The organism is Pseudomonas sp. 51_B (assembly GCF_017491595.1).
GTDB lineage: Bacteria > Pseudomonadota > Gammaproteobacteria > Pseudomonadales > Pseudomonadaceae > Aquipseudomonas > Aquipseudomonas promysalinigenes.
Genome location: NZ_JAFGYW010000012.1, coordinates 54,637 through 110,442, shown reverse-complemented (window position 1 = coordinate 110,442; position 55,806 = coordinate 54,637). Strand labels below are relative to the sequence as shown.

General features: G+C 60.9%; 52 protein-coding genes, 3 tRNA genes and 1 pseudogene (2 of these 56 cut by a window edge). 30 read left to right on the top strand and 26 right to left on the bottom strand.

Translation table 11 applies throughout. The annotated features are described in order from the left end of the window. Both J5M56_RS14985 and J5M56_RS14980 read left to right on the top strand, forming a co-directional pair. Window positions 1–55: transfer RNA gene (locus J5M56_RS14985), tRNA-Pro, on the top strand; it begins 22 nt to the left of the window's first position. Between the two features lie 5 nt (window positions 56–60). After that, window positions 61–136, top strand: a tRNA-Lys gene (locus J5M56_RS14980). Between the two features lie 136 nt (window positions 137–272). Here the strand turns inward: J5M56_RS14980 and J5M56_RS14975 are convergent. The 3 genes from J5M56_RS14975 to J5M56_RS14965 all read right to left on the bottom strand — a co-directional run bounded on the left by J5M56_RS14975 (window position 273) and on the right by J5M56_RS14965 (window position 2,588). Beyond that, a complete protein-coding gene (locus J5M56_RS14975) occupies window positions 273–1,568 on the bottom strand; it encodes an NAD(P)/FAD-dependent oxidoreductase (protein ID WP_186478213.1) in 1,296 nt (431 codons plus the stop codon). A gap of 84 nt (window positions 1,569–1,652) precedes the next feature. Continuing rightward, on the bottom strand, window positions 1,653–1,826 hold the full coding sequence (locus J5M56_RS14970) for a DUF3094 domain-containing protein (protein WP_054886115.1): 174 nt from the start codon (window positions 1,824–1,826) through the stop codon (window positions 1,653–1,655). Window positions 1,827–1,958: 132 nt separating this feature from the next. Next, window positions 1,959–2,588: a DUF1780 domain-containing protein gene (locus J5M56_RS14965; protein WP_060480583.1), complete on the bottom strand. Its 630-nt coding sequence runs from the start codon at window positions 2,586–2,588 to the stop codon at window positions 1,959–1,961. Window positions 2,589–2,692: 104 nt separating this feature from the next. Here J5M56_RS14965 and J5M56_RS14960 point away from each other — a divergent pair, with 104 nt between their 5' ends. Continuing rightward, on the top strand, window positions 2,693–3,379 hold the full coding sequence (locus J5M56_RS14960; RefSeq protein WP_186478214.1) for an energy-coupling factor ABC transporter permease: 687 nt from the start codon (window positions 2,693–2,695) through the stop codon (window positions 3,377–3,379). A gap of 94 nt (window positions 3,380–3,473) precedes the next feature. Here J5M56_RS14960 and yacG read toward each other — a convergent pair whose 3' ends face one another. The 4 genes from yacG to J5M56_RS14940 are packed head-to-tail and all read right to left on the bottom strand — an operon-like array spanning window position 3,474 to window position 6,371. Beyond that, complete coding sequence (gene yacG / locus J5M56_RS14955) at window positions 3,474–3,674, bottom strand: DNA gyrase inhibitor YacG (protein ID WP_186478215.1); 201 nt, start codon at window positions 3,672–3,674, stop codon at window positions 3,474–3,476. Beyond that, window positions 3,671–4,294: a dephospho-CoA kinase gene (gene coaE, locus J5M56_RS14950; RefSeq protein WP_186478216.1), complete on the bottom strand. Its 624-nt coding sequence runs from the start codon at window positions 4,292–4,294 to the stop codon at window positions 3,671–3,673. Before coaE ends, yacG begins: the two co-directional genes overlap by 4 nt. Next, window positions 4,294–5,160 carry an A24 family peptidase gene (locus J5M56_RS14945; protein WP_060480580.1) on the bottom strand — a complete coding sequence of 289 codons (867 nt, stop codon included), beginning with the start codon at window positions 5,158–5,160 and terminating at the stop codon, window positions 4,294–4,296. The genes coaE and J5M56_RS14945 overlap by 1 nt, the downstream gene beginning before the upstream one ends. Window positions 5,161–5,162: 2 nt before the next feature. After that, window positions 5,163–6,371, bottom strand: coding sequence for a type II secretion system F family protein (locus J5M56_RS14940; RefSeq protein WP_207937231.1), 1,209 nt, complete (start codon window positions 6,369–6,371; stop codon window positions 5,163–5,165). A 214-nt stretch (window positions 6,372–6,585) separates the two neighbouring features. Between J5M56_RS14940 and J5M56_RS14935 the strand changes: the two genes are divergently transcribed. After that, the gene (locus tag J5M56_RS14935) at window positions 6,586–6,996 is read left to right on the top strand and encodes a pilin (protein WP_186478218.1); all 411 of its coding nucleotides are present in this window, start codon (window positions 6,586–6,588) and stop codon (window positions 6,994–6,996) included. Window positions 6,997–7,066: 70 nt separating this feature from the next. Next, a tRNA-Thr gene (locus tag J5M56_RS14930) sits at window positions 7,067–7,142 on the top strand. A 526-nt stretch (window positions 7,143–7,668) separates the two neighbouring features. Here J5M56_RS14930 and J5M56_RS14925 read toward each other — a convergent pair. After that, complete coding sequence (locus tag J5M56_RS14925; RefSeq protein ID WP_186478219.1) at window positions 7,669–8,538, bottom strand: LysR family transcriptional regulator; 870 nt, start codon at window positions 8,536–8,538, stop codon at window positions 7,669–7,671. 143 nt (window positions 8,539–8,681) lie between these two features. Here J5M56_RS14925 and J5M56_RS14920 point away from each other — a divergent pair, with 143 nt between their 5' ends. The 10 genes and pseudogenes from J5M56_RS14920 (at window position 8,682) to J5M56_RS14880 (ending at window position 20,427) form a co-directional block, all read left to right on the top strand. Then, window positions 8,682–9,854, top strand: a complete 1,173-nt coding sequence (locus tag J5M56_RS14920) for a multidrug effflux MFS transporter (protein ID WP_060480576.1) — start codon at window positions 8,682–8,684, stop codon at window positions 9,852–9,854. A gap of 647 nt (window positions 9,855–10,501) precedes the next feature. Beyond that, a pseudogene (locus J5M56_RS26775) lies at window positions 10,502–10,708 on the top strand (integrase); the annotation flags it as partial. Between the two features lie 68 nt (window positions 10,709–10,776). Further along, window positions 10,777–11,142 carry an ASCH domain-containing protein gene (locus J5M56_RS14915; protein WP_081016713.1) on the top strand — a complete coding sequence of 122 codons (366 nt, stop codon included), beginning with the start codon at window positions 10,777–10,779 and terminating at the stop codon, window positions 11,140–11,142. Beyond that, window positions 11,139–11,594, top strand: a complete 456-nt coding sequence (locus J5M56_RS14910; RefSeq protein ID WP_207937230.1) for a GFA family protein — start codon at window positions 11,139–11,141, stop codon at window positions 11,592–11,594. The genes J5M56_RS14915 and J5M56_RS14910 overlap by 4 nt, the downstream gene beginning before the upstream one ends. Before the next feature lie 197 nt (window positions 11,595–11,791). Next, entirely contained in the window at window positions 11,792–13,132 is a 1,341-nt protein-coding gene (locus J5M56_RS14905; protein WP_207937229.1) for a cytochrome C, read from the top strand. 4 nt (window positions 13,133–13,136) lie between these two features. Further along, window positions 13,137–13,628: a sorbitol dehydrogenase gene (locus J5M56_RS14900; protein WP_207937228.1), complete on the top strand. Its 492-nt coding sequence runs from the start codon at window positions 13,137–13,139 to the stop codon at window positions 13,626–13,628. Next, window positions 13,625–15,847 (top strand): GMC family oxidoreductase, encoded by a 2,223-nt coding sequence (locus J5M56_RS14895; RefSeq protein WP_207937227.1) that lies wholly within the window; start codon window positions 13,625–13,627, stop codon window positions 15,845–15,847. The genes J5M56_RS14900 and J5M56_RS14895 overlap by 4 nt, the downstream gene beginning before the upstream one ends. A gap of 216 nt (window positions 15,848–16,063) precedes the next feature. Next, window positions 16,064–18,115 (top strand): TonB-dependent receptor, encoded by a 2,052-nt coding sequence (locus J5M56_RS14890; protein WP_207937226.1) that lies wholly within the window; start codon window positions 16,064–16,066, stop codon window positions 18,113–18,115. Window positions 18,116–18,461: 346 nt separating this feature from the next. Beyond that, entirely contained in the window at window positions 18,462–19,274 is an 813-nt protein-coding gene (locus J5M56_RS14885) for an alpha/beta hydrolase (protein WP_186478225.1), read from the top strand. After that, window positions 19,267–20,427 carry a HAMP domain-containing sensor histidine kinase gene (locus J5M56_RS14880; protein ID WP_207937225.1) on the top strand — a complete coding sequence of 387 codons (1,161 nt, stop codon included), beginning with the start codon at window positions 19,267–19,269 and terminating at the stop codon, window positions 20,425–20,427. Before J5M56_RS14885 ends, J5M56_RS14880 begins: the two co-directional genes overlap by 8 nt. A gap of 41 nt (window positions 20,428–20,468) precedes the next feature. Here J5M56_RS14880 and arsH read toward each other — a convergent pair whose 3' ends face one another. From arsH to J5M56_RS14855, 5 genes are all read right to left on the bottom strand, one after another. Next, the gene (arsH, locus tag J5M56_RS14875; protein ID WP_207937224.1) at window positions 20,469–21,203 is read right to left on the bottom strand and encodes an arsenical resistance protein ArsH; all 735 of its coding nucleotides are present in this window, start codon (window positions 21,201–21,203) and stop codon (window positions 20,469–20,471) included. Further along, a complete protein-coding gene (locus tag J5M56_RS14870) occupies window positions 21,203–21,673 on the bottom strand; it encodes an arsenate reductase ArsC (RefSeq protein WP_207937223.1) in 471 nt (156 codons plus the stop codon). The genes arsH and J5M56_RS14870 overlap by 1 nt, the downstream gene beginning before the upstream one ends. A 9-nt stretch (window positions 21,674–21,682) precedes the next feature. Then, complete coding sequence (locus J5M56_RS14865; RefSeq protein ID WP_207937222.1) at window positions 21,683–22,972, bottom strand: arsenic transporter; 1,290 nt, start codon at window positions 22,970–22,972, stop codon at window positions 21,683–21,685. A 9-nt stretch (window positions 22,973–22,981) separates the two neighbouring features. Next, window positions 22,982–23,332 (bottom strand): metalloregulator ArsR/SmtB family transcription factor, encoded by a 351-nt coding sequence (locus J5M56_RS14860; protein ID WP_186478230.1) that lies wholly within the window; start codon window positions 23,330–23,332, stop codon window positions 22,982–22,984. Window positions 23,333–23,446: 114 nt separating this feature from the next. Next, window positions 23,447–25,012: a winged helix-turn-helix domain-containing protein gene (locus tag J5M56_RS14855; protein ID WP_186478231.1), complete on the bottom strand. Its 1,566-nt coding sequence runs from the start codon at window positions 25,010–25,012 to the stop codon at window positions 23,447–23,449. Between the two features lie 239 nt (window positions 25,013–25,251). Here J5M56_RS14855 and J5M56_RS14850 point away from each other — a divergent pair, with 239 nt between their 5' ends. From J5M56_RS14850 to J5M56_RS14840, 3 genes are all read left to right on the top strand, one after another. Continuing rightward, the gene (locus J5M56_RS14850; protein WP_186478232.1) at window positions 25,252–25,995 is read left to right on the top strand and encodes an SDR family oxidoreductase; all 744 of its coding nucleotides are present in this window, start codon (window positions 25,252–25,254) and stop codon (window positions 25,993–25,995) included. A gap of 37 nt (window positions 25,996–26,032) precedes the next feature. Beyond that, complete coding sequence (locus J5M56_RS14845; RefSeq protein WP_207937221.1) at window positions 26,033–26,446, top strand: cupin domain-containing protein; 414 nt, start codon at window positions 26,033–26,035, stop codon at window positions 26,444–26,446. Between the two features lie 90 nt (window positions 26,447–26,536). Next, the gene (locus J5M56_RS14840; RefSeq protein ID WP_060480405.1) at window positions 26,537–27,346 is read left to right on the top strand and encodes a class I SAM-dependent methyltransferase; all 810 of its coding nucleotides are present in this window, start codon (window positions 26,537–26,539) and stop codon (window positions 27,344–27,346) included. A gap of 1 nt (window position 27,347) precedes the next feature. On the opposite strand, the gene J5M56_RS14835 is transcribed toward J5M56_RS14840, so the two are convergent. From J5M56_RS14835 to J5M56_RS14820, 4 genes are all read right to left on the bottom strand, one after another. Next, window positions 27,348–28,301 (bottom strand): arsenic resistance protein, encoded by a 954-nt coding sequence (locus J5M56_RS14835; RefSeq protein ID WP_186478234.1) that lies wholly within the window; start codon window positions 28,299–28,301, stop codon window positions 27,348–27,350. A gap of 107 nt (window positions 28,302–28,408) precedes the next feature. Further along, entirely contained in the window at window positions 28,409–29,002 is a 594-nt protein-coding gene (locus J5M56_RS14830) for a hypothetical protein (RefSeq protein WP_186478235.1), read from the bottom strand. Window positions 29,003–29,146: 144 nt separating this feature from the next. Further along, entirely contained in the window at window positions 29,147–30,400 is a 1,254-nt protein-coding gene (gene glyA / locus J5M56_RS14825; protein ID WP_186478236.1) for a serine hydroxymethyltransferase, read from the bottom strand. A gap of 299 nt (window positions 30,401–30,699) precedes the next feature. Then, complete coding sequence (locus J5M56_RS14820) at window positions 30,700–34,530, bottom strand: bifunctional diguanylate cyclase/phosphodiesterase (protein WP_186478237.1); 3,831 nt, start codon at window positions 34,528–34,530, stop codon at window positions 30,700–30,702. A 260-nt stretch (window positions 34,531–34,790) separates the two neighbouring features. Here J5M56_RS14820 and J5M56_RS14815 point away from each other — a divergent pair, with 260 nt between their 5' ends. The 3 genes from J5M56_RS14815 (at window position 34,791) to gdhA (ending at window position 38,772) form a co-directional block, all read left to right on the top strand. Continuing rightward, window positions 34,791–35,180 carry a hypothetical protein gene (locus J5M56_RS14815; protein ID WP_186478238.1) on the top strand — a complete coding sequence of 130 codons (390 nt, stop codon included), beginning with the start codon at window positions 34,791–34,793 and terminating at the stop codon, window positions 35,178–35,180. A gap of 281 nt (window positions 35,181–35,461) precedes the next feature. Continuing rightward, entirely contained in the window at window positions 35,462–37,129 is a 1,668-nt protein-coding gene (gene ettA / locus J5M56_RS14810) for an energy-dependent translational throttle protein EttA (protein ID WP_060480616.1), read from the top strand. 302 nt (window positions 37,130–37,431) lie between these two features. After that, complete coding sequence (gene gdhA / locus J5M56_RS14805; protein ID WP_186478239.1) at window positions 37,432–38,772, top strand: NADP-specific glutamate dehydrogenase; 1,341 nt, start codon at window positions 37,432–37,434, stop codon at window positions 38,770–38,772. Between the two features lie 40 nt (window positions 38,773–38,812). Here the strand turns inward: gdhA and J5M56_RS14800 are convergent, their stop codons facing one another. The 4 genes from J5M56_RS14800 to J5M56_RS14785 form a co-directional block, all read right to left on the bottom strand. Beyond that, window positions 38,813–39,301, bottom strand: coding sequence for a GreA/GreB family elongation factor (locus tag J5M56_RS14800; RefSeq protein ID WP_186478240.1), 489 nt, complete (start codon window positions 39,299–39,301; stop codon window positions 38,813–38,815). An 84-nt stretch (window positions 39,302–39,385) separates the two neighbouring features. After that, window positions 39,386–39,739 (bottom strand): hypothetical protein, encoded by a 354-nt coding sequence (locus J5M56_RS14795; RefSeq protein ID WP_186478241.1) that lies wholly within the window; start codon window positions 39,737–39,739, stop codon window positions 39,386–39,388. Between the two features lie 145 nt (window positions 39,740–39,884). Next, on the bottom strand, window positions 39,885–41,738 hold the full coding sequence (locus J5M56_RS14790) for a DUF4105 domain-containing protein (RefSeq protein WP_207937220.1): 1,854 nt from the start codon (window positions 41,736–41,738) through the stop codon (window positions 39,885–39,887). A gap of 70 nt (window positions 41,739–41,808) precedes the next feature. Beyond that, a complete protein-coding gene (locus J5M56_RS14785) occupies window positions 41,809–42,297 on the bottom strand; it encodes a DUF3015 domain-containing protein (RefSeq protein WP_060477502.1) in 489 nt (162 codons plus the stop codon). Between the two features lie 253 nt (window positions 42,298–42,550). On the opposite strand from J5M56_RS14785, the gene J5M56_RS14780 reads away from it, so the two are divergent. The 4 genes from J5M56_RS14780 (at window position 42,551) to J5M56_RS14765 (ending at window position 46,821) form a co-directional block, all read left to right on the top strand. Next, a complete protein-coding gene (locus J5M56_RS14780; protein ID WP_060477503.1) occupies window positions 42,551–44,989 on the top strand; it encodes an ATP-binding protein in 2,439 nt (812 codons plus the stop codon). Between the two features lie 163 nt (window positions 44,990–45,152). After that, the gene (locus J5M56_RS14775) at window positions 45,153–45,491 is read left to right on the top strand and encodes a hypothetical protein (protein WP_060477504.1); all 339 of its coding nucleotides are present in this window, start codon (window positions 45,153–45,155) and stop codon (window positions 45,489–45,491) included. A gap of 106 nt (window positions 45,492–45,597) precedes the next feature. Further along, window positions 45,598–46,086: a TIGR00645 family protein gene (locus J5M56_RS14770; protein WP_060477505.1), complete on the top strand. Its 489-nt coding sequence runs from the start codon at window positions 45,598–45,600 to the stop codon at window positions 46,084–46,086. Between the two features lie 117 nt (window positions 46,087–46,203). Beyond that, window positions 46,204–46,821 (top strand): FKBP-type peptidyl-prolyl cis-trans isomerase, encoded by a 618-nt coding sequence (locus J5M56_RS14765; protein WP_060477506.1) that lies wholly within the window; start codon window positions 46,204–46,206, stop codon window positions 46,819–46,821. Between the two features lie 26 nt (window positions 46,822–46,847). Here the strand turns inward: J5M56_RS14765 and J5M56_RS14760 are convergent, their stop codons facing one another. The 3 genes from J5M56_RS14760 to J5M56_RS14750 form a co-directional block, all read right to left on the bottom strand. After that, the gene (locus J5M56_RS14760) at window positions 46,848–47,093 is read right to left on the bottom strand and encodes a hypothetical protein (protein ID WP_060477507.1); all 246 of its coding nucleotides are present in this window, start codon (window positions 47,091–47,093) and stop codon (window positions 46,848–46,850) included. Window positions 47,094–47,173: 80 nt separating this feature from the next. Further along, a complete protein-coding gene (locus J5M56_RS14755) occupies window positions 47,174–47,515 on the bottom strand; it encodes a zinc ribbon domain-containing protein YjdM (protein ID WP_023382397.1) in 342 nt (113 codons plus the stop codon). Between the two features lie 150 nt (window positions 47,516–47,665). Beyond that, window positions 47,666–48,634, bottom strand: a complete 969-nt coding sequence (locus J5M56_RS14750) for a polyprenyl synthetase family protein (RefSeq protein WP_207937219.1) — start codon at window positions 48,632–48,634, stop codon at window positions 47,666–47,668. 244 nt (window positions 48,635–48,878) lie between these two features. On the opposite strand from J5M56_RS14750, the gene rplU reads away from it, so the two are divergent. The 5 genes from rplU (at window position 48,879) to J5M56_RS14725 (ending at window position 52,566) form a co-directional block, all read left to right on the top strand. Next, window positions 48,879–49,193: a 50S ribosomal protein L21 gene (gene rplU / locus J5M56_RS14745; RefSeq protein ID WP_023533254.1), complete on the top strand. Its 315-nt coding sequence runs from the start codon at window positions 48,879–48,881 to the stop codon at window positions 49,191–49,193. Window positions 49,194–49,230: 37 nt separating this feature from the next. Further along, entirely contained in the window at window positions 49,231–49,488 is a 258-nt protein-coding gene (gene rpmA / locus J5M56_RS14740; RefSeq protein ID WP_003247464.1) for a 50S ribosomal protein L27, read from the top strand. 189 nt (window positions 49,489–49,677) lie between these two features. Further along, window positions 49,678–50,904, top strand: a complete 1,227-nt coding sequence (cgtA, locus tag J5M56_RS14735; protein WP_186478244.1) for an Obg family GTPase CgtA — start codon at window positions 49,678–49,680, stop codon at window positions 50,902–50,904. A gap of 85 nt (window positions 50,905–50,989) precedes the next feature. After that, entirely contained in the window at window positions 50,990–52,108 is a 1,119-nt protein-coding gene (gene proB, locus J5M56_RS14730; protein WP_060477510.1) for a glutamate 5-kinase, read from the top strand. Beyond that, window positions 52,105–52,566 carry a CreA family protein gene (locus tag J5M56_RS14725; RefSeq protein WP_060477511.1) on the top strand — a complete coding sequence of 154 codons (462 nt, stop codon included), beginning with the start codon at window positions 52,105–52,107 and terminating at the stop codon, window positions 52,564–52,566. Before proB ends, J5M56_RS14725 begins: the two co-directional genes overlap by 4 nt. Window positions 52,567–52,704: 138 nt before the next feature. On the opposite strand, the gene mksF is transcribed toward J5M56_RS14725, so the two are convergent. Then, window positions 52,705–55,536, bottom strand: a complete 2,832-nt coding sequence (gene mksF, locus J5M56_RS14720) for an Mks condensin complex protein MksF (protein ID WP_207937218.1) — start codon at window positions 55,534–55,536, stop codon at window positions 52,705–52,707. Further along, window positions 55,533–55,806: the end of an Mks condensin complex protein MksE gene (gene mksE, locus J5M56_RS14715; protein WP_186478246.1), read on the bottom strand. Its footprint extends 434 nt past the window's final position; only the last 274 of its 708 coding nucleotides appear in the window; its start codon lies off the right edge, out of view; its stop codon occupies window positions 55,533–55,535. Before mksE ends, mksF begins: the two co-directional genes overlap by 4 nt.

Below are 55,806 nucleotides of genomic sequence, written 5' to 3'. Positions count from 1 at the left end.
GCGCGCCTGCTTTGGGAGCAGGATGTCAGGAGTTCGAATCCCCTCACCCCGACCATTTCCGGGTCGTTAGCTCAGTTGGTAGAGCAGTTGGCTTTTAACCAATTGGTCGTAGGTTCGAATCCTACACGACCCACCATATAGAAAAGGGCATCTCGAATGAGATGCCCTTTTTCTTTGCCCTGCATTCAGCAAAGCCACTGTGTGCGGGTTCACCGGCGAGTGGGCTGTAAGGCTACAGCCGCATTCACGCGAGAACCCGCTCCTAAAAGTGATCAGTGCAGCTTCAGACGCGGTTCGGTGCCTCGGCCAATCTTGCTGCCCAACATCATCAGCGCGGTGCGGAAGAACCCGTAAAGCGCCATCTGGTGCATGCGGTACAACGACACGTAGAACATCCGCGCCAGCCACCCCTCCAGCTTGACGCTGCCCATCAGGTTACCCATCAAGTTGCCGACCGCCGAGAAGCGCGACAGCGATACCAGTGAGCCGTAGTCCTTGTACGCGTAGGTCGGCAGTGGTTTGTTTTCCAGGCGCGCCTTCAAGCTTTGCGCCAGCATCGAAGCCTGCTGGTGCGCGGCCTGGGCGCGTGGGGGAACATTCCGGTCGCTGTCTGGTTGCGGACACGCGGCACAGTCACCAAAGGCGAAGATATCGTCATCGCGGGTGGTTTGCAGGGTAGGGCGCACCACCAGCTGATTGATACGGTTGGTTTCCAGGCCATCGATATCCTTCAGGAAGGCCGGCGCGCGAATGCCTGCCGCCCAGACCTTGAGGCTGGCCTGAATCACTTCACCGTCCTTGGTTTTCAAGCCATCTTCGGTCACTTCACTGACCGCGGCATTGGTCATCACCTTGACACCGAGCTTTTCCAGGGTCTTGTGGACCGGCACGCTGATACGCTCAGGCAACGCCGGCAATACACGCGGGCCGGCCTCGATGACCGTGATATGCATGTCCTTGGGCTGGATGCGGTCCAGGCCATAAGCCGCCAGCTCGTGGGCGGCGTGGTGCAGCTCGGCTGCCAGCTCCACGCCCGTGGCCCCTGCGCCGACGATGGCCACGCTGATCTTTTCGCTGGCTACATCACCAGCGTGCGCACGCAGGTAGTGGTTCAGCAACTGCTGGTGGAAGCGCTCGGCCTGCTTGCGGGTATCGAGGAACAGGCAGTGCTGCGCTGCGCCCAGGGTGCCGAAGTCGTTGGTGTTGGACCCCACCGCAATCACCAGGGTGTCATAGCCCAGCACGCGCGCAGGCAACAATTCGCGGCCCTCTTCATCAAGGGTTGCGGCCAGTTGGATCTGTTTGCCCTCACGGTCCAGGCCGCTCATGCGGCCCAGCTGGAAGTTGAAGTGGTTCCACTTGGCTTGGGCCACGTAGTTCAGCTCGTCTTCCGAGGAGTTCAGCGAGCCGGCGGCCACTTCGTGCAGCAGTGGTTTCCAGATGTGGGTGAGGTTGGCGTCGACCAGGGTGATTTCGGCCTGCTTGCGCTTGCCCAGGCTTTTACCCAGGCGGGTCGCCAGTTCCAGGCCGCCGGCGCCGCCGCCGACAATCACGATGCGATGAGTCATGGGGATATCTCATAAGGTTTACGGAATTCTTGGCCCAAAGGGCCGGCCGCAAACTGCACGAGGGGAGGGCGAGCGCCAGGCAGCTCATAGCACCAGTCCACTCAGCAGGCGGCTGACGAGGCCCAACCCGATGGTCACCGCCAGCACCAGCACAAGGAGCAGCCAGGGCCGAAAAGGCCGGCGCTCGACTTGATGCTGAGGGGCTTGCAGATACTCATCGACACGACGCTGATCTTCCGGGTTCAGGCGGCTGGTCATGGTGGGCCTCGTCAGGTAGACGTTTGAGACTGCACGAACGCCACAGTGTTCATGCTCGAACCTCACACAGAGGATAATGCTTTGCATCCTTGGCGCCGAGTCTACGCCATCGCAAAGAGTCTCGGCAGTGGATCAAAGACTGATGCCTACATCGAACACGATGCTACGCCCCAAGTTGCTGCGCAGAAAATCTGGCGCATCAGGGTGGGCGAACAGCACCCGGGCGAACGTTGGCCCAACCAGCGACAGCGAGCGCCAGCCCTGGCGCAGGTATTCGGTGGGCGGTGGGAAATGCGTGTTGAGGTCGAGCACCTCACGCTTGAGGCTGGCGAAGGCGATGATGTCCAACTCGCCCAGCTCCAGCCCGCGCTCGCGATAGTTGTGGGCCTTCTTGCGCAGGGTCGGCGCCAGGCGCGCAAGCAGCTCGGTGGCAGCAATACGTCGGGGGCGCGTCTGGCGCCGTACCAACTGCGCCAGAGAAAAGGCACTGCGCCGACGCTGCAGCTCTTCTCGCCATTCGTCGTTCAGCCGGCGGCCCTCGTCGAGCACGAAAAACACTTCGAATGCGGCATCGCGAAAAAGCACGTCCGGCGGCTCCTGGCCGGCGGGGGTGAAGTCATCGCTGCGATAAGGAATGTTCAGCCCTTGCAACAGGCGCTGGCACACCCAACGCTCCCGCTCCCATTTACGGGCGTTGGATAAAAAGGCATTGGCTTGTTCGGCCTGGATGGTAAGCAGGCGCAGGTAGTCGGAGTCATCCATGGGTACTAGCTTAGCTTGCAATTGTGACCGTAAGGCCCTGTTCGACCATGGGAATCGGCATCAGGGTATAGACTCGAAATAGACCTGCCCGGAGCAAGCTGCCTGTGATCAGCGCCTACGTTCTGTCTGCTGTCACCATGACCCTCGGTTGGCTGGGGTACTTTGCCTTGTTGATTTGGGCAGCATCACGTACGCGGTGGATAGAACTGTGCACGGATCGGCGGCGTCAGCACCTGCTGTTTGGTACGGTGTTCTGCTTGTTTGCCCTGTGGCTGGTGCGGCGTGATTTCGATACCGGTGTGTCGTATCACTTCATCGGCATGACGGCGGTGACCTTGCTGCTGGACTGGCCCCTGGCGGTGCTCGGGGGCTTTCTCGCCCAGCTTGGCTTGCTGGTGCTAGGGCGGCAGGACGTGGCAGCGCTTGGGGTCAACGGGTTGCTGCTGGTGGGCTTGCCGGTGTTGATTACCGAGGTGTGCGCGATCTTGGTCGAGCGTGCGCAGCCGCGTAACCTGTTCGTGTACATCTTCTGTTCGGGTTTTTTCCCCGCTGCGCTGACGGTGCTGATTTGCCTGCCGGTAGCATTAGGGGTGCTATGGCTGGATGGCCGCTTCGCTATGCCAGAGTGGCTCAGCGACTTTATCGGCTATCTGTGGTTGATGATGTTTCCGGAGGCATTCATCAACGGTACGGTGATCAGCGCCTTGGTGGTGTTTTGCCCGGACTGGCTGGAAACGTTTAACCGCACCCGGTATTTGCAGGCGCCGTGGAAGGATGACGAGCGCGGATGAATGTATCGACTGTGCCGAGCACTTCGCGAGCAAACCCGCGCAGAGGCCGGTAGGAGGGTTTAACTGCCAAGCGCCCGGTACAGCTACATCATGCTCAGTGCCGCGGCTCTAGTTCCCCGGAAAACAGCTCGTCTTCGGCGTCCGGGGCCACCGGAATCTTGTGCTCTTCTGCCGCCCAGGCGCCCAGGTCGATCAGCTTGCAGCGATCGGAACAAAACGGCCGGAACGCGCTTTTATCGTTCCATTCCACAGGTGCGCCACAGGTCGGGCAATCGACGGTCAATGGCTGGCTCATGGCTGGCCTCCTCGTAAAGTCAGGTAAAAGTGGTGCAAGCGGTCAATCTGCGTGTACAGCGCGGCCAGGTCGGCATTGTTGTTCACCACGTCGTCAGCATGAGCTAGACGCTCCTCACGGGCCAGCTGCGCCTTGAGGATGGCCTGCACCTGCTCGGGGCTGGTGTTGTCCCGGGCCAGGGTGCGTGCCACCTGGATTTCCTGCGGCACATCGATGACCAGCACGCGCTGGACCTTCTGATGTTGGCCCGATTCGATAAGCAGCGGCGACACATAAACCGCATAGGGCGACTGCGCCTTGGCCAGGTAGCTGAAGATTTCCTGGCCGATCAGTGGGTGCAGCAGTTGCTCCAGCCACTTGCGCTGAGCCGGGTCGGCAAAGATCAGTTGGCGCAAGGCCGCACGATCCAGTTGGCCATCGCCCTGCAACACGCCGGGGCCAAAACGCTCGACGATGCTGGCCAGTGCCGGGCGGCCAGGTTCGACTACCCAGCGCGCCGCTTGATCGGCATCGACCAAGTGCACGCCAAGCTCGACGAAGCGCTCGGCGGCGGCGCTCTTGCCGCTGCCGATGCCGCCGGTCAGCCCGAGAATCCAGGGGGTGAAGGCCTTGCTGGTCATCACATTCCAAACAGTTGCAGGTAGAAGGCGTATATTTCATCACCCCAGAGCACAGCAATCCACCCCGCAGTTGCCAGATAAGGGCCAAAGGCGATGGCAGTACTGGCCGATTGCTTGCGTAGGCGCAGCAGGCACAAGCCCGCGACCACACCGATCAGCGATGATAACAGCATGGTCATCGGTAGTACCTGCCAGCCGCCCCACGCGCCGATGAGCGCCAATAACTTGAAATCGCCATAGCCCATGCCTTCCTTGCCGGTGACCAGCTTGAATACCCAGTACACCGACCACAGGCTGAGGTAACCGGCCACCGCGCCCCAGAGGGCATCGGGCAATGCGACCAGCATATCGAAGGCGTTGACCATCAAACCCAGCCATAGCGTCGGCAGCACCAGCACATCAGGCAAAAGCTGTTGGTCCTGGTCGATCAGGCTCAGTGCCAACAGGCTCCAGGTCAGCATCAGCAGGGCAAGGGCCTGGAGGCTGACGCCAGAATGCCATGCCACCGCCATCGACAATAATGCACAGGCCACTTCGACCAATGGATAGCGGGCACTGATCGGCTGCTTGCAAGCCGAGCAGCGTCCGCGCAATGCCAGGTAACTGATTACCGGAATGTTCTCCCATGCGCGAATCGCATGCTTGCACGGTGGGCAGTGGGAAGCGGGTAGCAGCAGGTCGAAGCGCTCGTGCTGCCGGGTAGGCAAGCCCAGCACCTGCTGCGCCTCACGCTGCCACTGGCGCTCGAGCATGATCGGCAGGCGATGCACCAGTACATTGAGAAAACTGCCCATCAGCAGCCCGAGCACCGCTGCCAGGCAAATGAAATATGACGGCTGTTCAGCCAGTGCAGTCCAGGCGGCCATGTTCAGATCAAGCTACCCAGTTGGAAGATCGGCAGGTACATCGCCACCACCAGCCCGCCTACCAACACCCCCAGCACCACCACGATGGCCGGCTCCAGCAGGCCGGTCAATTGGTCCAGGGCATGACGCACCTGTTCTTCGTAATGGCTGGCTGACTTGTCCAGCATCTGGTCCAGCGTTCCGCTGGATTCCCCAATCGCCGTGAGTTGCACCAGCAAAGGGGGGAACAGTGGATCACTGGCCATTGCCTGGTTCAGCGCCTGCCCGTTGGCCATGCCAAGGCGTAGCCGCTGCACCGCTTGTTCGTGCAGGTCGTTGCCGCAGGCCCTGGCCACCGTCACCAACGCATCCAGCAACGGGACCCCTGCTGTGTAGGAAGTGGCCAGGGTTCGTGCGAAGCGCGCCAGCGCCGCTTGGCTAAGCAGCTTGCCGAACACAGGAATGCGCAAGGCCCTGGCAGTTAGCCACAAGCGCGCTGGCGCATGCTTCCGATACAGCCGGGCCAGGCCAAAACCCAAACCAAACGTGATCGACAACAGCAACGGCCCGAACCGTCCCACGCCTGTGGACAAGTCGATCACCCATTGTGTGAAGGCTGGTAAAGCAGTGTCGAAACCGGCAAACAATTGCTCGAAACGCGGGATTACCTCCAGTAACAGAACTGCCGAAACACCTAGGCCAGTCAGCAACAGCAGCAGCGGGTACAGCATTGCCTTACGTACCCGTTTACGCAGCAACTGATGCTGCTCAAGCATCCCCGCCAGTTGTTCCAGCTGCCGATCGAGCGTCCCTGATTGTTCCCCCACGCGTACCAGGTTGCAGTACAAATCATCGAACCACGCCGGATGGCGCTGCAGCGCATCCGCCAGGCCCAGCCCAGATCCCACATCCCGTTTCAATTTATCCAGCAAGGCTGCCTGCCCGGCACTGCAACCACTGCGGCCCATCACTTCGAAGGCCTGCAACAGCGGCACCCCGGCCCTGAGTAAGGTCGCCAATTGCCGGCTGAAGCCCGCTGGGTCGGCTTTTTCCCGTGGCTTGGGCAAGCGCCACTGCAAGCCCCCCGCTGGGCGCAGGCTTACCACGCGAATGCCCTGGCGCTGCAAACCGGCCCGGGCATAAGCCGGGCTGCGCCCACTCACTTGGCCACTGAGCGTAGCGCCGCTGGCGTCGTTCCCACGCCAGGAATAGAGATGCGTCGATGGGTTCATGCAAAGGTCCTTTTAGCTCGTGCGACAAGCCTGGAAACAGCTTGCCGCGTCCATGAGCGGGCGTATGTCCGTGTCGCTCACTAGAGTAGTTCAGCGAAGCGCGGCCCTTGCCGAGCAGGGGTGACAAAAGGTGTCTGTTCAGGCCTACTGCGCCGCTGCCAGTTGAGGGCGAGCCTGACCTTCACTCGAACCCGTATCAAAAAGGAAATCGTTCATGAAAGGGCAACGCGGTATCACCCTGATCGAACTGATGATCGTCGTCGCGATCATCGGCATTCTGGCGACCATCGCCCTCCCGATGTACACCAATCACCAGGCCCGCACCAAGGCGGCAGCGGGGCTGCTGGAAATCAGTGCGCTGAAGACGGCGATGGAGCTGCGCTTGAATGAGGGCAAGGATGTCAGCAACGTAGCCGAGTTGGGCGGCCAACCGACTACGGCCAACTGTGCTATCACGGTCAGCAGCAAGGCGTCGGATGGGGCAGGCAGTATCGAATGCACATTGGTCGATGCCCCGGCCAATGCATTGGGCAAGCGCCTTACCCTGACCCGCTCCCCGACGGGTTGGAGCTGCGCGACCGATATCGACGAGGACCTGGCGCCCAAAGGTTGCAAAGCGTCCTGAAGTAAAGGGAATAACGCCGGGGAAACAGGGGTTTACGTGACCGGGGCGGCAGTGGTACGTTGCGCTACACGCCGGTGTAGCTCAGTCGGTAGAGCAGCGCACTCGTAACGCGAAGGTCGCAGGTTCGATTCCTGTCTCCGGCACCATCCAGCTGTTCCGATACGCCTCTCCTTGTATACGGAACCCCCTGAAAAGCCCGCCAAGTGCGGGCTTTCTTGTTTCTACCTGTCTCGCTCTGTCTCTAGTGAGGAAGACAGGGTGATGTCACCCTAGGCGAAACTACCAATATTGATCGACTCGACGAGCGCCAGTGCGTGAGAACGACACGCTGTCTAGAAATCGACAGGGTGGGCTGGCTTCCCGAGGCGGTACAGAGTCGGCCAAGCACTGCCGCCGTTGTCCGCGAGGACTAGCCGGCCTGGCAGCGGATCAGGGGCAGACCCATGGTGGCCTGACCCTGGCGGCGAAGGCGCGCCAGGCCGGGGTGGGCCAGCAGGTCTGACGAAAAAGCGCAGGAGCAACGAAAATGTGCAGGTGTCGTAGACCCAGCAGCTGACCGAGCTGCCTGCCGTGAACTACCCGGGTACTGGGTAGTTATCAGATAATCAGGCGTCCAGCTCACCAGCCTGAGCATCGCGACTAGTGTCTTGCCGAGTGCTGTATGGGACGCCATCAGTCACTGAAAGCGGCCATGATTGCGTCCACGACCACACGTACTCTGGTGGTGTGGGCCAAGTCCTGATGTAGAACCAGCCACGCTTCATAGGACTTGGCCCGATGACGATCAGGCCATAACCGCACCAGTTCAGAATCACGCCGGGCTACATATTCTGGTAACTCGCCTAAGGCCAGGCCAGCGCGTACGAAGGTCGCCAGCATCAGGCTTGAATCCAGTTCAGCGACCACGCGGCCTTGAGCTCTGGATTCGCCTGCCAGTGTCTCGTCCTGGCGCACTGTCACGCCTTCTTGGTAAAGCGCAATGTCGTGGCCTGCGAAAGCTTCTCCAGGCCTTGGCTCCCCGTGTTGCTCCAAGTAACTCCGGCTTGCGTACAGGCCAACATCCCAGCGAGCGAGTTGCCGCACGATCAGGTCGGGTTGCTCCGGTCGCAAGGTGCGCACGGCAACATCGGCTTCCCTGCGTCCTAGGTCGAGCAGCCGTGTGGTAGTGGTCAAGATCACGCGCACCTCGGGGTGGCTGGCACGTAGCCGCTCGATGGCCGGTACAACGAAATCCACGGCGAGTGCATCGGTGGTTGTCACACGCACCTCGCCAGAGGCGTGCGTGTCGGTGCCTTCACCGCGCCGCTCGAAGGAGACGGCCATGCGCTCCATGCCTTCGGCCATACGCACTACCTGCTGGCCGGTGTCGGTCAATACCAAGCCACCAGTGCTGCGCAGGAACAGCCGACTGCCCAGAGCCTGCTCCAACCCGGCCAGGCGCCGGCTGACCGTAGTCTGGTCGATGGTCAGATGTTGGGCCGCACCGCGGAGGGTGCCGGCACGCTGTACCGCCAGGAAAATCCGTATGTCGTCCCAGTTCATCTCCGCTCTTCACCTTGTTGCAAATATGCAGCCATAGAATGCTTTTTCATGCATTTTCGCATTTAAGGCATCTCTTTAACATAGTGTTCATTCCGTTGAACCCTTGATCCGCAACTAATCCAAACCGGTTGCTTGGGAGCGCCATGCCTCGTTTATCTTTTATCCTGACCGTTGCCATGCTGAGTACATTTGGTCTCATTGCTTCGGATATCTACCTTCCCGCCATGCCGAGCATGACTACCGAGTTCGATATCGCCGACTGGCAAATGCCGCAGACGGTTTCTTTCTACCTGCTGGCACTGGCTATCTCGCAACTGGCTTACGGTCCGTTGTCTGACCGTCACGGCCGCAAGCCAGTGGTGCTGGCCGGTGGTGTGCTCTACCTGATCGGTTCTCTGGGCTGCGCGGCGTCGGGCAGCTATGTAGGCTTCCTGGCTTGGCGTATGGTTGAAGCGGTTGGAGCGGCAGCGGGACTGGTCATCGGCCGGGCGCTTATTGCCGATACCTGCGATAAGCGGATCTCGGCCAAGGTCTATGCGGTGGTTTATCCAATAGTGTCGCTGTCGCCGGCTTTGGCTCCGGCTATTGGCGGGCATTTGGCCGTCGCGTTTGGGTGGCGGGCCGACTTCCTGTTCGTGGCGGCCTTTGGCGCTGTGGCGCTGCTGATGGCGTTGACGTTACTGCCTGAAACGCTGCCCGTGTCGGCGCGCACTCGGACTTCTCCTTTTGCCGGATTTAGCCATGTGCTACGCGACCGGACCTTTCGCCGCTATACGCTGGTGGTCTGCACGATCTACTGCGCGTGGTTCGTATATCTGACGCAGTCGCCGTTCCTATTCGTACGGGCGGGATTGAGCGAAGAACAGAGTGGCTGGCTGTATTTGCCGCTGACGGCAGGCATCGTTGGCGCGAACTTGCTGGCGAAGCGATTGCTTGACCGCTGGCCCTACGACCGCATCGTCACTGTCGGCATTGCATGTTTTGTACTCGGCGGCACAGCGTTTCTCACTGCCGCGGCATTGGGGTGGTCTGGCGCGGCGGCCGTGGTACTGCCAATGTGCCTAGTCAGCCTTGCTAACGGATCGTCGCTGTCGCTGGCGGTCTCCGGTGCCATCGCCAGCGAGCATGGGTATGCGGCTACCGCGTCGGGATTGGTTGGGTTCTGCCAGATCGGCAGCGCTGCGCTTATGGCAATGGTCGTGAGCGCGGCTTTCGGCACGAGCTTTAGCGTACTCGGCGGCGCGGTACTGGTGTTTAGTCTGCTCGCATTGTCCGCATGTTTACCATTCTCTCTGCAAACAACATCGGGCGCGTAGTTGATAGCCCCATGAGATAGCCCTCACAAGGTTTCTTCAGGATGGCCTTTGGTATTGGCTCAGGCGCTTCGGTCTGGCGTACGATGTAGCACAAGACCATCAGGCAGATGGGGCTTTGAATACGGGATTTCCCGTAATTGCCTGCCAAGGGATTGCTGTCATAGCAACACCCGCCGGCGAGCAGCCACGGTCATTAGGTGGTGAAACGCCACCCCCACCGTTTCGGGGGAGTGGTGCCCGGCTATACACAACCCCCTTGGCATCGACTTGGTTGCTATGTTCACACCCGGAATGGCGGGCATGTAGTTCCCCGGTGGGGGTGAACGATCCTCCACCCGTGGCCTACCCGCGCCAGGTGCCGCTCACTACCCCCGCGGCGGGATGGTGGATGGAGTAGCATGCCAAGGGCTGGGTGGAGGTACTTTTCGTTTTAGGTATATGTTTAGGTATACAGTGGTGGCGTAAAGCTATCTATGGTCCTTATTTTGCTGGGTGAAAGGTGCCCGATTCGACTCCTGTCTCCGCACCAGTTCAGGTTCCAGCGAAGGCTACCGAAATCTCTGGAACCCCCGTAAAACCTGCCTTCTGGCGGGTTTTTTCGTTATGCCGATCCGTCGGCTTCCGACAGCCGGCAGCCATTTTTCACAGGCCGCTCATTCGAGCGTATTGCTTTGGACTGGCACAAATAAATGTCTGTGAAGAGGGCGCCTATCCCTTCGCGAACTGTGCACAGTCGTTGAAGACTCCCGTATTCCCGCTGCTAGGCGCAGGCGCCATCGTGGGACACCTCCGACCTCATGCAGCCGCTCGAGGCGATCACGAACCGCGACACGGTCGATGTAGCCTTACGCGTGTGATAAAAACCATTGCTTCCACCTAGCCTTCATAGCCCTTCCAGCCACCTACTCCTTGGGAGCGAACCATCAAGGCCCTATCAATCGTCCAGCCCAGTGGCACCCGAATCGCTGCTGGCGTAAAAACCCTCGAAGTCCGTCGCTGGCATCCAGGCTTGAATCCCACCGAGGATCTTCTAATCGTCGAAAACGGCCGTTTTCTCCACGCAGATGCAGACGAGGACCACGACGGCATCGCCGTGGCGATCGTGCGCATAAGAGCCGTACGTCCTTTCGTGCTTGCTGACATGGCTGCAGCCTGTGCAAGTTACTTCGAAGAGGGTTGGCTCGCATGGGAATTGACTGATGTGAGGCCAATTCGCCCGTTTTCTGCCCGCGCAGCACGGGGTATCTATGAGGTCGAGGTTTCTACTGAGGCTTGCGAAACACCATGACTGATGAACATCGCGATGAGCGCTCCATCCACCAGGCAGCCTGCCACTGCGGCACTGTGCGGTTTTCTCTGCGCCTGACCGACGGCCTGCACACCGCGCGCCGGTGCAATTGCTCATATTGCCGAATGCGTGGCGGTGTGGCGGTGTCTGCCAATCTGGACGACATCACGGTCACCCATGGGCAAGAGGCGCTTACGCTTTATCAGTTCCATACCCAGCAAGCCAAGCACTACTTCTGCTCCAAATGCGGTATCTACACCTTCCACCAGCGCCGTTCAGCGCCGCATCAGTACGGGGTCAATGTCGCCTGTATCGAGGGCATGAGCCCGTTCGATTTCGCCGAGGTGCCCGTAAGCGAAGGGCGCTCTCATCCCAACGACAGGATGGATGGGCAGGCGGTGGTTGCGGGGTGGCTGCGGTATGAGGCCAATCCCGGCGCTGAGAAAGCCTGAAACGTTGCACCTAGCCGCCTATGAGCGGCTGGGGCTGTAAGACAATGCTTAATAACCTTACCGTTAGTCGGATATTCAAAAGCGCTGCTATCCACCGTCTAGCCTGCACCCTAGCGTCAGGGATAACGCTAATATTTGGTCCATGAAGGACCGCTACGCCTCGTCGTCCCGACGCTATATCTGCTGAGGAGACGACAATGAAAATAACCCTGAAACACTTAGCGTACATGGGGGCAAGCTTCACCAGTGCGCTAGCCGTGGCCGATACGGCCAGCCCCCCGGTACTGTCACCCGCTATTCCCTTCGATGTCACCGCCCAAGCGCCCTTCACCCTGGACAACCTGCAACACGATTTTGACGTGCTGTCCTGGCAAACCTTCGTCGCCCTGAACTGGCCCGCCAACGCCGACGGTAGCGCCAATACCGCGTCTAAGATCGGCGGGCCCGGCAAGACGGTTTGGGAGTCCTGGAAGGAGAGCTACGAGATTTTTCTGCCCAAGGGGCAGAAACCGGTGGCGTGGGATCAGCAGGCGCCAGTTCCTGCGGCCTGCGAGGGCAAGGGCGACCTGCCGGTGCTGCAGCAGATGGGCAAGGTCGCGGGGGTGCTCGATGAGTTCATCCAGCCCTTCAAGACGGGCCCGTTGGTCGATCAAAGCGGGACCTACACGCGCAACGCGATCATGGTCAACCAGCCGATGTTCGATGACATCGTCAACAATGGGCTGTACAGCAAGGAAGGCCAGCAGGCATTTCTGAGCAAGGCCGAAAACCGCATCGCTTTTGCCTGTGGCTCGTCAGAGGACAAGCAGGTGGGCGCAATCATGGTCAAGTCGGCGTGGAAGGTGCTCGACGCCAATGACAACCTGCAGGAATTCCACGCGGTCGACGCGTTGGTCTACACCCCAGGCAACGCCGACCCGAACAAGGGGGCAGTGATCCCCGAGTCGTGTGCGGCGCAGAAGGTGGGGCTGGTGGGCCTGCATATCGTGCACAAAACCAAGAGCGCGCCGCAGTGGGTCTGGTCGACCTTCGAACATGTGCGCAACGTGCCGGAAAAAACCACGCCTATAAACGAGCGCAAGGGGCCTTACCTGTTCTATGACGCCAAGGCTAGCGACCGGCCGGTGAACGAGCCGCCTGCGCAACCCTGGGACCCGTCGAAAAAGGCCATCCCCTCGCAGATCGTGCGTGAGGTTCCCATCACTGCGGCTACCCATCAGCTCAACGCCCAGTGGCAAGGTGCGCTCAAGGGCACAGTGTGGGCCAACTACCAGCTGATCAGCACTCAGTGGCCCACCGATGCGGCGGACGACTGCCAGGTGCCGTCGCCGACCAACCCGCTGGGCACGCCTGCACCGAACTTTCTGGCCAACGCCACGCTGGAAACCTACAACCAGGGCATCACTCCACAGGCGTCTTCCAGCTGCATGGAGTGCCACAACAACGCCACAACCTGCGTGACCCAATCACCGCGCACCAGCTTCGCCGATTTCACTTTCCTGCTTGAACGTGCTCAATCTACCGGCGCCAAGGAGTGATGCCATGAGCGACCAAAGTCTGCAGAATTTCATCGGATTGTCCGCCGTACTTACAGGCCTGTCGGCCAAGCTGCTGGCGCCCTCCATCGACCCGATCAACCTGCCGCCGGTGTTCTTCGCCACCGCCCAGCAAGGCATGGGTACCGAGGCCTTCAGCAGCTTGCTGGAGCTGTTTGCCAGCCTTCAGGGCCAAACGCCTGCGCAAATCGCCAGTGCGGTGTTGAGCAACACCAACCCGCAAATCGCTCAAGGCGCCCGTTCAATCATGAAGCTGTGGCTACTGGGCAGTTGGTACCAGCCCTATGACCTGGGCAGTGCGCGCCAAGGTGATACGCATGTGATCAGTGACCAGGCCTACAAGGAAAGCTGGGCATGGAAGATCGCTCAGTCTCACCCCATGGGCTACAGCCAGTACCACTTCGGCTACTGGGCTGAGCAGCCACCGACCCTCAAGCAATTTACCGGTGTCGACGCCAAGGAAGGGCAGCAGCCATGAGCAATGTACACACCCAGACCATCGAAACCGCCGACGTGATCGTGGTAGGCGCCGGGATGGCCGGCAGTGTCATGGCCTATCAGTTGGGCCTGGCCGGCTTGAAAGTGCTGGTGCTCGAATCGGGCCCGGCCATTCCCCCCAACCGCAGCGAGTACCTGGAGCGCTTCTACACGGCCGTGCTCAAGTCCCCGGAAGCGCCTTATCCGCCGCAGCAGAGCGAGCAGACCCCAGCCAGTCAGTTCGCGCCGCGGGCAACCATCCAAGACCTGATCACTGCTGGCAGCACAGACCCAGACAAAGCGCAGAAAAGCTACCTGGTGCAAAAAGGCCCACTGCTGTTCGCCAGCACCTATGAGCGGGTGGGCGGAGGCACCATGTGGCACTGGATGGGCACCGCGTTGCGGCTATTGCCCAATGATTTTCGCATGCACAGTGCGTATAAGGTCGGCGTCGACTGGCCAATCTCTTACGACGACCTGCAAACCGCTTACTGCCGCGCTGAGGAAGAAATGGGCGTTTCCGCCGATGTTGCGGCGCAAACCTACCTGGGCGTGACCTTCCCCCAAGGTTACCAATACAGCATGCACGGCATACCGCCGTCGCTGGTGGATCAGGGCCTGGGCAAGGGCATCGATGGCACTCAGTACCAAGGCTTCAATCTGCAGGTGCGGCAAACCCCAGCCGGGCGTAACTCACAGAACGACAATGGCCGCCGAGTCTGCGCTGGCAACACCAGTTGCACACCGATCTGCCCGATCCAGGCCAAGTACGATGCCACGGTGACCATGGCCAAGGCCTTGGATACCGGTAACGTGCGCATCCTCTATCAAACCGTGGCCAGCAAGGTGCAGGTCGATGCCAACGGCGTCACCGGTATCGACTACATCCAGTACCAAGACGACGGCACGCGCCAGAACGGTGCCGCCCAGGGCCAGCGCTATGTGATCGCCGCCCATGCCATCGAAACGCCGAAGCTGCTGCTCAATTCCGTTGGGCCCCACAGCCCCAATGGCGTTGCCAACAGCAGTGGGCAGGTTGGCATGGGGCTTTCCGACCACCCGGTGTATCTGGCCTGGGGCCTGATGCCTGAGGGCAAGCCGTTGTTCCCGTTTCGTGGGCCGCTGTCCACTTCCGGCATCGAGGACATGCGCGATGGAGCGTTCCGCAGCCAGCGCGCGGCTTGGCGGATCGAGATCGGCAATGAGGGCTGGAATTGGTCGAAGAACGATCCGTATGCAACGGTCTGTGATTTCATCGACGGCACCAACGATGCCGGCGCCAACCCCCAAAACCTGGCGTTGTCCGGCGAGGCCTTGGTGCAGCAGCTCAACAGCGTACTGACCCGCCAGTTCCGTCTGGGCTTTCTGGTCGAGCAACTGGAAAAAGACCCAGACAAAGCCCTGTGCCGGGTGGAGTTGTCGAAAGAGTTCACCGACGGCCTTGGCCTGCCTCGGCCCCAGATCACCTACGATTTTTCTGACTACACCAAGGAGGGCTTCAAGCAGGCGCGTCTGGCTGCCACGCACATCATCACCGAGCTGATGGGCGCCACCGAGCTTACCGACCTTGATCCGGACCCCAAGAAGGGGGCACAGACGGTGTTCGAATACGGTGGCCAGCACTACGCGTTCTATGGCGCAGGCCACTTGATGGGCACCTACCGTATGGGCTCGGATCGCACCAAGTCGGTGGTCGACAAAGACCAACGCAGCTGGGATCACCCCAACCTGTTCCTGGTCGGCGATGGTGTCTTCCCCACCACAGGGACGGCAAACCCGACGCTGACTATCACCGCGCTGACTTTCCAGGCCGCCGATGTGGTCGCCAGCGACCTGCTCAAGCGCACGGTGCATGTGCAGGCCAACCAGGCATGGCAGGGCACCGGTGTGCAGGTCAATGGGCAGAGCTGGCAGCTGGCGGTATGCACCGGCGGCCAATGGACTGCCAACCCGAGCACCGGGATGGTCGGCGCGGCAGGCAACCCCGGGTTGATAGCTGCGCCTGGCTATACATTGCCCGGGCAACCGGAAGGCGCGTTGATCGGGCGTATCGGCACTGGCGGTGTGCCGTTCCTGGTCGGCGACCAGGCGCAGTTGCCGCGTGGTCAGCAGGGCGAATTGCAGCTGTGCATCAACGATGACCTCACTGGGCGTTATGGGGCTGGGCTGAGTGACAACATTGGCAGCCTGACTGTGGAGGTGCGTTTCGGGGCGCTATAAGCGCTGACTTGCAACACCCCGCAATGCCACAGCGTTTTGGGGTGTTGCGCCTTGATGAGAGTTGGCGCTTGGAGGCTTCGAGGTAATGGGAAAGGGACCAAATAATGCATTTGCAGGTTGTTATGATATAACATCTGCGAATTAGAGCCGGATTAGATTCGGCCATCCAGCCCTTGCGCCAACACGCGCTCTTACCTTGTCGCTTCAGGAGCCTCCATGCGATTTACCCCGGCCTCCCTTGCCATTTTCACGGCAATGGTTACCCCTGACATTTTCGCCGACCAGACCGGCAGCTCGACCATCACCCTGGGTGAAGTGAACATCACCCACACAGCAGGCACGGCATTGAGTACGGAAAATGTGCTCACCTCGGTGGATGTGCTGGGCGGCGATCAGGTCAAGGACAAGAACGTGATGAACAGCTGGCAGTTGCTGGGCCAAATGCCAGGTATTCAGCTGACCGAAACGGGGCAGGGGGCGGAGTCGGGCAAGGTCACGTTCCGTGCGTTCAATGGCGAGGGCTACATCAATGGCATCAAGACCCTGATCGACGGGGTGCCAAGCAACGTCAACAGTGGCAACCAGCGCTTCATCGACATGATCTTCCCGCTCGACATCGAATACATCGAGGTGGTGCGCGGGACCAACGACCCGCGCTATGGGCTGCACAACATCGCAGGCAACATCAACTTCGCTACCCGCCAGGGCGGCAACTATGCCGACAGCCGCCTGACCTACGGCAGCTTCGACACCCGTGAAGTGCAGCTGGCGGTGGGCCATGAAGAGGGCAACTTCGCCCAGAACTACTTCCTGGCCAAGCAGGACAGCAATGGCTACCGTGACCACAGCAATTCCAACAAGTATTCACTGGGCGGCAAGTGGTTCGTCAGTAGCGACGAGCAGGACCTGCGTGTTGGCGTGATCGCGCGTTTGTATCACCACCAGGCTCAGGAGCCAGGTTTCCTGACCCGCCAGCAGATGCACGACAGCCGCACCCAGTCGCCAGCCAAGAACGGCAACGATGGCGATGACCGCGACATGAAGCACCTGAGCCTGCACGCCGATTGGCAGTTGGCTGACGACCTGAGCCTGAACAGTAAGCTCTACTACAACAGCTACAACGATGACCGCACCATCACCTTCACCGACTACCGCCCCGGCAATGCGCCGCGTCAGCGCAGGCAGTGGGACGAACAGCAAAGGGGCATGCTCAGCAACCTTACCTGGCGCGCCAACGACCTGGTGACCTTGGACGGCGGCATCAACTACGAAGAGCAGGACAACGCCTACCGCCGCATGCGTTATGCCTACGGCGTGCCGACCAATTTCGATGCCCCACCTGCCCGTGTGCAGGACGATGATCGCTATACCCTGCGCAATATCGGTGGCTATGTGCAGGCCGTGGTGCAGCCGACCGAATCGTTGAAGATCATCCCTGCCATGCGCGTCGACAAGTTTTCCGGCAACACCGACCTGCCCAATGGGGTCAAAGCATCGTTGCAGGATTACGGCTGGATCCGCCAGCCCAAGCTGAGCGTGATTTATAGCCTGACGCCGGAAATCGACCTGTATGCAAACTGGGGCCGGACTTTCCAGATTCTGACCGGCTCCAACGCACCGGCCTACATGACCCCAGGGCAGGCCTCTTACGACCCATCGATCAACACAGGCAAGGAAGTCGGCGTCAAGTTCCAGCCTTTTGCCGGTGCCCAGGCGCGGGTTGCCCTATGGCAGCAGGACGCCACCGACGAAGTTGCCAATATGCCCAGCACCGGCACCACGGTGGGTCTTGGCGAAACCCGGCGCCGTGGCGTGGATATGCAACTCAGCGCCCAGTTGGATGAACAGTGGACCCTGTGGGCTTCCCATGCCATCCAGGAAGCCGAGGTGGTCAAGGCCTACTCGGCAAGCGGCCAGTCGCTGGCCGGCAAGCAGGTGTTTTCGACCCCGCGTTACATCAGCAATCTGGGCGCCGACTACCGCTATAACGATGACTGGAAGTTCGGCATGCAAGGTCGTGCCCAAGGTAGTTACTACATCGATGAGCTGAACGAGCAAGGCAAATACGGAGGCTTCGTGGTGGTGGACGCCAGTGTCAGCTACCGCATCAATGCGTCCACCAGCGTGGACTTGCAGGTCAAGAACCTGCTCGATCGTCAGTACGCCTACGTCTGGTACGACAATTTCTTCTGGGGAGGCGATGACCAGGCCATGTTCTCCCCGGCACCTGGCCGTTCGGCATTCGTGTCGCTCAACATGAGTTTGTGATCATCAGGCCTCGCCAGAGCGCTTGCCAATGTCTCTGGATGACCGTTCAGCGGGCCAGATAGTACTGTTTTGCAGCCTACTGGCCACCGACATGCCCACCTTGTGTGGGCATTTTTTGTGCATATTTCAGAAACGAAGCGCTCTGGCCCGCTGTCTTTAACTGAGAAGGCGGGCGTCGTACTGCCTTATCGCGTAAAGTGCTCACCTGGGCGTCATGCGCAGATGGGTATTGGGTTCGAGCTGCGGGGGCATGGATGCGCAGCGGACCACTTGCACTGGCACTATTCTCCTAACACTCGGGCGTGCGATCGATGCCGGCCCGACGGCGAACGACACCAGGGTATGTATGAGTCTGCAAAAGCGTAACAATGTGCATATCGAGGGCGAAGGTAACGTCACGCTGCTTCTGGCCCATGGGTTTGGCTGTGATCAGTCGATGTGGAGGTTATTGCTGCCACATTTCTCTGCTCGGATGCGCGTCATTACCTTCGACCTGACCGGCGCGGGGCAATCTGACCTACACGCTTACGATCGGCAAAAGTATGGTTCGCTCTGGGCTCACGCCATTGATCTGAACGCCATTATCGATGAGTACGGTCAAGGCCCGGTGATCGTGGTCGGGCATTCGGTAAGCGCTATGATTGCCTTGCTGGCCGAACGGCTGCTGCCTGGCCGGCTGGCCGGTTTGGTGATGATCGGTGGCTCGCCGTGTTACGTGAACACCGATGACTACGTCGGTGGTTTCTCGCTGGATGAGGTGCAGGGGCTGCTCTCTGCCATCGACGAAAACTACCTCGGTTGGTCCAGCACCATGGCGCCTGTGCTGATGGGCACGTCCGGGGAGCCTGCGCTGCAGGACGAATTGCTCAGCAGCTTTGGCCGCACCGATGCGCAGATCGCCCGGCATTTTGCCCGTGTGATCTTTATGTCCGACCATCGCCAGGATGCGATCGGGCTGCACTTACCTACGTTGATTCTGCAAAGCCGGGAAGACCCGGTGGTGCCGGTAGCCGTGGGGCATTACTTGCAACGAAGTCTGCCCAACAGTCAGTTGGTGCTGATCGAGAACTTGGGCCATTACCCGCAGTTGAGCGCGCCCAGTGCGTGCACTGCGGCGATGGAGGATTTTTTCGCCAAGCTCGGCTTTGGCCATGAATGACCCCGCCTCGCTGTACTCGGAACAGTACTTCGACTGTGCCCCCTGTGGCTTGGTGGTCATGGAGGCCGACGGAACGTTGCTGCGCTGCAATGCGACATTGAGCAACTGGCTGGGCTACGACAACGACAGCTTGCTGCTGCGCAGTTTTGACCAGTTACTGACGCTGGCGGGGCGCACGTTCCAGCTCACGCACTGGGGCCCTTTGCTGAACATGCAAGGCTCGGTGTCCGAGGTCAAGATTGGCCTCTGCCACCGTGAAGGTCATGTGGTGGCCATGCTGCTCAACGCAGTAAGGCGTGAAACATCCGAGGGGGTGCGTTATCAGCTGGCGCTGTTCAGCACCACTGAACGTGACCGCAACGAGCATCTGGTGTTTCAAGCCATGCAGCGTGCCGAGGAGCTGCTGGCACAAAAGGTCAGCGCAGAGCAGGCGTTGCAGCGTGCTCAGGATGAACTGGCCGCCGCTTACGCCCAAGCCCAGCAGCGTGCGTTACACGCCGAGCAGATGGTCGCCGTCGCCAGCCACGACCTGAAAAACCCCATGACAGCCATCAAGATGGCAGCCCAGTTGCTGGCACGCGATGCCCACAGTGACCGAGCCTGTCGGCTGCTTTCGAGCATTAGCACATCGGCCGAGCGGGCCCAGCGCATGGTCGTCGACCTGCTGGACTTCGCTTCGATCAGGCTGGGGCAGGGCCTCAGCGTGCGGCGGCGAAACGTGGATTTGCTCGAAGCGGTGGACCAGTGCGTAGGCGAGCTCAGGATAGCCTTGGGCAATACCTGCATCCGTCACCTTTCGCGAGGGCGAGGTCAGCTCGAGGTGGACCATGACCGGTTGCACCAGATGATCGGCAACCTGGTCGCCAACAGCGCGGCTTATGGCGACATGCGCTTCCCCATCACCATCACCACTGATTTCAGCGACGAAGGGGTTGCCCTGAGCGTGCACAATCACGGCCCTTGCATCGCCCAAGAGCTGCTGCCGGTGTTGTTCGAGCCCATGACTCGCGGCAGTTGCCAGCCCGCTGCGCTGCGCTCGGTCGGGCTGGGTCTGTTCATCGTCAAGCAGATCGTCGAAGCGCACGGGGGGCGTATCAGCATGACGTCCAACCCGGTCTATGGCACGACATTCTCGATTTTTCTGCCCGCTTGATTGGCGCGCTCGGTCAAGCTCGCGCAGCAGCGGGCCGGGTGTTAGATCGAGCGTTGGTTCACCCGCTTGGACAGCGCCTCAGCGCTTTCTTTACGTTCGCTATAGCGGTCCAGCAGGTAGGCATCGCGGCCACGCAGCAGCAGCGTAAACTTCATCAACTCCTCCATCACATCGACTACCCGGTCGTAGTAGGAAGAGGGCTTCATGCGATCGTTTTCATCGAACTCCAGAAATGCCTTGGGCACCGATGATTGGTTGGGAATCGTCATCATACGCATCCATCGGCCCAGCACACGCATCTGGTTGAGAGCGTTGAACGACTGTGAGCCGCCACACACCTGCATGACCGCCAGGGTCTTGCCCTGGGAAGGCCTTACCGCGCCAAGGGCCAGGGGTATCCAGTCGATCTGCGCCTTGAATACAGCGGACATCGCGCCATGCCGCTCGGGGGAGCACCACACCTGGCCTTCGGACCACAGCACCAGCTCGCGCAATTGCTGAACCTTTGGGTGTTCGACGGGGGCATCGTCGGGCAGTGGCAAACCGCAGGGGTCAAAGATGATGGTCTCGGCACCCATCAGTTCCAGGATGCGTGCCGCTTCCTGAGTCAGCAGGCGGCTGAACGAGCGCTCTCGGGTCGAGCCATACAGCAGCAGGATGCGCGGCTTGTGGGTGGGCGTGGCTTGTTCGTTGAGCTTCTCGCAGGTTGGGGCGTCGAACAATTGCAGATCCAGGTTGGGCAAATCACCTGGGTGTTGGGCGGTCAGTTCAGTCATCACAGTTCACCTATCCGGTCCAGCGCCTGCTTGAGCTCTGTGGGTTCGAGCGCGCCATGGTTGAGGGCGAAGAAGGCAGCAAAGCGCAGGCGGATATGGTTGACGGTGGCATCGAAAGCCGCCTGGATTTGTTCATCGCTGCCATCGACCTCGGAAGGGTCGGCCAGGCCCCAGTGGCTTTTTATCGATGGCCCGAAATAGACCGGGCAGGGCTCGCCACTGGCTTTGTCGCAAACGGTGATCACGATATCGGGTGGGCTATCTTGAAACTGCTCAGAGCCTTTGCTGTGCAGCGCTGTGGTATCGACCCCCAAGCTCTGCAGCGTGCTGAGTGCTCGGGGGTTCAAGCGGCCGCTGGGGAAGCTGCCGGAGCTGACAGCGGTCATGCCCGGCGGCGCTACGTGGTTGAACAGGCCTTCGGACAGTACGCTGCGGCAACTGTTGGCGGTACACATGAACAGCACTTTCATCGATGGCTCCTAGGCGTGGAGGCTCAGCCGCAAGGCCAGCGCGGCCAGGGTCACGAGCAGGATGGGCAGGGTGAGCACAGTGCCCACCTTGAAGTAGTAACCCCAGGTGATGCGAATGTTCTTCTGCGCAAGCACATGCAGCCACAGCAAGGTTGCCAGGCTGCCGATGGGGGTGAATTTCGGGCCCAGGTCGCAGCCGATCACGTTGGCGTAGACCATGGCATCGTGGATCAGGCCCGTGGCATTGCTGCCCTGGATCGAGAGCGCGCCAATGAGCACGCTGGGCAGGTTGTTCATCACCGATGAAAGCAGTGCGGCGGCTACCCCTGTACCCAGGGTCGCGGCCCACAGGCCGTGCTCGGCTAAGTAGCTGAAAAGCTCAGCAAGGGCATCGGTCAGGCCCGCATTGCGCAAGCCGTACACAACCAGGTACATGCCCAGTGAGAACACCACGATCTGCCAGGGAGCATGCTTGATCACCCGGCGCGTGGAGATGACATGGCCACGGCCGGCGATGACCAGCAGGATAACGGCGCACAAGGCGGCCACAACGCTGACCGGCACGCCCAGCGGCTCCAACGCGAACAGCCCGGCCAGCAGCAGGCCCAGTACCCACCAGCCGGCGATGAAGGTAGCCCGGTCACGAATGGCCAGCGCCGGTACATCCAGCTGCTCTGGGGCGTATTGGGCCGGGATGTCTTTGCGGTAGAACAGCCATAGCATCAACAGGGTGGCGGCGACGCTCACCAGGTTCACCGGCCACATCACCGAAGCGTACTGGCCAAAGCCCACGCCGAAGAAGTCGGCCGAGACGATGTTCACCAGGTTGGACACGATCATGGGCAGGCTTGCCGTGTCGGCGATGAACCCCGCCGCCATGACGAACGCCAGGGTGGAGGCGGGGCCAAAGCGCAGCGCGGTCAGCATGGCGATGACGATGGGCGTGAGGATCAATGCCGCACCGTCGTTGGCGAACAGCGCAGATACCGCCGCGCCCAGTAGCACCATCAATGCGAACAGTCGCCCCCCGTGCCCCCGGCCCCAGCGCGCCATGTGCAGGGCCGCCCATTCGAAGAACCCGGCTTCATCGAGCAACAGGCTGATGATGATGATCGCGATGAAGGTGGCCGTCGCGTTCCATACGATATGCCACACCGCTGGAATGTCGCCGAGGCTTACTACCCCCGTGAGCAGAGCCAGCACTGCGCCGGCAACGGCGCTCCAGCCAACCCCCAGGCCCTTGGGTTGCCAGATGACCAAGGTGAGTGTGAAAACGAAGATCAGAGCAGCAGTCAGCATCTGTGGACCTCAGCAGCAGGCGGTTTGGCGAATGGGACGGTCTTGCATCGAAGCCAGGCGCCCTTGGTCGTTGTCCACCCAGGCCCGATGGGCCTGAAGCGTCAACTCCAGTACGCCTTTGATCCACTCAGGCAGCTCAGGGTGCAATCGGTAGTAGATCCATTGCCCCTGTCGGCGATCCTCCAGCAGCCCGCAGGCGCGAAGTTGTGCCAGATGACGCGACACCTTTGGTTGTTTGTCATCCAGGGCCCAGATCAGTTCGCATACGCACAGCTCTCCTTCGGCAAGGAGCATCAGCATGATGCGCGCGCGGGTTTCATCACCGAGGCATTTGAATACAGCGGAAGGAGTGAGAGACATTAAAGCCCTATATGCGTTAATGCGAATATTCGAATTAACGCATATAAAGGTTGTTTTGCCTAGCTTGCGGATCGGCACGTTAACGGTGTCATCGAATCTGGGCTTTACCCATCGTCAATCTGGTAATCCTGCCAACCGCAAGCCTTCGGCGAACCGTGCCAAGTCCTCATCACGATGTATCGGCAACCATTGCCTCAAGGTCGATACCCGAAACTTTGGGTCCAGCGCGCGCAAGCGTTGCATGGCCTGCTCGGCAGCGGGCATTCGCCCGGCGCATGCATGGCTTGCCGCCAGCACTGCCACCGCCGCCAGCAGACTGGGCAGATCGATCAGTGCCTTTTCTGCCCATTCCACAGCCTCTTCCAGCTGCCCAGCAAAGAAGTGTGCCAATGCCATGCCCACTTGCATGCGAAACATTTCCGGGTCCAGCGGGCTCAGCCGTGCGGCGTGCTGGAGATTTGCGATGGCGGTCTGCGCTTCGCCCCGTAGCACCCGTAGCATGCCGCCCAAATACCAGGCTGGCGCCAGATTGGGGTTGAGCAGGCGCGCGCGGTCGAGCAAGGCGATGCCACCGTCCAGGTCGCCTGTCAGGTGCCCCAGGGCATGGCCGCCGCGGGTCAACGCCACGGCATCGTCCCGCCCCAGTGCCACGGCCAGGCGTGCCAGGCGGGCGCCTTCGGCAATTTCCTTGGCGCGCTCGTCCATCCAGCCATTGAGCTTGCGCCAGAAATAGCACCAAGCCGCCATGGCATGGGCCGATGCGAACTCTGGATCAAGCTCGATAGCTTGGTAAAACAGCGGCAATGCTTCGGCAATCGCCTCACGGCTGCCGTCATGTAGCTTGGCGGTACCACGCAGGTAATAGTCATAAGCGCACAAGCTTTCGGTGGCTTTGCGCTTGGCCCGATCGATCTCGGCCCGCTCAAGCTGCGGAGCAATCGCGCCTACCACGCTTTCGGCTACTTGGTCCTGGAGTTCGAACACGTCGTCCAAACGGCCCTCGAAACGCTCTGCCCAAAGGTGTTCGCCCGTAGAGGCGTCGATCAACTGGCCGGTAATACGCACTCGGTTGCCTGCTTTGCGCACACTGCCTTCAAGTACATAGCGCACACCAAGTGTCCGGCCCACCTGCTGGATGTCGACACTCCGGCCTTTGAAGGTAAAGCTGGAATTGCGCGCAATGACGAACAGCCAACGGATGCGTGACAGGGCTGCGATGATGTCCTCGACCATACCATCGGCGAAGTAGTCCTGCTCCGGGTCACCGCTGAGGTTATGAAAGGGCAGCACGGTGATCGAGGGTTTGTCGGGTAATGCGAGCCCGATGCCGCCCCCGCGCGGTTCGGCTGCCGATGGCTGGGGGTTGCTGGCCCGTTCCCTGACCTGCCCCACGAAACGATACCCTTTGCGTGCCACGGTGCGGAGCAACCGCTGATCCTCGCCGGAGTCGCCGATGGCCCTGCGCACGGCGTTGATATGGCTGCTGATGGTCGATTCGCAGACGATCTTGCCACTCCATACACGGGTCAGCAGCTCATCGCGGCCCATCACTCGGTCGCGGTGGCTGACCAGTTGCAAAAGCAGATCGAACACTTGAGGGCCGATGTTCACGGCCTGGCCGCACTGGGTGAGCTCTCTGCGCTGCTCATCTAGCACATAGTCGTCAAACTCGAATGGCACGATGTGTCCCTCGCAAGCCCTGGTTCTTGTGTTCGAGGCCACTGTTCACGGGCATGGGTCGATCATACGGCAGCACATTGACCGCTGCACACGGCACAGTTCGCATTGAACAGTTTGGACGCGTTTTCAACGGTTTTTGAAAGCAAATTCCCTTCGTCAACAAGGACACCACCCAGCATTGGGCGCACGCTTGAACCATGACGGCCGCAAATGCATGCGGTCCAGTGTGGAGAGCGTGTATGAAAATCGTGGTTATCGGCGGCACCGGCCTTATTGGCTCGAAGCTGGTAAGCAGCCTGGCTGGGCAAGGGCATGAGGCTTTGGCAGCGGCGCCCAGCACCGGTGTGAACAGCATCACCCGCGAGGGATTGGCCGAGGCAATGAGCGGCGCGGCTGTGGTGGTGGATGTCAGCAATGCGCCGTCTTGGGAGGACCAAGCTGTGTTGCAGTTCTTCCAAGCGTCCACTGGCAACTTGCTGGCGGCAGAGAAAGCGGCAGGGGTGAAACACCATGTCGTGCTGTCAATAGTGGGCAGTGAGCGGCTTCCCGAGAATGGCTATTTCCGGGCCAAGGTCGCCCAGGAGGAGCTGATCAAGCAGTCTGGTGTGCCCTATACCGTGGTGCGCGCCACCCAGTTCTTCGAATTTGTTCAGGGCATTGCCGAGGCCGGCGCTGTTGGGCAAGAGGTGCACTTGTCCCCGGCGTTGTTCCAGCCGGTCGCATCGGACGATGTCGTTGCCGCGCTTACCGATGTGGTGCTGGCGCAACCGGCCAACGGCACTCTCGAGGTTGCAGGGCCCCAGGCAATACCGTTGGATGAAATGGCGCGGCGCTTGCTGCAGGTGCGGGGTGATTCACGCAAGGTGGTCGCGGATGTGCATGCACGCTACTTCGGCGCCGAGCTTGACGATAAATCACTCACCCCCGGTGCGGGAGCGCGCCTTGGCCTTGTGCATTTCGAAGATTGGCTGGCTGGAAACTGAACCCGGCTCACGCATCCCCCATTCAAGGAACACTACTATGTTCAATCGTCACCTCTTGGCCTTCGCATTTGCCGCCCTGACAATCACTCCAGCGCTGGCGGCTGAGCGCCCAGTCAGCAAGGTTACCGTGGTTTTTGATCACCCCCTGCCAAACGTGCCTGGCAAAAGCATGCGTGGGGTGATAGTCGACTATGCCCCGGGCGCGGCATCACCCGCGCATCGCCACCCACAGTCGGCCTTTATCTATGCAACCGTGCTCGAAGGTGAAGTGCGCAGCAGCGTCAACGGCGAGCCGGCCAAAGTCTACAAACCCGGCGAAAACTGGTACGAGGCGCCAGGCGCATTCCATGGGGTCAGCGCTAATGCCAGCGACAGCAAACCCGCCAAGCTCATGGCTGTGTTCGTGCTCGACAGCGATGAGAAGGTCTTGGTCACGCCGAGCGAAAAGTAAAAAACCAAAACCTGGCCAGACTAGCAAACTCAAGCAGCCGCCAGCTTTAGGCTGGCGGCGCTGCTAAGGTAAGCACCTCGACGATCGAACATGAGGTTCAAGATGCTTTCGCACACGCAGATCATTGCCCGAAACCGTGACGCCTGGAATGCGTCGGCCGATCAGCACAGGCGCAGCGCCGAATGGCTTCGGCTAGTCGACGCCGTGCAGAACAAAAGCTTCTCGTGCCTGGACTCGACCTTGACCGAGCAATTGCAGCAGGTGGGCATCGCCGCAAAGGCGGTCATCCAGTTGGGCTGCAACAACGGCCGCGAAGCGCTGTCGCTCTTTGCGCTGGGGGCATCGGAGGTGGTAGGTGTGGACCAGTCCTCGGCGTTTCTCGAGCAAGCGCGGCTGTTGGCCGAACAATCCCCGTATTCACCTGAGTTCGTCGAGGCCGATATCCACGGGCTGGCGGCCAATCTCGACGAGCGCTTCGATGTCGCCCTGATCACCATTGGCGTATTGAACTGGATGCCGGACCTCGGCGCCTTTTTCCATCATGTTGCCAGGGTGCTGAAACCAGGCGGCACGTTGGTAATCTATGAAACGCACCCGTTTCTGGAAATGCTCGACCCTCAAGCCAGCGACCCTTGGCGTATCAGCAGTTGTTACTTCCAAACCGACCCGGTGGTTGAAACCGGTGCAATCGTCTATGAAGGCACCGGCGAGCAGAATGATCTGCAGTCCTACTGGCATATCCACCGAGTGGGCGATGTGCTGGCCGGTGTCATCGGCGCAGGGCTGCAGCTGCGTGCTTTCAACGAGTACCCGCATTCCAATCGGGAAGACATCTACGCGATTTATGAGCAAAACGCGTTGCGCATACCCATGTGCTACGTGCTGGTTGCAGGCAAGTGACCTACCGCACCAGCCTTGGGATGATTCGAACATAAATCAGCTCACTGACAAGCTCTATCAATGTCTGAGTAATCACAGCTGCGGCCGCCAGGCCGCCCAGGCCCTCCGGCAACGCCAGGGCCAATGGCAGCACCACCAGCGAGTTGCGTGTCGCGGCGCTGAAGGTGACCGAGCGTGCCTGGGCTACCGGCAGGCGCAGCAGGCGCGCTGAGGCCAAGCCCAGCAGTGGCGCCAGCAGCATAAAACTGATGTATACCGGGATCACCGGCAGCAACTGGTCAAAATCCCGCAACACCAGGGCAATCTGCGAAGCGACCACAGCCACTAGCACCAACGCCATGGCCGGCACTGGCATCCACGCCCAGGCCTCGTTCCATGCCGCTACCATACGGTGGCGGCGGGCACTAACGTTCGTAAGAATGGCCAGCGCCATCGGCAACACGATCAGCAGCACGAACGCCTCCACGAAGGGGGTGATGCTGACCACCACCGCGCTGCTGTCGCCCAGCAGAAGGGTGAGGTACAGCGGCAGCAGCACCAGCTGCGCCAGTAACAGTACTGGCGTTGCGGCCAGGGTCAGGCGCGCATCGCCTTTGCCAATGTGAGTAAACACCACTACGTAGTCGATACAGGGTGTAAGCAACACCATCAGGGCGCCGATCAGGATCGCCGGGTGTTCGTCCAGGCCGCGGGTCAGTGCCCACACCAGCAGCGGCATGAGGATGAAATTGGCGACCAGCAGCGCGGCCATGAAGCGGCGGTTGCTCAGACTCTGCCGCACGTCGAGGAAGGGGATCTGCAGAAACATCGCATACATCAGGACGGCGATGGCGGGGGTGACCAGCAGGTGAAGATGCTGAGCAGCATCAGTCGCCAGTAGGCCGAAAACCACGGCGGCCACTACGGCGGCAAAATAGAGGGGGATCTGCTGGCTTTCGAGTTGCTCTCTGGTCAAATGGGTGGCCTGTGCTTGGAAATGGTCATCGGTGCACAGGGTAATACGCGCCGGCGTCGAGTGGGCAGTGATTACATGGCCCAGCTCGCGCCGCCAGCGCTTTGAGGTCAGCCTGGATTGAGCCAGTCCACGCCGCGTTCGAGAATGATCAGGTTTAGGGTGCTGGAGTGGGCTGCGGGGTAGCAGGCCAGAAATCCACCCACTGGAAACAACCCATGTACCTCCAGTGGGTGCCCATCTGGGTTGGTCGCGCGAATATCGCACTGGTTTTCACTGACCTGGTAAACGTCGAACGGTGCATCGCGTTGCGCGTCTATGAGTTGCCACTGGGTGGGGTAGGTAGGCTTGGTCGGTTGCACGTTCACCAGACCATCGGCAGTGGTGAATACTCCTTTGCCGAAGTGCGGCCCGCTTCGCAGATAAATACGGTAGCCCGCTTGGCTGTAGCGAAAGTACAGCAACAGCGTCGGCGGCTGGGGGGCTTTGTCGAAGCTGATCAGCCCGAGCTCCTGCTCATGGCTCCAGTCTTTGTCCAGTGCATCGAGCATGCCCAGGGTATGGGTGCCATTCACCCCGTAGGCTGGAAGCTTATGTGGGCTGGCGAGCACTACTGGCCCTGTGGTCATGTTGCCCAGCACGTTGACCGGGTAACCGTCCACCTGCAGGTTGGCAGTGAATGAGCGTTCTACATCAGTAGGCATGAGGCCCTCCGCTAGGGCAGCTGATCGAGGCCCCAAGGTAGTCCCCATGCGACGGCGGCCCCACCTGGAACCTGTACCGCACGGCAAGATGAAACGAAAAAGCCCGGCACATGGCCGGGCTTCCTCACATCAGGCGTTCGCCAATCAGTTGCCGTATACCGGCAGCTTCTTGCAGATGGCTTTTACCTTCTCGCGCACAGCGTCGATCACCGTTTCGTTGTTCAGGTCGGCCAGGATGTCGCAGATCCAGCCGGCCAGCTCGCGGCATTCGGCTTCCTTGAAACCACGGGTGGTCACAGCTGGGGTGCCGAAACGCAGGCCCGAGGTGACGAACGGAGAACGTGGGTCGTTCGGGACCGAGTTCTTGTTCACGGTGATGAAGGCTTTGCCCAGGGCAGCGTCTGCATCTTTACCGGAGATTTCCTGCTTGATCAGCGACAACAGGAACAGGTGGTTCTGGGTACCACCGGATACCACATCGAAACCACGCTCGATGAACACTTCGGCCATGGCCTGGGCGTTTTTCACTACCTGCTGCTGGTAAGCCTTGAACTCAGGCTGCAGGGCTTCCTTGAAGCAGATGGCCTTGGCAGCGATCACGTGCTCCAGCGGGCCACCCTGGGCACCAGGGAAGACGGCGGAGTTCAGCTTCTTCTCGATCTCTTCGTTCTTGCGAGCGAGGATCAGGCCACCACGTGGGCCGCGCAGGGTCTTGTGAGTGGTGGTGGTGACCACGTCGGCGAATGGCACTGGGTTCGGGTAGACGCCAGCGGCAACCAGGCCGGCAACGTGGGCCATGTCGACGAACAGGTAGGCACCGACCTTGTCGGCGATGGCGCGGAAGCGGGCGAAGTCCAGAACCTGCGAGTAGGCCGAGAAGCCGGCAACGATCATTTTCGGCTTGTGCTCGACGGCCAGGCGCTCGACTTCGTCGTAGTCGATCAGGCCGTTGCCGTCGATGCCGTACTGGATGGCGTTGTACAGCTTGCCCGAAGAGCTGACCGAAGCACCGTGGGTCAGGTGGCCGCCGTGGGCCAGGCTCATGCCCAGGATGGTGTCACCGGCCGACAGCAGCGCCAGGTAGACCGCGGCGTTGGCTTGCGAGCCTGCGTGTGGCTGAACGTTGGCGTAGTCAGCGCCGAACAGCTCCTTGGCACGGTCGATGGCCAGTTGCTCGACCACGTCGACGTATTCGCAGCCACCGTAGTAGCGCTTGCCTGGGTAGCCTTCGGCGTACTTGTTGGTCAGGACCGAGCCCTGGGCTTCCATGACTGCCGGGCTGGTGTAGTTTTCCGAAGCGATCAGCTCGATATGCTCTTCCTGGCGCAGGGCTTCTTGCTGCATGGCTTCGAAGAGCTCGGCGTCGTACTTGGCAATGGTCAAATCACGGCTGAACATGGCGGTCCTCAAGGATCGGGGTAATTTGGGGGGGCATTCTAACCGATTGATCCGCGCCTGGCATATGAAGTGGCATCAAGTCGCGGACCAATGGGCTTCATGTTGCATCCCGCGCCGTGTCTGGGCTGGCTGGTCACGGGAGTTGACTTTTGAGTCCGTTTTTTTGCCCAGGATTTAGCCATGACGCGGGCTTTGTGCGGGGTTTGCGCGAAGCCTGCGGCGCGGTGGATCGCAGCGGCTGCGTCGATGTTCGCGGGGCCTGCGCAGCCAGGACATTTACTCCCACTGCACTGTACTGTTCACTGAAACATGAACAGCGTTTCGTTGGAGAACTGCGCCTCGAACTGATGGGCCGGCATCGGCCGCCCGAACAGGTAGCCCTGGACTTCGTCGCAGCCATGCTCGCGCAGGAACTCCAGTTGTTCATGGGTCTCGACACCTTCGGCGATCACCGCCAGGTTCAGGCTGTGGGCCATGGCGATGATAGCCCGAGCGATCTGCGCGTCCTGCTCGCCTTCGGGCAGGCCGTCGACGAACGTGCGGTCAATTTTCAGCACGTCGATTGGGAACTGCTTGAGGTAGTTCAGCGACGAGTAACCGGTGCCGAAGTCGTCGACCGCGATGCTCAGGCCCAGGTTCTTCAGGCTGGCCAGAATCTGCATTGCTTCATCGACTTCACGCATCAGGATGCTTTCGGTCAGCTCCAGCTCCAGGCACGCCGGTGGCAGGTTGGTTTCCTCGAGAATGGTTGCGATACGCGTGCCCAGTTGGCCATCGGAGAATTGCCGCGCCGAGATGTTCACCGACACCTTCGGCACACGTACCTTGTTCTTGTGCCAGTGCTTGAGCTGGCGGCTGGCCTCGCGCAGCACCCAGTCGCCAACATCCACCACCAGCCCCAACTCTTCGATGACCGGGATGAAATCCCCAGGCGGTACCAGCCCTCGAGTCGGGTGGCGCCAGCGCAGCAGCGCCTCGGCACCGGTAAGGCGCTTGCCGTCACCGCTGAACTGCGGCTGGTAATAGAGGATGAACTCGTTCTGTTCCAAGGCGTGCCGCAGGTCGCTTTCCAGCTCCAGGCGCTCCAGGGCGCTGGCGTTCATTTCGGTCTGATAGAACTGGAAGTTGTTCTTGCCGCGCTCTTTGGCGTGGTACATGGCGGTGTCGGCGTTCTTCATCAACTGGCTCAGCTCGTTGCCATCCTGCGGGCTGAGTGCAATACCGATGCTGGCGGTGACGAAAAACTCACGGCCTTCGAGCACGAACGGCCGCACCAGGCCGCCGAGGATGTTTTCGGCAACATGAATGGCCCGGTTCAAGGCCATGTCACGGGTGGCGCGTGGTTGCAGCAGTAAGGTGAACTCGTCGCCGCCCATGCGCGCCACTGTATCGTCTTCGTCGACGCAGGCCAGCAGGCGCAGAGCCATGTCCTTGAGCATGCGGTCGCCTGCCGCATGGCCCAGGGAGTCGTTGATCGGCTTGAAGCGGTCCAGGTCAAGGAACATCAGCACAACCCAAGACTTCTGCCGCTCGGCCTGTTGCAGCGCGGTGTGCAGCCGGTCCTGGAACAACGTGCGGTTGGGTAGGTGCGTCAGGGCGTCGTAGTAGGCCAGGCGATGAATGCGCTGTTCGCTAGCCTTGCGCTCGCTGATGTCGGTGAAAAAGCATACATAGCTGGCCAGGTCGCCCTCGTCGTCCAGCACCGCGGTGATGCCGACCCAGGCTGGGTAGCGGTCGCCGTCGCGGCGCTTGAGCCACACTTCGCCTTCCCAGCTGCCGCGCTGGTGAAGTTGCTTGAGTACGTAGCGCAAGTGGCTTTCCTGCTGGTCCTCGACCACCAGCATGGCCGGCAACTGGTCGAGCACATCGCTGACCGCGTAGCCGCTGACCCGGCTGAATGCTTCGTTGGCCTGCACGATGTAACCTGCTGGGTCGGTGATGAGGATCGCCGAGGTGGAATGCTCGAAAACCGTCGCGGCCATGCGCAGGTCTTTTTCCGCACGGCGTTGCTGGCTGATGTCACGGCCAACCCCAAGCACGCCCTGGAAGCGTTGCTGATCGTCCCACACCAGCACCAGCCGCAGTTCGATGGGGATTTTGCGGCCATCGGCGCGCATGCAGTCGAACAAGAACAGCTGCGTTGGCAGCTGGCTGCGCAGACGCTCCAACAGTTCGCTGTCACCCAAGGCTTTGCTCACCCGCTCCATCAGGCTGTAGATGCCGGTGAGCTGGGCGGGATTGGCGATGATCGATTGCCAGCCGTTGGCGAAGATCCACTCGGCCTGGTAGCCCAGCACGGCCTGCACCGAAGGGCTGAGGTAGTTCAGTTGCAGGCGGCTGTCGGTGGAAAAGATAACGTCGCTGATGCTTTCGGCAAGCATGCGATAGCGTTGTTCGCTGTCGCGCAGCGACTGGCTGGCCTCGATCTGCACCGTGACATCCTTGCCTATGCCGATGATGCGGGTCACCAAGCCTTCTTCATCGCGGGTCAGCACCTGCTCGCGAATCTCGTAGCAGCGCCAGCCACCGTCATGGTGGCGGAAGCGCAGTTGCGTGTGCAGCGACTGGCTGGGGGCAAGATCGCGTTGTTGCTGACGCAGCGCCCGGTAGTGCTCGGCATCTTCAGGGTGCAGCAGCAACTCCCAGAAACGATCGCCCATCTGGGCAAGCTGGGTGCGGTCGTAGCCCAGGGTTTGGCCCAGGTGACGGTTGCTGAAGATCATTCGCTGGCTAAGCACGTCCTGCACGTAGAGCTGGTCCGGCACGGTACGCACCACGTCGGACCAGAAGCTTTCACGCTCCAGCAACGACAGTTCTACCTGTTTGCGGCTGGTGATATCGCTGATGCTCAGGATCACCGCCTGATAGTCGCGACGCTCTTGTGGCAGGCGCGCCATCAGCCACAGGTGCAGCTCGCCACCCAGCGGCGCGGACAGGCGCACTTCAAGTTCCAGGGTTGGGCGTTGCTCGATCAGCGCGTCGATCAGTTGCATGCCCACGCTTTCACGGCCGTCTCCGCTGCCGTCGATCAAGCGTTGCCAAGCCCCTTCGTGACATTGCACGTTGAGCAGGTGGCGCGCCACCTGGTTGATCTCGGTGATCTTGAGCTCTTGCAGCAGCGCACGGCGCAAACCAGGGTCCAGTGCCAGGCTTTGCTTGAGCCCGGCCAGGTTGCGCAGATGATAGCGGTCAAGCTGCCCAGGCAGGCTCGACAGGTCGAGCACGCACAGCGCTACGCCTGTGCCTTCGAAGATTTCGTGGTAGCGCCGACGGTCCTCGTGCAAGGCACGCTGGCGCCGGCGCATGCTGATCAGCGCCAACACCGGCAGCAGGGCACAGAGCAGCGCCAGCAGGCACTTGCCAATCAGGGCTGGCAGCAGGTTCTTCCGAGCCTGGCCGGCGTCGAACAGGCCGCGCAACTGCCAGGTGCTGTTGTCGATGAAGGCGAGCATCACGCTTTGCAGCGGCTCATCACTGGTTTGTACCGGAGCATGGCGTTCCAGTACCTCGCCGGTGCGGCTGTTTTCCAGCAGCCAGAGTGGATGCCCAGGGCTATCCAGGTGGGTAGTGAGCACTTGGTAATAGTTAGGTGACAGGCGCAGCAGCCAGTAGCCGCGGCCTTGTTCGGTCGTCTGACGCAGCAGCAGGTAGAGGGTGCGATTGTCTGCGGCGTTGGTGTAGAAAAAATTCCGGCCTTGACTCAACCCCAGCAGCTCGTCAATGAACTGGCGGTCGGGGCTGCCCTCCAGGCTGTCGCTGCGTACCTGCCCAGCCTCGTCCAGCCACGCCAGGTCCTGCAGATCAGACAGGCGCTCGCGCAGTGTGGCCAGCAGACTGGGCATCGCATCGGCCGCCGGTGCTTTGACGTAAGGCTGGAGCACAGTGAGGGCCTGCTGGGCTTTGAGCGCCATGTTCAGGCCCAGGTGGTCGGCGAGTTCTGCACTGGCATTGAGGTGCTGCAGGCGCTGGTCGTCCTGGGTGTGGCGGAACTGCGCGAGCAGTTGCCACAGCAGCAACCCCAGCAGGATCAATGCCAGCAGGGCCAACGCACCTTTGACCGAACCCCGCAGCGAAGCGACTGGGGCCGACGGAGCGGGGCGCAGCAGGGTCGAAGGTTTGAGATTGGTCAAGCGTTGGTCCTGCGATTGGGCTGGCGATGGCAGGGTAGGAACATGCACGGTATATGCCGGTGTCTGCACGAGCCTTGACCGTGAGGGCGCACTATAAAGCCGGACATTCGAACGGGCTAGCATGCCTGTGATTGTGGCAATGTGCCAGCTCGATTGTCCGAGGCCGATGGTCGTCGTGCTGCGCAGCCGTTCGGCAAGCCCCTGCATCCTGTGCGAGAATGCCGCCCGCTTCAATGACAACGTATCGGAGATGTTCCGTTTTGGTTACTCACTTTTCCACCAATGGCCTCGATTCCGCCTGTGGGCGCAGCAGTCAGACCCTTGTCAGCACTGCCGTGACCACGGACGTATCCTGCAAATCCTGCCAGCGTTCGCTGGGTAAACCCGAGGCGGCAGGGGCCGCGAAAAACAAGACACCCTCACTGGCTGAGCTGCGCAAGACTGCCAAGGCACAGGTGACGGTCGAAAAGGTGCCTGTGGCGGGCATGACCAAGCCGGCTGGCAAGGCTGCTGGCGAGCCGACCGTTGCCACGCAACCCGTTCGCAGCGGCGGCTTCAGCGTCAAGGCCGCTTACGCCGCGCGCCTGGCCGAGCAGGCAGGCCGTAGCCGCCTGCCCCGTGGCAAGGCTGGCAAACAGCGTCACGTCTGAGCCATTTTCGGCGGCTGCACGGGCCCGCTCGCGGTTCACCTGGCTCCCACAGTGATGCCCAGGTCAATGTGAGCGGGTTCAACTGCGAAGGGGCCGGGCCAGGCCATGATGCCTTCAGGGTCACGATGCTCCCGTGCCACCATACGACCACACTGTGCAACGCTGCGCGTTGGCGTAGAATGGTCGACTTTGTTCAATGACACCCCGTAAACACATCCCCCTGCCCCCTCAATGCCGGGGCAATCGTCGATGTCTTTACCTATCTGATAGAGGGCTTGGTTTTGGCTCAATACGTCTACACCATGCATCGGCTGAGCAAAGTCGTGCCGCCGAAGCGGGAAATTCTCAAGAATATCTCCCTGTCGTTCTTCCCAGGCGCCAAGATTGGCGTACTCGGCCTGAACGGTGCCGGTAAATCGACCCTGCTGCGGATCATGGCTGGCGTCGATAAGGAATTCGACGGCGAAGCCCGTCCGATGCCCGACATCAACGTAGGTTACCTGCCGCAGGAACCGCAACTGGACCCTAACAAGACCGTGCGTGAAGTGGTCGAGGAAGCGGTCAGTGTGATCAAGGACGCCCAGGCTCGCCTGGACGAAGTCTACGCGGCTTACGCCGAGCCAGATGCCGACTTCGACAAGCTGGCCGCCGAACAGGCCAAGCTCGAAGCCATCCTGCAGGCTGCCGATGGCCACAACCTTGAGCGTCAGCTGGACGTTGCCGCCGACGCCCTGCGCCTGCCTGCCTGGGATGCCCGCATCGAGCACTTGTCCGGTGGTGAGAAGCGCCGCGTGGCCCTGTGCCGCTTGCTGCTGTCGGCCCCTGACATGCTGCTGCTGGACGAGCCGACCAACCACCTGGACGCCGACTCGGTAGCCTGGCTCGAGCGCTTCTTGCATGACTTCCCCGGCACCGTGGTTGCCATCACCCACGACCGTTACTTCCTCGACAACGTCGCCGGCTGGATCCTCGAGCTGGACCGCGGCGCTGGTATCCCGTACGAAGGCAACTACTCGGGCTGGCTGGAAGCCAAGTCGGAGCGTCTGGCGCAGGAGTCCAAGCAGCAGAGTGCCCACGAGAAGGCGATGAAAGAGGAACTGGAGTGGGTGCGTAAAGGCGCCAAGGCTCGTCAGTCCAAATCCAAGGCTCGCCTGCAGCGCTTTGAAGAAATGCAGTCGCAGGAATTCCAGAAGCGCAGCGAAACCAACGAGATCTACATCCCGGCCGGCCCGCGCCTGGGTGACAAGGTCATCGAATTCAAGAACGTTACCAAGGGCTACGGCGATCGCGTGTTGATCGACAACCTGTCTTTCGCCATGCCAAAAGGCGCTATCGTCGGCGTTATTGGTGGTAACGGTGCAGGTAAGTCCACTTTGTTCCGTATGCTGATGGGCAAAGAGCAGCCAGACTCTGGCAGCATCGAGATCGGCGAAACCGTGCAGCTGGCCTGTGTGGACCAGAGCCGTGAAGACCTCGATGGCGCCAAGACCGTGTTCCAGCAGATCTCTGACGGCTCCGACCAGATCCGCATCGGTAACTACGAGATTCCATCGCGCACCTACGTTGGCCGCTTCAACTTCAAAGGCGGCGACCAGCAGAAGTTCGTCAAGGACCTGTCCGGTGGTGAGCGTGGCCGCCTGCACTTGGCTTTGACCCTGAAGGAGGGCGGCAACGTCCTGCTGCTCGACGAACCTTCCAACGACCTTGACGTTGAGACGCTTCGCTCGCTGGAAGAAGCCCTGTTGGACTTCCCGGGGGCTGCCATTGTGATTTCCCACGACCGTTGGTTCCTGGACCGTGTGGCCACTCACATCCTGGCGTACGAAGACGATTCGAACGTGGTGTTCTTCGAAGGTAACTACACCGAATACGAAGCCGACCGTAAGAAGCGTTTGGGTGACGCTGCTGCCCAGCCTCACCGTGTGCGGCACAAGAAGCTGGCCCAGTAAGCCAGTCTTTTTGATGCACAAGAATGGGGCCCTTCGTGGCCCCATTTTTGTGCCTGACGTTACCCATACCGCGAATAATCCTGCGTCTGCGCCAATGACACGCAGCACCCATTTCGCTGGGCTCAAGTGGCAGTGAGCTGATCGGCCATGAAGCCATCGACAGACTGCTTTTTGTATACACTTATATAAAACGCACCAAATAATTTCATAAAAACGACATTTTGCCCTGTTCCGGTGCGATTGCTTCTTGGTACATTCCGGGAAAAACCAATAAGTCCAATCCTCTTGGTGAGATGTCTACCATGATCGAATCCGTCGACAGTTTCCTCGCACGCCTTCAACAGCGCGACCCAGGCCAGCCCGAATTCCATCAGGCAGTGGAAGAAGTGCTGCGCACACTATGGCCGTTTCTGGAGGCTAACCCTCGCTACCTGCAGTCGGGCATCCTCGAACGCATGGTCGAGCCTGAGCGCGCTGTTCTGTTCCGGGTGTCGTGGGTCGATGACCAGGGCAAGGTCCAGGTCAACCGTGGCTATCGCATCCAGATGAGCAGCGCCATTGGGCCGTACAAAGGTGGCCTGCGTTTCCACCCGTCGGTGAACCTGAGCGTGCTCAAGTTCCTGGCCTTCGAACAGGTATTCAAGAATTCCCTCACCTCGCTGCCGATGGGCGGCGGTAAGGGAGGCTCGGACTTCGACCCCAAAGGCAAGAGCGACGCTGAAGTGATGCGCTTCTGCCAAGCCTTCATGAGCGAGCTGTACCGCCACATTGGCGCCGATTGCGATGTGCCGGCCGGGGATATTGGCGTTGGCGCCCGCGAAATCGGCTTCATGTTCGGCCAGTACAAGCGCCTGGCCAACCAGTTCACCTCGGTGCTGACCGGCAAAGGCATGACCTATGGCGGTAGCCTGATCCGCCCTGAAGCCACAGGCTATGGCTGTGTGTACTTCGCCGAAGAAATGCTCAAGCGCCAGGGCCTGCGTGTCGATGGTCGTCGCGTGGCGATTTCCGGGTCGGGCAATGTTGCCCAATACGCTGCGCGCAAGGTCATGGACTTGGGCGGCAAGGTGATTTCGCTGTCCGACTCCGAGGGTACGCTGTACGCCGAAGGCGGCCTGACCGAAGCCCAATGGGAAGCGGTGATGCAGCTCAAGAACGTCGCACGCGGGCGCATCAGCGAGCTTGCCGAGGCCTTTGGCCTGGAGTTCCGCAAGGGCCAGACGCCCTGGAGCCTGCCATGCGACATCGCGCTGCCGTGTGCCACGCAGAACGAGCTGGATCTCGAAGACGCTCGCACGTTGCTACGCAACGGCTGCATCTGCGTAGCCGAGGGCGCCAACATGCCTACCACGCTGGCAGCGGTAGATTTGTTCATCGATGCCGGCATCCTTTATGCCCCAGGCAAAGCGTCCAACGCCGGTGGGGTGGCCGTATCGGGCCTTGAGATGTCGCAGAACGCCATGCGCCTGCTGTGGACGGCCGGTGAAGTGGACAGCAAGCTACACAACATCATGCAGTCGATTCACCATGCCTGCGTCCATTACGGTGAAGAGGCCGACGGCAAGGTCAACTACGTCAAAGGTGCCAACATTGCAGGTTTCGTGAAAGTCGCCGATGCCATGCTGGCCCAGGGCGTGGTCTGATCAGGGCTGACGGGGCTGGCACACAGCCAGCCCCGTGCATTCAGCTGATTTCAACCACCTCGATCATCTGCTCGCCCAACGGTCGCCGCCATACCACCTCATCCCCGGGCACTGCCCCGAGCAGGGCGCGCCCCAGCGGTGAACCCCAGTTGATCATCCCGCGCCCGGCATCGGCTTCGTCTTCGCCTACCAGCTGCACTTCGTGCGTCTGGTCCTGCTCATCGATGAACCTTACCCGGCTGCCAATCTGCACGCTGCTACGCGATGTGGCCGCCGGCACTACCTGCGCACTCTGTACTCGCGCGTTGAAGTAACGAAGGTCACGCTCGGTATCGGCCAGGCGCTGCTTGTCTGCGCGCTCACCCTGGGCCTGTAGCTCGCTGCGCAATGCATTCAACTCGCTCACGCGCTGTTGCAGCTGGCGCAAGCCATTGGCGGTAACGTAATTGGGCTGGTCGCTGACACGTCGTTCCACAGGCTGGTCGGCCTGGGCGGCGGCTTGGTCTTCGTTGACGAATGCTCGGCTCATGCGATGGCCTCCTCGTAATGCAGACCAGCATGGCAGGCTTGAGGTTTCAGTGGATGTCGGTTTGCGACGCTGCTCAGTCCGCATTCAGCGGCGGTAGGCCCGGGCCGCGCTTTGGTCTTTCTCCTGCTGCCACTGACGGTCGCGCTCGTCCCAGAAACGCTCGTGGTATTGGCGCTGCTCCTCGCTGTTCTGCATCGCCTGGCACTGGCGAAAACCATCGTCCCAGCCGGCTTCATACTGTCGCTCGTGCAGGTAGCGTGGCACGTTCTTGCGAAAGTTGCCGACCATCAGCCCGGCAGCCTGGTGGCCGCTGCTGCAACCGTCCTGATAACCGTCGGCGTAAGCAGGCGGGTAGCCATGCCCGATCATCTGATCGTGGGTAGTTTCGCAAGCCGCCAGTAGCAGCGCGACGCACAAGCCGAAAAGGTACCGCAACATGACCACCTGAACCCTTTGGGAGATACCGCAAAGTCTAGGTGGCGATTTGTCGGGGGGCTGTCAAAACAGTGTCAAAGAGTCGCTGGGTTCACATTGGCAGGCGCCGGGTGTGCTGCCAGTAGGGCGCATGGCGCCCTCATTGGCCTCAATAGTGATACCACTTCAGCTGCAGCATCACTTCGTTCTGCGCCGTCGCCAAATGGCTGAACTGCCGCGAAGCACTCAACCTCAGCCCCAGGTTCTGGCTGATCTCCCACTGCTGGTTCAGGCTGATGCTGCGCCGGACTTCGCCATTGGTGAAGTAATCACCCTTGGCTTCCAAGGTCATGTTGCCCAGGCCGTTGCGCCACAGCAGCCCACCATTGAACCCTGTCGCTGGGGCGATGAACTGGGCGAAGTCGTTGTGGTGCTCCACCCGCACCGTGCCCAGGGCGAAGCCCAGCAGGTCGTCGGCCAGTTGCCAGGTACCACCGGCGCCGCCATTCACATGGCTGACCAGCACCTCATCGTCATGTTTACCAGGCACCCGTTCCAGGCCACCTGCCACCTGCCAGGACCATGGTTTGAGCAGCTCGTTGCGTGGGGTCAGGGAGCGGATGGTGGCAAGATCAAGGCGCTGAACCTGCCAGTCGTTGCCTTCGTACTGGCGCACCTTGAGTTGCAGAATCTCGATCTGTGCACCCAATGGGAAGCCATAGGCGTTGTCATTAAGGTCGTGGTAGGCCATGCGCAGGCCATATTCGGCATAGGCACGATCTTCACGGGTGCCTACCCCCAATTGCCAGGTACGCGAGTCGTGGCCGTCCTCAGGCAAGCCGGGACGTTCGATCTGCAGGGGCGGTGGCGGGTTGGTGTTGATCGCTCGCAGCAGCTCGAAGCTGCGCTTGGCCTGCCCAGGGTCTCGCTCCTGGCCGTTGGCACGGTAGCGCTCCAAGCGGTAGGCGGCATCCTGCACCAGTGCCTGGCGATCGCGGGGCAGGGCTTTGAAGTCGGGGCTTTGCAGTTGCGCGGTATCGGCACTGACAGCCAAGACCTGACGTTTTTCGTCATGGTCCAGTGGCTCGGCGCGGGCCAGTAGTTCACGTTCGCGTGACGGGCGATAAATTTCGCTGGCTACCAGGCCAGATTGCTTCACCGCCTTGACCGTGTCGGTGGGAATGGCAGTGAGAGGGAACTGCGAGGTCAGGTCCAGGCTCGGACGGGCCACTTGCAGCAACTCCAGCAGGCGGTACGAGCAGTTTTCGTCGAAGAAGAAATAATCGAACTGGATCTGTTTCAGCTCCCAGACATGCTCGACCATGCGCCCGGTTTCCTCCGGGGTCAGGTCCAACTGGTACTCCCACAGGTCGCGGTTCTCAAGGCTGCGGTATTCAGAGAGCTTCTCTTGGTAAGGCATGAGCGCGAACAGGCCCGGGTAACCGCCCATCAGGCCTTTCCAGGCATACAGAATGCTGTTGTCGCTGCCTTCGATATAGGCGCCGAAGTTGATCGCGTAGCTCAGCAGCGTGGTGTCGTCGCTGCGGGTGTTGGTCTGGTCGATGCGCAGCAAGGTATGGCCGAACATCGATGAGGGGCTGTTCAGGTAGGCTGCCGGAAAGATCAGCGCCGCACTGTGCGGGTCGATCGACTGGTACCACGTCTTGAATTCCTGACAATCGGGCTGCGGCAGGCCTTGCAGGTCAAGTTGTTCACGCAACCAGCGGGTGCGCGCGGGAAATACGCACTGGGCATGCTTGTCACCGAGGCTGGCGGGGGCATACAGCGCTTGCACGGTGGCTTCCAGCTCCTGGTCCGGGTGATGAGCACCGTCCTTGGCAAGGAAGAAGGCGTCATCGTCCACATAGCTGCGCCAGCCTCCGAGCTTGGCGGTTTCATAGTGGCCCAGGGCAATCCAATACGGGGTGTTGGCCAGTTGCTGAATGCGGTCGGCGTGCACAACGGGCATGGCATGAACGGGCGCGCAGGCTAGCAGCGCGAGGGAAGCGAGGCGTTTGAGCATATGGGGCAACTACTTCTAAACGATGCCGAAAAGGCGAAACCCGCCCCCGAAGGGGCGGGAGTAGCTGCAATCAGGCCTCGGTAGCGTACTTGGCCAGACGTGGGTCGTTCTTCAGAACGGCCAGGGTGTTGGTGTGCACGGTTTCAGCGGTTGCATCGGCGCTGCTGAAGATCTGGTTGAAGTGCTGGTGGGTGACCGAGGCGAAGTAGCCGCGATCTTCAGGAGCGACGCCCAGAACCACGGCATAGGTGGTCAGGGCTTCGCCCTGGCCCATGGCCATGTCTTCGGACAGTTCGTTCATCATGCCATTCATGGCGAACCAGGACTTGCCGCCGTAGGTCAGCGAAGCCTTGGTCGAGCAGCCGTTGGTACCGGAGGTCATGCCGAAGGTGGCGTTACCGGAGGTGCCGTTGGTGGTCGAAGCCAGGAAGTGGGCCGGCGTACCGCGCTGGCCTTCGAACAGCATGTTGCCCCAGCCGCAGTTCGGGCCGCCCGGCGCTTCAGCGAGGGCGTTGAGCGAAACCACGGTGAACAGAGTACCCAGAAGAATCCGTTTCATAGCTTTATTCTCTATTTGTCTTAACCAAGGGTCAGGGTTATCTGGCAACTCGGTTGCCAAGTCGGGAAAGCATTTCACCCACCCGCGCAAGTTGGAGTTTAGGCATGTTCTAAAGGTTGCGTCATTGATTGCGAAAAATTTGCATGGCGTTGCAGCTTCGCCGTTGCGATATAAAGTCCGGCAGAGCCTTGCAACGCGCGCGCTGGCAGCGCCAGAATGCTGAGTATCTGCCCCGCCGAAGTAAGGAAACCCAATGCCCGATCCTGTCGCTGCGCGCCTGCGTCTTGCGCCTGAAGCCCTGACCCGGCGTTTCTCACCCGAGCAGTTTGCCTTTACCAATACCGACGATCTGGAGCCGTTTCGCGGAGTCCTGGGCCAAGAACGTGCTGTCGAGGCCCTGCAGTTCGGCGTGGCAATGCCGCGCCCTGGTTATAACGTGTATGTGATGGGCGAGCCCGGGACGGGTCGCTTCTCGTTCGTCAAGCGCTACCTCAAGGCCGAAGGCAAGCGCCAGCAAACCCCCAGCGACTGGCTTTACGTCAATCATTTCGATGACACCCGCGAGCCCCGTGCACTGGAGTTGCCTTCGGGCAGCGCGGCCGAGTTCATCAGCGACATGAACGGCTTGATCGATAACCTGCTGGCAACCTTCCCGGCGGTGTTCGAGCACCCTTCCTACCAGCAAAAGAAAGGCGCCATCGACCGCGCCTTCAATCAGCGCTACGACCGCGCGCTGGATGTGATCGAGCGCGCTTCGCTGGAAAAGGACGTGGCCCTGTACCGCGATGCCAGCAATGTCGCCTTCACCCCGATGGCCGATGGCAAGGCGCTGGACGAGGCCGAATTCGCCCAGTTGCCAGAAGACGTTCGCGAGCAGTTTCATGAGGACATTGCCTTGCTGGAGGAGCAGCTCAACGAGGAGCTTGCCAGCCTGCCGCAATGGAAACGTGAGTCGAACAACCAGCTTCGTCAGCTCAACGAAGAAACCATCACCCTGGCGCTGCAACCGCTGCTGGCGCCATTGTCGGAAAAATACGCCGAAAACGCGGCTGTCTGCGCCTACTTGCAGTCCATGCAGCTGAATCTGCTGCGTACCGTGGTCGAGCAACTGGTTGAGGACAGCAAGACCGACGCGGTTGCGCGCAAGCTGCTCGAAGAGCAGTACGCGCCAAGCCTGGTGGTTGGCCACCACGCCGACGGGGGTGCGCCAGTGGTGTTCGAGCCGCACCCAACCTACGACAACCTGTTCGGCCGCATCGAATACAGCACCGACCAAGGCGCGCTTTACACTTCCTATCGGCAGTTGCGCCCCGGCGCGCTGCACCGCGCAAACGGCGGTTTCCTGATTCTGGAAGCGGAAAAGATGCTCGGCGAGCCGTTCGTCTGGGACGCGCTCAAGCGCGCCTTGCAGTCGCGCAAGCTGAAAATGGAGTCGCCGCTGGGTGAGCTGGGCCGTGTCGCGACAGTCAGCCTGACCCCGCAGATGATTCCTCTGAACATCAAGCTGGTGATCATCGGCTCGCGCCAGTTGTACTACGCGCTGCAGGACCACGACCCGGACTTCCAGGAGATGTTCCGCGTACTGGTCGACTTCGACGAAGACATGCCGATGGTCGACGAGAACCTCGAGCAGTTCGCTCAGCTGCTGCGCACCCGTACCAACGAAGAGGGCATGGCACCGCTGACCAGTGATGCGGTGGCGCGCCTTGCCACCTACAGCGCCCGCCTGGCAGAGAACCAATCGCGCCTGTCGGCGCGTATTGGCGACCTGTTCCAGTTGGTCAGCGAAGCTGATTTCATCCGTCAGTTGGCCAGCGACGAGATGACCGACGCCGGCCACATCGAGCGTGCACTCAAGGCCAAGGCCACCCGTACCGGGCGGGTATCGCAACGGGTGCTCGACGACATGCTGGCCGGCATCATCCTGATCGATACCGAAGGCGCGGCCATCGGCAAGTGCAATGGCTTGACCGTGCTTGAAGTCGGCGACTCGGCCTTCGGCATGCCGGCGCGTATCTCTGCCACGGTCTACCCCGGTGGCAGCGGCATCGTCGACATCGAGCGCGAGGTCAACCTTGGCCAGCCGATTCACTCCAAGGGCGTGATGATCCTCACCGGATACCTGGGCAGCCGTTATGCCCAGGAATTCCCTTTGGCGATTTCCGCCAGCATCGCCCTGGAGCAGTCCTACGGCTACGTCGATGGCGACAGCGCTTCGCTGGGTGAAGCGTGCACGCTGATCTCGGCCTTGTCGCGCACGCCGCTCAAACAATGCTTTGCCATCACAGGCTCGATCAACCAGTTCGGCGAAGTGCAGGCGGTGGGTGGGGTCAACGAGAAGATTGAGGGCTTCTTCCGTCTTTGCGAGGCCCGTGGCCTGACCGGCGAGCAAGGGGTAATCATCCCGCGCGCCAACGTCGCTACCCTGATGCTCGACGAACGCGTGCTGCAGGCGGTGGAAAACGGCATGTTCCACGTCTATGCCGTGAGCCAGGCTGACGAGGCCCTGAGCCTGCTGGTGGGCGAGGAAGCCGGGGTTCTCGATGACAAGGGCCAGTTCACCGAGGGCAGCGTGAATGCCAGGGTTGTCGAGCGCCTGCGGGAGATTGCCGAGATGATCGGTGAGGAGGAAATCGAGCGTGCAGAGAAAGAGCGCTTGGAAGAGGTAATCGCTCAAGCCAAACCGGCTTGAGTCAATAAACCGGCGCTAGCGGCCATGTGCTACCGTTCAGCGCCGGTTTTCCATCTTTTCGTGCTGTTCTTCTATGCTGGAACTTAAGGACAGTATCAGGGTTCAGGATGGAAACAGCCCGGGTGTTCCGGGCTGAACAGGGTTCATTGGAGGGGACGCGGCCATGCGCAACCTCAGCCTTACTCGCCAGTGCCTTGGCCTGGTGACCCGTATCGAATGCAGCATTCGCCCATTGGCCGGTGACAACGGTATGTGGACCTTGCTGTTTGCCGCCGGCATGGCCGGTGAACAACCCTCGGCGATAAAAGCCCAAGGCCCCTTCCATGGGCCGATGGTGGCCGAGTCCGTGCTCAACGCCATTCTCGACAGCCTGACCTTGCACGGGTATCAGGTGGCCGATGATCCACAGATCTGGTGCCTGCACTTGCAGGCACAGCTGCGGCGTATCAACGGTGAGCGCTGCCGCAACCTGGGGGACTATCAGTTCCATCCTGAAACCTGAGCCCACACATTCAGTAACGCGGCACCATGCCGCAGGCTTTTGCTGTCACAGGTGGCTGGCTATACTCGCGCTCGTTTTTCAGTCACCTGACGAGTCCCAAACCCTCATGGAACGTTTTCTCGAGAACGCGATGTACGCCTCCCGTTGGCTGCTCGCTCCCATCTACTTCGGCCTGTCCCTCGGCTTGCTTGCCTTGGCGCTGAAGTTCTTCCAGGAAGTTGTCCACGTCCTGCCTAACGTCTTCGCGCTCAGCGAAGCCGACCTGATTCTGGTCATCCTGTCGCTGATCGACATGTCGCTGGTTGGCGGTCTGCTGGTGATGGTGATGATCTCCGGTTACGAAAACTTCGTGTCGCAGCTGGACATCGACGAGAGCAAGGAGAAGCTCAACTGGCTGGGCAAGATGGACTCTTCGTCGCTGAAGATGAAAGTGGCTGCATCGATCGTGGCGATTTCATCCATTCACCTGCTACGGGTGTTCATGGACGCGCAGAACATCTCTACCGAGTACCTGATGTGGTACGTGATCATCCACATGACCTTCGTGGTTTCGGCCTTCTGCATGGGCTACCTGGACAAGCTGACCAAGCACTGATCGCCCCGCTGGGGCGAGCGCTGGTTTCAATTAACGAGCGGCGCTAGCAGTGTGCTAGGCTGCTCGCCCTTTTCATCACGGGCGCGGCTGCATGGCGCCCTGCAGTGGAGCACGACAATGTCCGAACTCAACCTGTCCACCGACGAAACCCGCGTCAGCTACGGCATTGGCCGTCAGCTGGGCGGCCAGCTGCGCGACAACCCACCACCAGGCGTCAGCCTGGAAGCCATCCTGGCCGGCCTGACCGACGCCTTCAACGGCGCCGACAGCCGTGTCAGCGAGGCCGACCTGTCGGCCAGCTTCAAGGTCATCCGCGAGGTGATGCAAGCAGAAGCTGCTGCCAAAGCTGAAGCCGCCGCTGCTGCTGGCAAGCAATTCCTGGTCGAGAACGCCAAGCGTGACGGCGTCACCACCCTGGCTTCGGGCCTGCAGTTCGAAGTGCTGACCGCAGGTGATGGCGCCAAGCCGACCCGCGAAAGCAACGTGCGCACCCACTACCACGGCACCCTGATCGACGGCACCGTCTTCGACAGCTCCTACGACCGTGGCCAGCCGGCAGAATTTCCGGTTGGTGGCGTGATCGCTGGCTGGACCGAAGCCTTGCAGCTGATGAACGCCGGCAGCAAATGGCGCCTGTACGTGCCGAGCGAACTGGCCTACGGCGCCCAAGGCGTTGGTGGCATTCCCCCGCACAGTACTCTGGTGTTCGACGTCGAGCTGCTCGACGTTCTGTAATGCCGCTGAGGCCGGCGCTGCCGGCCTCAATTCCAGTCTGTTCCCCCTGGGCGCAAGGCCCGCGCGTAGCAGAACAGGAACAAATTGCGCACCAGCTCCTTGAGCACCATCGGCTCGCTAGAATTGAGCCCGCACAAGTCCAGATCACCCTGGTCACGCAGCTCGTCCAAGGCGTCTTCTTCGAGCATTGCGCAGACCTCACCGGTTTCGCGATGAAGAATGCGCAGGTAGGGGTGGGGACGATCCAGCCAGGCGTCTATCAGATAAGTCATGGCTATTCTCCTTGAAAATGACTTCAATGAGAATAATTCCTATTATCAGAATAGCAAGGGCCAATTGGCGGATTATGTAATCAGACCTTGCGCACGAATTCCGACTTCAGCTTCATTGCGCCGATGCCATCGATCTTGCAGTCGATGTCGTGGTCGCCATCGCACAGGCGGATGTTCTTGACCTTGGTACCAACCTTGACCACCAGGGACGACCCTTTGACCTTGAGGTCCTTGATCACAGTAACGGTATCGCCGTCCTGCAGAACGTTGCCGACCGAGTCCTTCTTCACCACGTCATCGCTTGCCGCTTCAGCTTCGCCGCTGGCGGACCATTCGTGTGCGCACTCGGGGCAGATCAGCTGGGTGCCATCCTCGTAGGTGTATTCGGAGTTGCATTTGGGGCAGGGCGGCAAGGTGCTCACTTCGTATCCTTAAACAGACGGGGTTAAAAGCCCACATTGTATAAGGTTTTGCGCGAGAAATGTTTTGCCCGTACAAAAGCTCCGCGGGTGAACCCGCTCCCACGTTTTGTGTGGGGGCAGGTTCACCCGCGAAGAGGACGGCTAGGGCTGTCAGTGCGTGCGGGCGACCGCGAACTCGCTCAGTTCGACCAGCGCATCCCGGTATTGGCTGGCCGGCAGCACTTCCAGGCAGGCGATGGCGCGCTTGACATAGTCGCGCGCAAGCTCGGCGGTGTACTTCAGTGCGCCCGAGGCTTCGACGGCCTCGCGAATCTGCTCCAGGTCTTCCAGGCCACCTTTTTGGATCGCTTTGCGCACCAACGCAGCCTGCTCCGGTGTGCCCTCGCGCATGGTGTAGATCAGCGGCAGGGTCGGCTTGCCTTCGGCCAGGTCGTCGCCGACGTTCTTGCCCAGGGCTTCGGCATCGCCTTCGTAGTCCAACAGGTCGTCGACCAGCTGGAACGCCACGCCCAAGTGGTCACCGAAGGTGCGCAGGGCCTCGCGCTGGGCCTGGTCAGCACCGGCCAGTGCCGCAGCGCTGTGGGTCGAGGCTTCGAACAGCATCGCGGTCTTGCCACGGATGACGTCCATGTAGACCTCTTCAGTGGTGCTGGCATCGCGCACCCGCGACAGCTGCAATACTTCGCCCTCGGCGATCACGCGGGTGGCCTTGGACAAGATCTGCATGACCGGCATCGAGCCCAGTTCGACCATCATTTCGAACGAGCGCGAGTAGAGGAAGTCGCCCACCAGCACGCTCGGCGCGTTGCCCCACAGCGCGTTGGCGGTGGAGCGGCCGCGGCGCATGCCAGACATGTCGACCACATCGTCGTGCAGCAGGGTGGCGGTATGCAGGAACTCGATGGTCGCCGCCAGCAGCCGCAGGTCGTCGCCTTCGCGGCCCAGCGCCTTGCCGCATAGCAGCACCAGCAACGGACGCAAGCGCTTGCCGCCAGCCGACGTGATATAGTCGCCGATCTTCGATACCAGCGGCACGCGCGAGGTCAGCTGCTTCTTGATGATCTCGTCGACGGCGCTGAAATCGTCAGCTACCGCGCGGTAGAAGGTTTGGGGTTGCATCGGCTGCTCCAGTGAGGTTGCGCGGCATGCTAGGTCGCAGGCCCCGGTGTGTCAAGGCGCGGTGCCCGCAGACCGGGGGCGGGACTTGCAAGCAAAAGCACGGTTGCGTACAATCGCGCACCCTAACTTCCTGGGCAGCACCTGCCTTACGCAATTGCACAGGGCCGTTCCAGCCCCATGCAGCCATGCCAGCCAATACTCATCATATAAAGCGCTGGGTGAGCAGGATTATCGGAGAAATACCATGTCTTACGCAGTAATCGTTACCGGCGGCAAGCAGTACAAAGTCGCTGAAGGTGAATTCCTCAAGGTCGAAAAACTGGAAGTCGCCACTGGCGAATCCGTGACTTTCGATCGCGTTCTGCTGGTTGCCAACGGTGAAGAAGTCACCATCGGTGCACCAGTCGTCGCCGGCGCTAAAGTGGTTGCCGAAGTCGTTTCGCAAGGCCGTCACGACAAGGTTCGCATCATCAAGTTCCGTCGTCGTAAGCACCACATGAAGCGTATGGGCCACCGCCAGTGGTTCACCGAGATCAAAATCACCGGTATCCAGGCTTAATCGCCCGGTTCCCCTGAATTTATTGGAGAATTGAACCATGGCTCACAAGAAGGCTGGTGGTAGTACTCGTAACGGTCGCGACTCAGAATCGAAACGCCTTGGCGTGAAGATGTATGGCGGCCAGGTTATCAAGCCAGGCAACATCATCGTCCGTCAGCGCGGCACCGAATTCCACGCTGGCTACGGCGTTGGCATGGGCAAGGACCACACCTTGTTCGCCAAGATCGAAGGCGTGATCAAGTTCGAGAAGAAAGGCGAGTTCATGCGCCGTTACGTGAGCATCGTCGCCGCTTAATCGCGACGTCGCTCCAGAAGCCCCGTCATGCGACGGGGCTTTTTCGTTTGTGGTGAGCCTCTTGCAAAGCTGTTTGTATGGGCTGCCGGCGTGGGTTTCTACGGTCGTACGGGGCCGCCGCGCTCATTTTTGCAAGAGCCTCAGGTTTTTTAGGTATTCAACTCGCCTGTCGGCGAGAGGCGGTTTTCAATGAAGTTTGTTGACGAAGTATCCATTCGGGTCAAGGCCGGTGATGGCGGTAACGGTTGCATGAGCTTCCGCCGCGAAAAGTTCATCGAGAACGGCGGCCCCAACGGTGGTGACGGCGGTGATGGGGGCTCGGTCTATATGGTGGCCGACGAAAACCTCAACACCCTGGTCGACTACCGCTACACCCGTCACCACGAAGCCCAGCGCGGCTCCAACGGCGGCAGCACCGACTGCACCGGCAAGAAGGGTGATGACCTGTTCCTGCGCGTACCGGTCGGCACCACCGTGATCGACGCTTCCACCCAGGAAGTCATCGGTGACCTGGTAACCCCAGGGCAGAAGCTGATGGTCGCCCAAGGCGGCTGGCACGGCCTTGGCAACACCCGTTTCAAGTCCAGTACCAACCGTGCGCCACGTCAGACCACGCCGGGTAAGCCGGGTGACCAGCGCGACCTGAAGATGGAGCTGAAAGTACTGGCCGACGTCGGCTTGCTGGGCCTGCCGAACGCCGGCAAGAGCACCTTCATCCGTTCTGTATCGGCTGCCAAGCCGAAAGTCGCCGACTACCCGTTCACCACCCTGGTGCCGAACCTGGGTGTGGTCAGCGTCGATCGCTGGAAGAGCTTCGTCATCGCCGATATTCCCGGCCTGATCGAAGGCGCCTCCGACGGTGCTGGCCTGGGTATCCGCTTCCTCAAGCACCTGGCGCGTACCCGTGTGCTGCTGCACCTGGTCGACCTGGCACCACTGGACGGCAGCAGCCCGGCCGATGCCGCCGAAGTCATCATCAACGAGCTGACCCGCTTCAGCCCGTCGTTGACCGACCGTGAGCGCTGGCTGGTACTGAACAAGTCGGACATGCTGATGGACGACGAGCGCGACGAGCGTGTCAAGGAAGTGGTCGAGCGCCTGCAGTGGGAAGGTCCGGTGTACGTGATCTCGGCCATCTCCAAGCAGGGCACCGAGCAACTTAGCCATGACCTGATGCGCTACCTGGAAGACCGCGCCGACCGCCTGGCCAATGACCCGGCCTATGCCGAAGAGTTGGCCGAGCTGGACCAGCGTATCGAAGACGAAGCCCGTGCCCAGCTGCAGGCGCTGGACGACGCCCGCACCCTGCGCCGTACCGGCGTCAAGAGCGTGCACGACATCGGTGACGACGACGCCTGGGACGATGATTTCGAGGACGACGAAGACGGCCCGGAAATCATTTACGTGCGCGACTGATTGGTTGCAGTACACTAAACGCCGCTCTGATGAGCGGCGTTTTTGTATCCACGGTATCTACAGATTCGACATAGGTTGGAAGAAGATGCGAAGCAAGGTGACAGGCGCCAAGCGCTGGGTCGTGAAGATTGGCAGTGCCCTGCTGACCGCCGATGGCAAGGGCCTGGACCGCGGCGCCATGGCCGTGTGGGTCGAGCAGATGGTCGCGCTGCGTGAAGCAGGCGTTGAGTTGGTACTGGTCTCCTCCGGAGCCGTGGCCGCCGGCATGAGCCAGCTGGGCTGGACTTCGCGACCCAGTGCCATGAACGAGCTGCAGGCCGCTGCGTCGATCGGCCAGATGCGCCTGGTGCAGGCCTGGGAGTCGAGCTTTGGCGAGCATGGCAAGCACACCGCGCAAATTCTTCTGACCCACGACGACCTGTCCGACCGCAAGCGTTACCTCAATGCCCGTAGCACACTGCGGACCTTGGTCGACCTGGGCGTGGTACCGGTGATCAACGAGAACGATACCGTGGTCACCGACGAGATCCGCTTCGGGGATAACGACACCCTGGCGGCCCTGGTGGCCAACCTCGTAGAAGCCGATCTGCTGGTGATTCTCACCGACCGCGACGGCATGTTCGATGCCGACCCGCGCAACAACCCCGAAGCGCAATTGATTTACGAAGCCCGCGCCGATGACCCATCGCTCGATGCCGTGGCTGGCGGCACCGGGGGGGCGCTGGGCCGTGGTGGTATGCAGACCAAGCTGCGCGCGGCGCGGCTGGCGGCCCGTTCAGGTGCCCACACCATCATCATCGGTGGCCGCATCGAGCGCGTGCTGGACCGTCTGAAAGCTGGTGAACGCCTGGGGACATTGTTGTCGCCTGAGCGCGGCATGCTGGCTGCGCGTAAGCAGTGGCTGGCTGGCCACCTGCAAACCCGCGGCACCCTGGTGCTCGACGCTGGCGCCGTGCAGGCGCTGCGTGGGGCGAACAAGAGCCTGCTGCCGGTGGGTGTGAAAACCGTGCAGGGCAGCTTCCGCCGTGGCGAGATGGTGATCTGCGTCGGCCCCGATGGCGCCGAAGTGGCCCGTGGCCTGGCCAACTACAGTGCCCTGGAGGCACAGAAGATCATCGGTCAGCCGTCCGATCATATCGAGGCCGTGCTGGGCTATATCGCCGAGCCGGAATTGGTCCACCGCGACAACCTGGTGCTGGTATGAAAACGTTCAAGCGAGTACTTGCCCTGGCAGCTCTTGCCCTGCCGATGCTGGCCGGCGCTGAAGAGATCGGCCAGGTATCGACCGTGTTCAAGTTCCTTGGGCCCAACGACCGTATCGTGGTCGAGGCCTTCGACGACCCCAAAGTCGAGGGTGTGACCTGCTACCTGTCGCGTGCCAAGACCGGTGGCGTGAAGGGCGGGCTGGGCCTGGCCGAAGACCGCGCGGAGGCCTCGATTGCCTGCCGGCAGGTTGGGCCGATCAGTTTCAAGGGTGAACTCAAAGATGGCGACGAAGTGTTCAAGGAGCGCACTTCGCTGGTGTTCAAGACCATGCAGGTGGTGCGCTTTCTCGACAAGAAGCGCAACACGTTGGTTTACCTGGTATACAGCGACCGCATGATCGAGGGCAGCCCGCAGAACGCGGTGACGGCGATTCCGATTCTGCCGTGGGCTCAGTGATCTCAGAGATAAGGCCGCTGGCCTCGATTCGCGGGTAGAATCCGCTCACACAGCTACTGCACCGCCTTACGGCTTGTGCAATACCGGTGCGAGCAGGTTCACCCGCGAATGGGCCGCAGGGCGGCCCATACTTCAATCTCAGGCCAACGCTTCGGCCTGATCCTCGCGCACGATCGCCTTAACTTCATCCAGCCGGCTGATGTACTTCCAGTCCGCCTCGTCGATGTAGATGCCATTCGGCCCGCTGCCACCTTCCAGGTCGATCGCCACGTGTGCCGACACCTGCGGCTTGACGCTCGCCAGAATCGGCACGAAGCCCAGTTGCAGGCTGGTTTCAAGCAGCGCCGCCTGGTTGCGTTCGTCGATGTCCGCCGCTTCGTCAAGGTAGTACGGCAAGCGAATGCGCCCGGCCAGGTCGCGGTCCATCAGGTGCAGCAACAGGTACATGTTGGTCAGCGCCTTGATGGTCATGGTGGTGCCATTGGACGCCGCGCCGTCGATGTCGGCGTGGATGATCGGCTGGCCGTTGACCTTGGTGATTTCGAACGCCAGCTCGAACAGGTCCTTCAAGCCCAGCTGATTGTGGTTGGCCGCTACCAGGCGCGCCAGGTATTCCTTGGCTTCTTCGTTGCGGTTGTCCTGTTCGGCGCTTTGGGTCAGGTCGAACACCGAAAGGGTCTCGCCTTCCTCGTACTGGCCGGCACTGTGAATGATCTGGTCGATGTGCTTGAGCGCTTCCTTGTTCGGCGCCAGCACCACACGGAAGCTTTCCAGGTTGGACACCTGACGTTTGTTGATCTCGCGGTTGAACAGGGCCAGCTGGTGTTCGAGGCTGTCGTAGTCGCTGCGGATGTTGCGCAGGGTCCGGGCGATATCGGTGACGGCGGCGCGGCGCGCCTTGGCCAGGGTCAGCGCCTCATCGGTGCGGTGCGCATAGGCATTGACCAGCAGTTGCAGGCGGCGCTCCATGTCGTCTTCGCTGTCGAACTTGGCCACGCCCTTGAGGCGCACCTGGGCGTAAAGCGCCTCGATCTGGTTGTCGACCCGTTGCAAAGCCTGCCAGCTGTCCTGGTAGTCGTTGAGCATCGGCAGCAGGTTGTCCATGGAGTCGTCGACCGCTTCCATGTAAGGCGTGCCAAAGGGCAGGTCGGCCGGTAGCAGTTGGCGGCGGCGCAGGGCGTCTTCGAGGGTGCGCTGCTTGGACTCCAGGTCGCCGATCTGGCGGCCCACCAACTGCAGCTTGGCCGACAGTTGCTGGACGCGCTCGGTGAAGGCGTCGCTGGAGCGCTTGAGCTCTTCCTGGGCAGCCTCCATCTGCGCCAGTTGCTCCATTTTTTCTGGCTCTTCGGCGCTAAGGGTTTCGCTGCGACGGTAGTCTTCCAAGGCCTTCTGGGCATCCAGCACATCCTGATACAGCGCTTGGGCCTGAGCTTTGGAGGCGGTGCGGTCGGCGGCGACCTGTTGTTGGGTCTTGAGCTGCTTGAGCTCCTTCTCCAGGCGTTCCTTCTGGTCGCGCAGGGCCGCACGATCGGCAAGAGCCTGCAACGCCGGTGGGTCGATATGGGAAAGGTCGATCGACAGGCCTGGGGCCTCGAAACGCTCGCCCTTGAAGCCGTCGAGCACAGCTTCCAGGGATTTCACCCACAGGTCGCTGTCGTCGAGCTCTATGCCGCGCTCGCCCAGTGGCAGGCTGAACAGCGCGCCGTTGAACAGGCGCATAAGGCGGTCGACGTCCTGCTGCGAGAATTCTTCACGCAGGCGTGCGTAGCTGTTGTTGTCTGCATGGTCGAGCTGCTGCTTGACCTGCTTCAGGCGTTTTTCCAGGTCACGCACGCGTTCGTCGAGGTCTTCGGCGCTGAACTGGCGCGACTGCGCCAGAGCACCGGCCAGTTCGTCGTGGGCGTCCTTGGCGGCCAGCAGTTGCTGCTCCAGCACTTTGACATCGTTGACCAGCGCGAAACGGTGCTTGAGCACCGACAGTTCGCCAAGCCAGCGCTGGATACCGGTAATTTCACGCTCCAGACGCATCAGCTCCTGAGTACCACCGCGTTGGTCGTTCTGCAGGCGGTCTTGCTCGCTGCGGTAGTGCTCGGCCTGGATCACCAGCTCTTCCTTGCGCGCCATGGCGTATTCCTGCCAAGTGCCCAGCAGGTTGTCGAGCAGCGGCGAAAGGCGGTGCAGCTTGCCGCGCAGGATGTCGCGCTGAGCCACTCCGCCGGCCAGGGCTTCGACCAGTGGGCCGGCGGCGACCAGGGCGTTGTAGTCCTGCTCCATGCGGCGCACGTCGCGGAAGGCTTCTTCACAGGCAGCGATGTAGTCGACGCTGCCCGAGCGCAGGCTGTGCTCGAAGGCGTCGAGGAACAGCTGCTTGAGCTTGGCGGCAGTGATCTCGCGCATGTGCAGCAGGTTGATGAACAGTGCGCGGAAGGTTTTCAGGCTCTGTTCGCTGGTGGAGCGCAGTGGGATCAGGGTCAAATCCAGCGGGCACGAGGTGTGACCGCCGACCAGCAGCCGGCGCAGCTCATCAGGTTTGAGCTCATAGGCCTTCAGGCCCAGGCGCTCGAGGTTGGTGAACAGCTCTTTCTGCCGCAGGCAGGTGTCGTTTTGCTGGTAATGGGCCAGGTCCAGTTCGCCCTTGTAGGCGAAGAACTGGTGACCGAAACCACCGCCAGGGCCCCGGCCGACCACGCCGACCACGTGTGGCCCGTGGGGCAGGTTCAGTTCGCAGAGGATGTACGAGGTATCGCTGGCGAAGTAGAAGCGGCGTGACTGCTCGAGGCTGTATTTGCCGAAGCTCATGTCTGACATGCGCGCCAGGATCGGGAACTGCAGGGCGTTGATCGACGCCGATTTACCCAGGTTGTTGGCGCCGTATACCGACAGCGGGTGCTCCAGCGGGAACAGGCCCAGGCTGTAGCCTGCGGTGTTGAGCAATGCAAAGCGGCTAATGCCGTAGCGTTCCTGGCTCATGCGTCAATCTCCTGTTGCTCTTCGCGGATGGCCCGGGCCAGGGCGTCCTCTTCGCTTTCCTGGTCGTCGAACGGCGCAAGGTCGAGCGGGTCGTCGGTACGGTTGAGTTGTTCCGGGCTTTCCTCCTCCACCAGTACCGGGGTTGGCAAGGGCAGGTCGCTGTGCAGGCTGGCCGCCAGGTCGCGGTCCTGCTGTACCGACAGGCACACGTCGAGGAAGCGATGCATCGGCGGCAGGAAGCGGTAGATGCCGCCTTCTTCATGGGCGAAG

Excerpts from the sequence above, each read along its gene's own strand:
- J5M56_RS14975 (WP_186478213.1), bottom strand. The coding sequence starts at position 1,568 with ATGACTCATCGCATCGTGATTGTCGGCGGCGGCGCCGGCGGCCTGGAA.
- cgtA (WP_186478244.1), top strand. The coding sequence starts at position 49,678 with ATGAAGTTTGTTGACGAAGTATCCATTCGGGTCAAGGCCGGTGATGGC.
- J5M56_RS14860 (WP_186478230.1), bottom strand. The coding sequence starts at position 23,332 with ATGTCTCTCACTCCTTCCGCTGTATTCAAATGCCTCGGTGATGAAACC.
- J5M56_RS14765 (WP_060477506.1), top strand. The coding sequence starts at position 46,204 with ATGTCCGAACTCAACCTGTCCACCGACGAAACCCGCGTCAGCTACGGC.
- rplU (WP_023533254.1), top strand. The coding sequence starts at position 48,879 with ATGTCTTACGCAGTAATCGTTACCGGCGGCAAGCAGTACAAAGTCGCT.
- J5M56_RS14900 (WP_207937228.1), top strand. The coding sequence starts at position 13,137 with ATGAGCGACCAAAGTCTGCAGAATTTCATCGGATTGTCCGCCGTACTT.
- J5M56_RS14910 (WP_207937230.1), top strand. The coding sequence starts at position 11,139 with ATGACTGATGAACATCGCGATGAGCGCTCCATCCACCAGGCAGCCTGC.
- arsH (WP_207937224.1), bottom strand. The coding sequence starts at position 21,203 with ATGACTGAACTGACCGCCCAACACCCAGGTGATTTGCCCAACCTGGAT.
- J5M56_RS14920 (WP_060480576.1), top strand. The coding sequence starts at position 8,682 with ATGCCTCGTTTATCTTTTATCCTGACCGTTGCCATGCTGAGTACATTT.
- mksF (WP_207937218.1), bottom strand. The coding sequence starts at position 55,536 with ATGAGCCAGGAACGCTACGGCATTAGCCGCTTTGCATTGCTCAACACC.
- J5M56_RS14800 (WP_186478240.1), bottom strand. The coding sequence starts at position 39,301 with ATGAGCCGAGCATTCGTCAACGAAGACCAAGCCGCCGCCCAGGCCGAC.
- J5M56_RS14780 (WP_060477503.1), top strand. The coding sequence starts at position 42,551 with ATGCCCGATCCTGTCGCTGCGCGCCTGCGTCTTGCGCCTGAAGCCCTG.
- coaE (WP_186478216.1), bottom strand. The coding sequence starts at position 4,294 with ATGACCAGCAAGGCCTTCACCCCCTGGATTCTCGGGCTGACCGGCGGC.
- J5M56_RS14795 (WP_186478241.1), bottom strand. The coding sequence starts at position 39,739 with ATGTTGCGGTACCTTTTCGGCTTGTGCGTCGCGCTGCTACTGGCGGCT.
- J5M56_RS14790 (WP_207937220.1), bottom strand. The coding sequence starts at position 41,738 with ATGCTCAAACGCCTCGCTTCCCTCGCGCTGCTAGCCTGCGCGCCCGTT.
- J5M56_RS14895 (WP_207937227.1), top strand. The coding sequence starts at position 13,625 with ATGAGCAATGTACACACCCAGACCATCGAAACCGCCGACGTGATCGTG.
- J5M56_RS14840 (WP_060480405.1), top strand. The coding sequence starts at position 26,537 with ATGAGGTTCAAGATGCTTTCGCACACGCAGATCATTGCCCGAAACCGT.
- glyA (WP_186478236.1), bottom strand. The coding sequence starts at position 30,400 with ATGTTCAGCCGTGATTTGACCATTGCCAAGTACGACGCCGAGCTCTTC.
- J5M56_RS14865 (WP_207937222.1), bottom strand. The coding sequence starts at position 22,972 with ATGCTGACTGCTGCTCTGATCTTCGTTTTCACACTCACCTTGGTCATC.
- J5M56_RS14925 (WP_186478219.1), bottom strand. The coding sequence starts at position 8,538 with ATGAACTGGGACGACATACGGATTTTCCTGGCGGTACAGCGTGCCGGC.
- J5M56_RS14830 (WP_186478235.1), bottom strand. The coding sequence starts at position 29,002 with ATGCCTACTGATGTAGAACGCTCATTCACTGCCAACCTGCAGGTGGAC.
- J5M56_RS14970 (WP_054886115.1), bottom strand. The coding sequence starts at position 1,826 with ATGACCAGCCGCCTGAACCCGGAAGATCAGCGTCGTGTCGATGAGTAT.
- J5M56_RS14775 (WP_060477504.1), top strand. The coding sequence starts at position 45,153 with ATGCGCAACCTCAGCCTTACTCGCCAGTGCCTTGGCCTGGTGACCCGT.
- J5M56_RS14880 (WP_207937225.1), top strand. The coding sequence starts at position 19,267 with ATGAATGACCCCGCCTCGCTGTACTCGGAACAGTACTTCGACTGTGCC.
- J5M56_RS14850 (WP_186478232.1), top strand. The coding sequence starts at position 25,252 with ATGAAAATCGTGGTTATCGGCGGCACCGGCCTTATTGGCTCGAAGCTG.
- J5M56_RS14870 (WP_207937223.1), bottom strand. The coding sequence starts at position 21,673 with ATGAAAGTGCTGTTCATGTGTACCGCCAACAGTTGCCGCAGCGTACTG.
- J5M56_RS14935 (WP_186478218.1), top strand. The coding sequence starts at position 6,586 with ATGAAAGGGCAACGCGGTATCACCCTGATCGAACTGATGATCGTCGTC.
- J5M56_RS14760 (WP_060477507.1), bottom strand. The coding sequence starts at position 47,093 with ATGACTTATCTGATAGACGCCTGGCTGGATCGTCCCCACCCCTACCTG.
- J5M56_RS14885 (WP_186478225.1), top strand. The coding sequence starts at position 18,462 with ATGAGTCTGCAAAAGCGTAACAATGTGCATATCGAGGGCGAAGGTAAC.
- J5M56_RS14770 (WP_060477505.1), top strand. The coding sequence starts at position 45,598 with ATGGAACGTTTTCTCGAGAACGCGATGTACGCCTCCCGTTGGCTGCTC.
- J5M56_RS14725 (WP_060477511.1), top strand. The coding sequence starts at position 52,105 with ATGAAAACGTTCAAGCGAGTACTTGCCCTGGCAGCTCTTGCCCTGCCG.
- J5M56_RS14785 (WP_060477502.1), bottom strand. The coding sequence starts at position 42,297 with ATGAAACGGATTCTTCTGGGTACTCTGTTCACCGTGGTTTCGCTCAAC.
- J5M56_RS14890 (WP_207937226.1), top strand. The coding sequence starts at position 16,064 with ATGCGATTTACCCCGGCCTCCCTTGCCATTTTCACGGCAATGGTTACC.
- J5M56_RS14940 (WP_207937231.1), bottom strand. The coding sequence starts at position 6,371 with ATGAACCCATCGACGCATCTCTATTCCTGGCGTGGGAACGACGCCAGC.
- gdhA (WP_186478239.1), top strand. The coding sequence starts at position 37,432 with ATGATCGAATCCGTCGACAGTTTCCTCGCACGCCTTCAACAGCGCGAC.
- J5M56_RS14945 (WP_060480580.1), bottom strand. The coding sequence starts at position 5,160 with ATGGCCGCCTGGACTGCACTGGCTGAACAGCCGTCATATTTCATTTGC.
- J5M56_RS14845 (WP_207937221.1), top strand. The coding sequence starts at position 26,033 with ATGTTCAATCGTCACCTCTTGGCCTTCGCATTTGCCGCCCTGACAATC.
- J5M56_RS14750 (WP_207937219.1), bottom strand. The coding sequence starts at position 48,634 with ATGCAACCCCAAACCTTCTACCGCGCGGTAGCTGACGATTTCAGCGCC.
- J5M56_RS14965 (WP_060480583.1), bottom strand. The coding sequence starts at position 2,588 with ATGGATGACTCCGACTACCTGCGCCTGCTTACCATCCAGGCCGAACAA.
- J5M56_RS14905 (WP_207937229.1), top strand. The coding sequence starts at position 11,792 with ATGAAAATAACCCTGAAACACTTAGCGTACATGGGGGCAAGCTTCACC.
- proB (WP_060477510.1), top strand. The coding sequence starts at position 50,990 with ATGCGAAGCAAGGTGACAGGCGCCAAGCGCTGGGTCGTGAAGATTGGC.
- yacG (WP_186478215.1), bottom strand. The coding sequence starts at position 3,674 with ATGAGCCAGCCATTGACCGTCGATTGCCCGACCTGTGGCGCACCTGTG.
- rpmA (WP_003247464.1), top strand. The coding sequence starts at position 49,231 with ATGGCTCACAAGAAGGCTGGTGGTAGTACTCGTAACGGTCGCGACTCA.